Annotated in this window: 57 protein-coding genes and 3 tRNA genes (2 of these 60 only partly in view); 21 read left to right on the plus strand and 39 right to left on the minus strand. The window is 67.1% G+C overall.

All coding sequences use genetic code 11. The features are described 5' to 3' along the window. Window positions 1-601 carry the 5' portion of an alpha/beta fold hydrolase gene (locus tag LTA6_RS16210; protein WP_407358261.1) on the minus strand. The gene continues 299 nt to the left of window position 1, outside the view, so only the first 601 of its 900 coding nucleotides appear in the window; it begins with the start codon at window positions 599-601; its stop codon lies beyond the left edge, outside the window. A gap of 67 nt (window positions 602-668) precedes the next feature. On the opposite strand from LTA6_RS16210, the gene LTA6_RS16215 reads away from it, so the two are divergent. After that, window positions 669-1,376, plus strand: coding sequence for a 3'-5' exonuclease (locus LTA6_RS16215; RefSeq protein ID WP_341974898.1), 708 nt, complete (start codon window positions 669-671; stop codon window positions 1,374-1,376). Window positions 1,377-1,430: 54 nt separating this feature from the next. Here LTA6_RS16215 and LTA6_RS16220 read toward each other — a convergent pair whose 3' ends face one another. From LTA6_RS16220 to LTA6_RS16230, 3 genes are all read right to left on the minus strand, one after another. After that, entirely contained in the window at window positions 1,431-1,691 is a 261-nt protein-coding gene (locus LTA6_RS16220) for a DUF6458 family protein (protein WP_341974899.1), read from the minus strand. 137 nt (window positions 1,692-1,828) lie between these two features. Then, window positions 1,829-1,905 (minus strand) — tRNA-Ile (locus tag LTA6_RS16225). Between the two features lie 42 nt (window positions 1,906-1,947). Continuing rightward, window positions 1,948-2,484, minus strand: a complete 537-nt coding sequence (locus LTA6_RS16230; RefSeq protein WP_407358262.1) for a gamma carbonic anhydrase family protein — start codon at window positions 2,482-2,484, stop codon at window positions 1,948-1,950. A 140-nt stretch (window positions 2,485-2,624) separates the two neighbouring features. Between LTA6_RS16230 and LTA6_RS16235 the strand changes: the two genes are divergently transcribed. After that, complete coding sequence (locus LTA6_RS16235; protein WP_363546594.1) at window positions 2,625-3,110, plus strand: DNA starvation/stationary phase protection protein; 486 nt, start codon at window positions 2,625-2,627, stop codon at window positions 3,108-3,110. A 64-nt stretch (window positions 3,111-3,174) separates the two neighbouring features. Here the strand turns inward: LTA6_RS16235 and LTA6_RS16240 are convergent, their stop codons facing one another. Genes LTA6_RS16240 through LTA6_RS16260 form a run of 5 tightly spaced genes read right to left on the minus strand, consistent with a single transcriptional unit; the run spans window position 3,175 to window position 8,058 of the window. Continuing rightward, the gene (locus tag LTA6_RS16240; protein WP_407358263.1) at window positions 3,175-4,671 is read right to left on the minus strand and encodes an amidohydrolase; all 1,497 of its coding nucleotides are present in this window, start codon (window positions 4,669-4,671) and stop codon (window positions 3,175-3,177) included. Beyond that, the gene (locus tag LTA6_RS16245) at window positions 4,668-5,309 is read right to left on the minus strand and encodes an FMN-binding negative transcriptional regulator (RefSeq protein ID WP_407358264.1); all 642 of its coding nucleotides are present in this window, start codon (window positions 5,307-5,309) and stop codon (window positions 4,668-4,670) included. Before LTA6_RS16245 ends, LTA6_RS16240 begins: the two co-directional genes overlap by 4 nt. Window positions 5,310-5,348: 39 nt before the next feature. Beyond that, a complete protein-coding gene (locus LTA6_RS16250) occupies window positions 5,349-6,347 on the minus strand; it encodes an Fpg/Nei family DNA glycosylase (protein WP_407358265.1) in 999 nt (332 codons plus the stop codon). 1 nt (window position 6,348) lies between these two features. Next, the gene (locus LTA6_RS16255) at window positions 6,349-6,834 is read right to left on the minus strand and encodes a ribose-5-phosphate isomerase (RefSeq protein WP_407358266.1); all 486 of its coding nucleotides are present in this window, start codon (window positions 6,832-6,834) and stop codon (window positions 6,349-6,351) included. 39 nt (window positions 6,835-6,873) lie between these two features. After that, the gene (locus LTA6_RS16260) at window positions 6,874-8,058 is read right to left on the minus strand and encodes a ferrochelatase (protein WP_407358267.1); all 1,185 of its coding nucleotides are present in this window, start codon (window positions 8,056-8,058) and stop codon (window positions 6,874-6,876) included. Between the two features lie 141 nt (window positions 8,059-8,199). Between LTA6_RS16260 and pepN the strand changes: the two genes are divergently transcribed. From pepN to LTA6_RS16280, 4 genes are all read left to right on the plus strand, one after another. Further along, entirely contained in the window at window positions 8,200-10,764 is a 2,565-nt protein-coding gene (pepN, locus tag LTA6_RS16265; protein WP_407358268.1) for an aminopeptidase N, read from the plus strand. Between the two features lie 77 nt (window positions 10,765-10,841). Next, the gene (locus LTA6_RS16270) at window positions 10,842-11,918 is read left to right on the plus strand and encodes a mechanosensitive ion channel family protein (RefSeq protein ID WP_407358269.1); all 1,077 of its coding nucleotides are present in this window, start codon (window positions 10,842-10,844) and stop codon (window positions 11,916-11,918) included. Next, window positions 11,915-12,364 carry a globin gene (locus LTA6_RS16275; protein ID WP_407358270.1) on the plus strand — a complete coding sequence of 150 codons (450 nt, stop codon included), beginning with the start codon at window positions 11,915-11,917 and terminating at the stop codon, window positions 12,362-12,364. The genes LTA6_RS16270 and LTA6_RS16275 overlap by 4 nt, the downstream gene beginning before the upstream one ends. Continuing rightward, on the plus strand, window positions 12,361-14,025 hold the full coding sequence (locus tag LTA6_RS16280; protein ID WP_407358271.1) for an FAD-binding dehydrogenase: 1,665 nt from the start codon (window positions 12,361-12,363) through the stop codon (window positions 14,023-14,025). Before LTA6_RS16275 ends, LTA6_RS16280 begins: the two co-directional genes overlap by 4 nt. 72 nt (window positions 14,026-14,097) lie before the next feature. On the opposite strand, the gene LTA6_RS16285 is transcribed toward LTA6_RS16280, so the two are convergent. Then, entirely contained in the window at window positions 14,098-14,763 is a 666-nt protein-coding gene (locus tag LTA6_RS16285; protein ID WP_341974910.1) for a hypothetical protein, read from the minus strand. 51 nt (window positions 14,764-14,814) lie between these two features. Here LTA6_RS16285 and LTA6_RS16290 point away from each other — a divergent pair, with 51 nt between their 5' ends. Beyond that, window positions 14,815-15,702 (plus strand): acyl-CoA thioesterase, encoded by an 888-nt coding sequence (locus LTA6_RS16290; RefSeq protein WP_407358272.1) that lies wholly within the window; start codon window positions 14,815-14,817, stop codon window positions 15,700-15,702. 12 nt (window positions 15,703-15,714) lie between these two features. Here LTA6_RS16290 and LTA6_RS16295 read toward each other — a convergent pair whose 3' ends face one another. The 4 genes from LTA6_RS16295 to ssb all read right to left on the minus strand — a co-directional run bounded on the left by LTA6_RS16295 (window position 15,715) and on the right by ssb (window position 19,126). Further along, window positions 15,715-16,221, minus strand: a complete 507-nt coding sequence (locus LTA6_RS16295) for a thioesterase family protein (RefSeq protein ID WP_363546562.1) — start codon at window positions 16,219-16,221, stop codon at window positions 15,715-15,717. Continuing rightward, window positions 16,214-17,893, minus strand: coding sequence for an energy-dependent translational throttle protein EttA (gene ettA, locus LTA6_RS16300; protein WP_341974913.1), 1,680 nt, complete (start codon window positions 17,891-17,893; stop codon window positions 16,214-16,216). The genes LTA6_RS16295 and ettA overlap by 8 nt, the downstream gene beginning before the upstream one ends. Window positions 17,894-18,011: 118 nt before the next feature. After that, window positions 18,012-18,506, minus strand: coding sequence for a DUF6993 domain-containing protein (locus LTA6_RS16305; protein WP_407358273.1), 495 nt, complete (start codon window positions 18,504-18,506; stop codon window positions 18,012-18,014). Window positions 18,507-18,601: 95 nt separating this feature from the next. Beyond that, window positions 18,602-19,126, minus strand: a complete 525-nt coding sequence (gene ssb, locus LTA6_RS16310; RefSeq protein ID WP_363546557.1) for a single-stranded DNA-binding protein — start codon at window positions 19,124-19,126, stop codon at window positions 18,602-18,604. A gap of 208 nt (window positions 19,127-19,334) precedes the next feature. Here ssb and LTA6_RS16315 point away from each other — a divergent pair, with 208 nt between their 5' ends. Further along, window positions 19,335-19,604 (plus strand): hypothetical protein, encoded by a 270-nt coding sequence (locus LTA6_RS16315; protein WP_341974916.1) that lies wholly within the window; start codon window positions 19,335-19,337, stop codon window positions 19,602-19,604. A 24-nt stretch (window positions 19,605-19,628) separates the two neighbouring features. Here the strand turns inward: LTA6_RS16315 and LTA6_RS16320 are convergent. Then, window positions 19,629-19,701, minus strand: a tRNA-Arg gene (locus tag LTA6_RS16320). A 60-nt stretch (window positions 19,702-19,761) separates the two neighbouring features. Between LTA6_RS16320 and orn the strand changes: the two genes are divergently transcribed. The 6 genes from orn (at window position 19,762) to LTA6_RS16350 (ending at window position 22,395) form a co-directional block, all read left to right on the plus strand. Further along, window positions 19,762-20,388 carry an oligoribonuclease gene (gene orn / locus LTA6_RS16325; protein ID WP_341974917.1) on the plus strand — a complete coding sequence of 209 codons (627 nt, stop codon included), beginning with the start codon at window positions 19,762-19,764 and terminating at the stop codon, window positions 20,386-20,388. A gap of 36 nt (window positions 20,389-20,424) precedes the next feature. Further along, window positions 20,425-20,500, plus strand: a tRNA-His gene (locus LTA6_RS16330). Between the two features lie 100 nt (window positions 20,501-20,600). Beyond that, a complete protein-coding gene (locus tag LTA6_RS16335; protein ID WP_407358274.1) occupies window positions 20,601-21,227 on the plus strand; it encodes a LysE family transporter in 627 nt (208 codons plus the stop codon). Window positions 21,228-21,266: 39 nt separating this feature from the next. Continuing rightward, on the plus strand, window positions 21,267-21,614 hold the full coding sequence (locus LTA6_RS16340; RefSeq protein WP_407358275.1) for a metallopeptidase family protein: 348 nt from the start codon (window positions 21,267-21,269) through the stop codon (window positions 21,612-21,614). Continuing rightward, a complete protein-coding gene (gene clpS, locus LTA6_RS16345; protein ID WP_341974920.1) occupies window positions 21,605-21,907 on the plus strand; it encodes an ATP-dependent Clp protease adapter ClpS in 303 nt (100 codons plus the stop codon). The genes LTA6_RS16340 and clpS overlap by 10 nt, the downstream gene beginning before the upstream one ends. After that, complete coding sequence (locus LTA6_RS16350) at window positions 21,904-22,395, plus strand: DUF2017 family protein (RefSeq protein ID WP_407358276.1); 492 nt, start codon at window positions 21,904-21,906, stop codon at window positions 22,393-22,395. The genes clpS and LTA6_RS16350 overlap by 4 nt, the downstream gene beginning before the upstream one ends. A 16-nt stretch (window positions 22,396-22,411) precedes the next feature. On the opposite strand, the gene LTA6_RS16355 is transcribed toward LTA6_RS16350, so the two are convergent. The 6 genes from LTA6_RS16355 to gatC all read right to left on the minus strand — a co-directional run bounded on the left by LTA6_RS16355 (window position 22,412) and on the right by gatC (window position 28,012). Next, window positions 22,412-22,993 (minus strand): hypothetical protein, encoded by a 582-nt coding sequence (locus LTA6_RS16355; protein WP_341974922.1) that lies wholly within the window; start codon window positions 22,991-22,993, stop codon window positions 22,412-22,414. Next, window positions 22,977-23,309: a hypothetical protein gene (locus tag LTA6_RS16360; RefSeq protein WP_341974923.1), complete on the minus strand. Its 333-nt coding sequence runs from the start codon at window positions 23,307-23,309 to the stop codon at window positions 22,977-22,979. Before LTA6_RS16360 ends, LTA6_RS16355 begins: the two co-directional genes overlap by 17 nt. Before the next feature lie 37 nt (window positions 23,310-23,346). Then, window positions 23,347-24,603: a DNA polymerase IV gene (dinB, locus tag LTA6_RS16365; protein WP_407358277.1), complete on the minus strand. Its 1,257-nt coding sequence runs from the start codon at window positions 24,601-24,603 to the stop codon at window positions 23,347-23,349. Window positions 24,604-24,675: 72 nt separating this feature from the next. Beyond that, window positions 24,676-26,199, minus strand: a complete 1,524-nt coding sequence (gatB, locus tag LTA6_RS16370) for an Asp-tRNA(Asn)/Glu-tRNA(Gln) amidotransferase subunit GatB (RefSeq protein WP_407358278.1) — start codon at window positions 26,197-26,199, stop codon at window positions 24,676-24,678. Next, window positions 26,199-27,716, minus strand: coding sequence for an Asp-tRNA(Asn)/Glu-tRNA(Gln) amidotransferase subunit GatA (gene gatA / locus LTA6_RS16375; protein WP_341974926.1), 1,518 nt, complete (start codon window positions 27,714-27,716; stop codon window positions 26,199-26,201). Before gatA ends, gatB begins: the two co-directional genes overlap by 1 nt. After that, complete coding sequence (gene gatC / locus LTA6_RS16380) at window positions 27,713-28,012, minus strand: Asp-tRNA(Asn)/Glu-tRNA(Gln) amidotransferase subunit GatC (RefSeq protein ID WP_341974927.1); 300 nt, start codon at window positions 28,010-28,012, stop codon at window positions 27,713-27,715. The genes gatA and gatC overlap by 4 nt, the downstream gene beginning before the upstream one ends. Window positions 28,013-28,069: 57 nt before the next feature. Here gatC and LTA6_RS16385 point away from each other — a divergent pair, with 57 nt between their 5' ends. Both LTA6_RS16385 and LTA6_RS16390 read left to right on the plus strand, forming a co-directional pair. Next, window positions 28,070-29,770: a long-chain-fatty-acid--CoA ligase gene (locus tag LTA6_RS16385; RefSeq protein ID WP_341974928.1), complete on the plus strand. Its 1,701-nt coding sequence runs from the start codon at window positions 28,070-28,072 to the stop codon at window positions 29,768-29,770. Between the two features lie 46 nt (window positions 29,771-29,816). Next, on the plus strand, window positions 29,817-31,622 hold the full coding sequence (locus tag LTA6_RS16390) for a DEAD/DEAH box helicase (protein WP_407358279.1): 1,806 nt from the start codon (window positions 29,817-29,819) through the stop codon (window positions 31,620-31,622). A gap of 102 nt (window positions 31,623-31,724) precedes the next feature. On the opposite strand, the gene LTA6_RS16395 is transcribed toward LTA6_RS16390, so the two are convergent. From LTA6_RS16395 to LTA6_RS16415, 5 genes are read right to left on the minus strand one after another with little or no spacing between them, the layout of a single operon-like run. Then, window positions 31,725-32,243: an AAA family ATPase gene (locus LTA6_RS16395; protein ID WP_341974929.1), complete on the minus strand. Its 519-nt coding sequence runs from the start codon at window positions 32,241-32,243 to the stop codon at window positions 31,725-31,727. Continuing rightward, window positions 32,236-32,718 (minus strand): hypothetical protein, encoded by a 483-nt coding sequence (locus LTA6_RS16400; protein ID WP_341974930.1) that lies wholly within the window; start codon window positions 32,716-32,718, stop codon window positions 32,236-32,238. The genes LTA6_RS16395 and LTA6_RS16400 overlap by 8 nt, the downstream gene beginning before the upstream one ends. After that, the gene (gene ligA / locus LTA6_RS16405; protein WP_341974931.1) at window positions 32,715-35,048 is read right to left on the minus strand and encodes an NAD-dependent DNA ligase LigA; all 2,334 of its coding nucleotides are present in this window, start codon (window positions 35,046-35,048) and stop codon (window positions 32,715-32,717) included. The genes LTA6_RS16400 and ligA overlap by 4 nt, the downstream gene beginning before the upstream one ends. 49 nt (window positions 35,049-35,097) lie before the next feature. Then, window positions 35,098-36,195: a tRNA 2-thiouridine(34) synthase MnmA gene (mnmA, locus tag LTA6_RS16410; RefSeq protein ID WP_341974932.1), complete on the minus strand. Its 1,098-nt coding sequence runs from the start codon at window positions 36,193-36,195 to the stop codon at window positions 35,098-35,100. Window positions 36,196-36,204: 9 nt separating this feature from the next. Beyond that, a complete protein-coding gene (locus tag LTA6_RS16415; RefSeq protein WP_341974933.1) occupies window positions 36,205-37,395 on the minus strand; it encodes a cysteine desulfurase family protein in 1,191 nt (396 codons plus the stop codon). A 74-nt stretch (window positions 37,396-37,469) separates the two neighbouring features. On the opposite strand from LTA6_RS16415, the gene glgX reads away from it, so the two are divergent. From glgX to glgB, 3 genes are all read left to right on the plus strand, one after another. Next, on the plus strand, window positions 37,470-39,542 hold the full coding sequence (gene glgX, locus LTA6_RS16420; protein WP_341974934.1) for a glycogen debranching protein GlgX: 2,073 nt from the start codon (window positions 37,470-37,472) through the stop codon (window positions 39,540-39,542). A gap of 65 nt (window positions 39,543-39,607) precedes the next feature. Then, window positions 39,608-41,680, plus strand: a complete 2,073-nt coding sequence (locus tag LTA6_RS16425) for a maltotransferase domain-containing protein (protein ID WP_341974935.1) — start codon at window positions 39,608-39,610, stop codon at window positions 41,678-41,680. Continuing rightward, window positions 41,677-43,881 (plus strand): 1,4-alpha-glucan branching protein GlgB, encoded by a 2,205-nt coding sequence (gene glgB / locus LTA6_RS16430; RefSeq protein WP_341974936.1) that lies wholly within the window; start codon window positions 41,677-41,679, stop codon window positions 43,879-43,881. Before LTA6_RS16425 ends, glgB begins: the two co-directional genes overlap by 4 nt. A 48-nt stretch (window positions 43,882-43,929) precedes the next feature. Here the strand turns inward: glgB and LTA6_RS16435 are convergent, their stop codons facing one another. Continuing rightward, window positions 43,930-44,862 carry a tetratricopeptide repeat protein gene (locus tag LTA6_RS16435; protein ID WP_341974937.1) on the minus strand — a complete coding sequence of 311 codons (933 nt, stop codon included), beginning with the start codon at window positions 44,860-44,862 and terminating at the stop codon, window positions 43,930-43,932. Beyond that, window positions 44,859-46,805, minus strand: a complete 1,947-nt coding sequence (locus LTA6_RS16440; protein WP_341974938.1) for a glycosyl transferase — start codon at window positions 46,803-46,805, stop codon at window positions 44,859-44,861. Before LTA6_RS16440 ends, LTA6_RS16435 begins: the two co-directional genes overlap by 4 nt. A 180-nt stretch (window positions 46,806-46,985) precedes the next feature. On the opposite strand from LTA6_RS16440, the gene LTA6_RS16445 reads away from it, so the two are divergent. Continuing rightward, window positions 46,986-48,041 (plus strand): AI-2E family transporter, encoded by a 1,056-nt coding sequence (locus tag LTA6_RS16445; protein WP_341974939.1) that lies wholly within the window; start codon window positions 46,986-46,988, stop codon window positions 48,039-48,041. A 15-nt stretch (window positions 48,042-48,056) separates the two neighbouring features. On the opposite strand, the gene LTA6_RS16450 is transcribed toward LTA6_RS16445, so the two are convergent. The 9 genes from LTA6_RS16450 to rpsB form a co-directional block, all read right to left on the minus strand. Further along, window positions 48,057-48,776: an alpha/beta hydrolase gene (locus LTA6_RS16450; RefSeq protein ID WP_341974940.1), complete on the minus strand. Its 720-nt coding sequence runs from the start codon at window positions 48,774-48,776 to the stop codon at window positions 48,057-48,059. Between the two features lie 2 nt (window positions 48,777-48,778). Next, entirely contained in the window at window positions 48,779-49,066 is a 288-nt protein-coding gene (locus LTA6_RS16455) for a hypothetical protein (RefSeq protein WP_341974941.1), read from the minus strand. 9 nt (window positions 49,067-49,075) lie between these two features. Then, window positions 49,076-49,747 (minus strand): transglycosylase SLT domain-containing protein, encoded by a 672-nt coding sequence (locus tag LTA6_RS16460; RefSeq protein ID WP_341974942.1) that lies wholly within the window; start codon window positions 49,745-49,747, stop codon window positions 49,076-49,078. Between the two features lie 48 nt (window positions 49,748-49,795). Then, complete coding sequence (locus LTA6_RS16465) at window positions 49,796-50,383, minus strand: DivIVA domain-containing protein (protein ID WP_341974943.1); 588 nt, start codon at window positions 50,381-50,383, stop codon at window positions 49,796-49,798. Beyond that, a complete protein-coding gene (locus tag LTA6_RS16470; RefSeq protein WP_341974944.1) occupies window positions 50,380-51,423 on the minus strand; it encodes a phosphatidate cytidylyltransferase in 1,044 nt (347 codons plus the stop codon). Before LTA6_RS16470 ends, LTA6_RS16465 begins: the two co-directional genes overlap by 4 nt. Window positions 51,424-51,428: 5 nt before the next feature. After that, entirely contained in the window at window positions 51,429-51,983 is a 555-nt protein-coding gene (gene frr, locus LTA6_RS16475; RefSeq protein ID WP_341974945.1) for a ribosome recycling factor, read from the minus strand. Between the two features lie 68 nt (window positions 51,984-52,051). Further along, window positions 52,052-52,768: a UMP kinase gene (gene pyrH, locus LTA6_RS16480; protein ID WP_341974946.1), complete on the minus strand. Its 717-nt coding sequence runs from the start codon at window positions 52,766-52,768 to the stop codon at window positions 52,052-52,054. A 90-nt stretch (window positions 52,769-52,858) separates the two neighbouring features. Then, a complete protein-coding gene (gene tsf, locus LTA6_RS16485; RefSeq protein WP_341974947.1) occupies window positions 52,859-53,686 on the minus strand; it encodes a translation elongation factor Ts in 828 nt (275 codons plus the stop codon). Between the two features lie 49 nt (window positions 53,687-53,735). Continuing rightward, window positions 53,736-54,647, minus strand: coding sequence for a 30S ribosomal protein S2 (gene rpsB, locus LTA6_RS16490; RefSeq protein WP_341974948.1), 912 nt, complete (start codon window positions 54,645-54,647; stop codon window positions 53,736-53,738). A gap of 296 nt (window positions 54,648-54,943) precedes the next feature. Here rpsB and LTA6_RS16495 point away from each other — a divergent pair, with 296 nt between their 5' ends. Next, a complete protein-coding gene (locus tag LTA6_RS16495) occupies window positions 54,944-55,468 on the plus strand; it encodes a M23 family metallopeptidase (protein WP_341974949.1) in 525 nt (174 codons plus the stop codon). Window positions 55,469-55,481: 13 nt separating this feature from the next. Here LTA6_RS16495 and LTA6_RS16500 read toward each other — a convergent pair whose 3' ends face one another. Next, window positions 55,482-56,384, minus strand: coding sequence for a tyrosine recombinase XerC (locus tag LTA6_RS16500; RefSeq protein ID WP_341974950.1), 903 nt, complete (start codon window positions 56,382-56,384; stop codon window positions 55,482-55,484). A 136-nt stretch (window positions 56,385-56,520) separates the two neighbouring features. Beyond that, window positions 56,521-56,644, minus strand: the 3' end of a protein-coding gene (gene dprA, locus LTA6_RS16505; protein ID WP_407358280.1) for a DNA-processing protein DprA. It continues 1,070 nt past the right edge of the window; the window shows 124 of its 1,194 coding nt (coding positions 1,071-1,194); its start codon lies off the right edge, out of view — the gene reads right to left on this strand; its stop codon occupies window positions 56,521-56,523.

Consider the following 56,644-nt stretch of genomic DNA (forward strand, 5'->3'; position numbering starts at 1 on the left):
GCTGATCATGGATGAAACGTCGGAGCGCAGCATCCTTCGTCTTCGCCATCGAGATGCTCATCACCCGGACGATCAGACGATTGCGCAGCAGCGCGGTACCGAGGCGAGCAGGGAGCCAGGCGCCGAGATCGTAGTAGAGCACGGCAAGCCTCGTCATCAGGCCCTTGGGTCCTTCCAGCGCCGGCGCTCCGATCGGGTTCAGCAGAATCAACCGGGGCGTCTCCAGCCCGCCGGCGACCGCAGCAGACGTGACGATCGACCCGAAGGAGTGACCGAGGATGATCGCGCCGGGCGCGACCTGAGCGGCGAACTCAGTCAGCCACGCCGCGTATTCGTCGAGATCGTGCGTGCGCCCCGGGATCGGGCCGGTCTCCCCGAAACCAGGAAGATCCGGGGCGATCACGCGGATCTCGGGAAGGTAGGCGAGCACTGGTTCGAGCCCGTGATGCTCACCGCGGAAGCCATGCACGGCGATCACCGTGGTCTCGGCGTCGGCGGGGCCGTACACCCAGTACGCCGTGGTGCCCCCGCGTACCGTCGCTTCGAGCCGCTGCACCGGAAGTCGGTTCAGACGGTCGGCGTACGGCGAGGGCACAGTCATCCTTCGAGTCTACGGAGTGGCCGTGCGCCTTCCTGGCAATGTCTGCGGCCGGCTCTACCGTGAGTCCATGACCCCCGCGTCCCCTCTCCCGCCCTGGCTCACCCGCGTCGGCGTCTTCGACTTGGAGACCACGGGAGTCGACGTCACAGCGGATCGCATCGTCACCGCCTACGTCGGCGTGCTGGATGCGAAGGGCCATGAGATCGCGGCCCGATCGTGGATGGCCGACCCCGGTATTCCGATTCCGGATGGCGCCGCTGCGATCCACGGTGTGACGACAGAGCACGCGAGGCGCGAGGGGCGCCCCGCCCGCGACGTCGTCGCCGAGATCACTGCAGCCCTGCGTGCGCTCTTGGCACAGGGCGTTCCGATCGTCGCGTACAACGCCTCGTATGATTTCTCCCTGCTGACGCATGAGGCGCTCCGCCACGGCGTAGCCCCGCTGGTGGATCCAACGCCGATCATCGATCCGCTCGTGATCGACAAGGCTTTTGACCGATACCGACGCGGCAAGCGAACGCTCGAAGTCGTCGCGGCCCATTACGCGGTGCCCTTGGACAGCGCCCATGAGGCGTCCGCAGACGCCATCGCTGCCGGGCGTGTCGCGCAGGCGCTTGGCCGACAGTTCGAGATGCCGGACACGCCGCACGAACTGCACACCCGCCAGATCGGTTGGGCGCGGTCGCAGGCGGCGAGCCTGACCGAGTACTTCGTCAGCATCGGCCGCCTTGACCCGGAGAGCGCCCTGGACGGCGCCTGGCCGATCCGCGGCTAGAACGCCAACGGCAGACGGAAGCAAGAACGCCGTTCCTGCTTCCGCCCGTCGGCCTCAGACGACGTCGTCGTTGGTGGACGTGACCGTGCGGCGTGACGTCGGCTGTCCCGTCGCAGGATCGACGCTGGTGTGCGTCACCGCTTCGGAACGACGACGGCGAGCGAGCAGCACGATTCCGACGATGAAGACGACGACGCCTGCTCCCATGAGGATGTACCCGATCATGTCGAGATCGACGTACTCGACCTCCACGTTGACGGCGAACACGAGGATCGCGCCGATCACGAAGAGTACTACTCCGGTGCCAATGCTCATGATGTCCTCCACTTCTTGCGGCGGTGTGCCGCGGACCTCCACATTCGGGGGCAGGAGCGGAGACCGGAAGGGGCTTGACAGCGCTCGGCAGGTGCTTGATATCACGCGCGCAACGCACGGCGAAGCCGAGAAGTCGATGGTGGGGCGGGCGGGACTTGAACCCGCGATCGTTGGGTTATGAGCCCACTGCCTTGACCAGCTTGGCCACCGCCCCGTATGCATCCAGCCTAGTGCTGACTCTGCATCGTCGCCCGAGTCAAACCGGAGCGGCCTCGCTGTGCGTCTGCAGATGCGAAAGATAGATGTCGGCGTTGGCGAGGAGCCCGGCTCGCTCCTCGTCGCTGAGGACGCGCCGTACCTTCGCCGGTACACCGGCCACCAACAAACCGTCCGGGATCTCGGTACCACCGAGCACGACGGCGCCACCGGCGATGAGGCATCCGGCGCCGATCACCGCGCCGCTGAGCACGACCGCTCCCATCCCGATCAGAGAACCGTCTCCGATCGTGCATCCGTGCACGACAGCGTTGTGGCCGATCGAGACCTTTTCGCCGATCACGACGGGGTGACCGGCGTCGACGTGCACCGAGACGTTGTCCTGCACGTTGCTGCCCGCACCGATCACGATTCCGGCTGAATCGCCACGCAGAACGGCGTTGTACCAGACGCTCACGCCGGCCGCGAGTGAAACGTCGCCGACGATGCGCGCGCCCTCGGCGACGAAGGTCGCGTCGGCGATCGACGGAGTGCGGCCCGGCAGGGCGAGAACGGATGCTCCTGGTGCGATGCTCATGAGGCGAGACTACCCTCGGCGGCCCGGAATCCCGCGTGATTCCGGGCCGGTAAGCGGAGCCTCAGCTTGCTTGCGGAATGTCTGAGGCTGAGTAGCGTTGTCTTCATCAGGTACGAAGAAGCCATGTCAAGGAGCGCACAATGAGCAAGGCACAGACTGTTTCCACCACCGCCAGCGACCCGACCGTGGCAGCTGCCGCAGCCCAGTTCCTCTCGCCCGTGGTGCTGGGTCTCGAAGCCCTCACCGTGAACGGCAAGCAGGCGCACTGGCACGTCCGCGGCGCCAACTTCGTCGGCGTGCACGAGCTGCTCGACACCATCGTCGCCCACGCCGGCGACTTCGCCGACACCGCCGCGGAGCGCATCGTCGCTCTCGGCCTCCCGATCGACGCTCGACTGAGCACGGTCGCCGAGAAGGCCGGCACGACCTCGGTCCCCGCCGGCTTCACCCAGTCCGACGAGCTGGTCCGCGCCGTGATCTCGGACATCGACGCCATCCTCGTCGACGTCAAGGCCGCGATCGATGGTCTCGATGAGGTCGACCTCACCAGCCAGGACGTCGCGATCGAGATCATGCGTGGTCTCGAGAAAGACCGTTGGTTCCTCGTCTCGCACATCGCGGCATAAGCATCGCTCAAGGCAAGGGAGGGTACCCGGGATTCGTCCCGGGTACCCTTCCTTTCTGCATGCGTCAGCTCAGGTGAGTGATCCGGCCCGCGAGCACCGTCGCGAACACGGGCATCTGCCGCAGAGCCTCGGCCGACGCGGTCTGGGGGGCGTAGCCGCAGAGCACGAGGTCGGCAGGTTCTCCGGGGCGCAGCGATGAACGCACACTGGCCTGCAGCGCGTCGTCGACGTTGAGGCTCTCTTCCGGGTGCCACGGCGCACGATCGCCCTCGGTACGCGCTACGGCGGCGGCGATCGCCTGCCAAGGGTCGAGCGGCGCCACCGGCGCGTCGGACCCGAATCGCAGTTCGACCCCGGCGTTGCGTAGAGCGGCGAGCGGATAGCCGATCGCTGTCTGCTCGGCCCAGAGACCATCCACGAGATCGCGGTCGTCGAGTGCGTGCTGCGGTTGCACGCTCGCGATCACGCCGAGGCGGGCGAAGCGTGCAAGATCTGCGTGCCGCACCAGTTGGGCGTGCTCGATCGTGCCGCTCGCGCCGGAAAGAGTGAAGGCGTCGAGCGCCGTCGTGGTCGCCCGGTCACCGATGGCGTGCACCGCCGCGGAGAGTCCTGCGCCCGCTGCTCGGATGAGAAGGTCGACGAGTTCGCCGGGCTCGACGTTGAGGACTCCGAAGTTGCCCGCATCGTCGGCATACGGATGAGAGCATGCTGCGGTGCGCGTTCCGAGAGAGCCGTCGGTGATGACCTTCAGAGAGCCCACTCGCACGAGCCCGGCGCCGTCGACGGTGGCATCCGCTGTCTGACGGAGGTCTCCGGTGCGGAGCCCGGCTGCGACCGCGCGTTCCAGGTCGAACGGGTAGATCGCGAACTCCACGCGATGCGCCGCGAAGCCGGCCGCGATCCGGCGCGGCCAGGCGTCGGCGTTCCAGGCCATGTCGAAATCGACCAGGCCCGTGACACCACGCGCTGCGGCCTGCTCCCCCGCCAGCCGCACCGCACGATCACCCCGCTCCGGGTCCGCCGCGTTGAGGCGTCGAGAGATCTCGAACGCGTCCTCCTCGCGGAGAATTCCGTCGGGGCTGGTGAAACCTTCCCGGCGTAGCGCCGCAGAGTTCAGCCAGACACTGTGCACATCCGCGTTGATCAGATACGTCGGCACCTCGCCGGTGCGGGAGTCGAGCAGGTCGAGCGTGGGATCGTCTGCCCACAGGGCGTCCCGGAATCCGCTGCCGACACGACGCCCGTCGGGCAGTGCCGCCACCGATGCCATACGCACCGCGGCCTCGGACGCCGACGACACTTCGCCCAGACTCTCGCGCTCGGCGGCCAGCGCCCATTGCACGGTGTGCACGTGGTTGTCCCAGAGGCCCGGCACGACCCAGCTGCCGTCCGCCTCGAGCACATCACCGCTGGCGGGAAGAGCACCTGTCGGCGCGATGTCGGAGATCACCCCGCCGTCGATGTGGATGTCGACCGGCTCGTCCGACGGGAGAAACTCGCGTCCGGGGCCGGCGATACGTGCACCCCTGACCACTCCGATGTGCGCGCCGAGTGCCGTCACCGCTGGACTCCGGTGCGCGCATCCTGGGCGCGTCGCATCTCGGCGGCCAGCGCGGCGTTCGCATACGGGCCCTGCTCCGAGAGCGCCTCGATCACGGTCTCGATGGTCTCGGCCGACTTGTTCTGACTGAGCTTGCGCTTCGCCACGACCCTGGTGGGTGTGAGCCGGAAGCCGACTGTCCCTGCCGCCATCCGGTTGACGAAGGCCTCGTCGTTGGGCCGCTCCCACATGCGCCGCGGTTCCGGCATCCGGCCTTCGAACCGGTCGACCAGCCGGTCGAGCACGGCAAGGTTCTCGTCCGCGCTGAGGATCTCAGGGATGCCGGCGAGATGCACCGCGGTGTAGTTCCACGTCGGCACTGCTTGGGCGCCCCCGTACCATCCAGGAGAGATGTATCCGTGCGGGCCCTGGAACATGACCAGCAACTCGCGCTCTCCCATGCCGTGAATCAGGTCGTCCGGGCGGCCGACGTGTCCCACGATCGTGAGGTCGTCGCGATCCTCATCGAGCAGGACGACATAGTGTGAGGCGACGAGGCCATCCGGAGCTGCGCTGACGATCGTCGCCCACGGATTCCCGTCGATCACGCGACGGATCTCTGCGATATCGGCGAGCGTGAAACTGGGATTCTGACGCATCCTCTCAGCCTACGGCCGAGACGAGCGGGACAGGCTTGGTCAGGCCTGGCAGCGCGGACACCAGTACAGCTTGCGCGCGCCGATCTCCTCGAGGGCGATCTCGGTGCCGCAGATACGGCAGGGCAGACCTGCGCGGTGATACACCCAGTGTCGATCATCCCGACTCGCCATCGCCGCCCGATACTGCACCGGGTCCAGATCGTCCATGGTCATCATCTGACCGGTCTCCACGCCGATCGCGAGGAGACTCACCCAGTCGCGCCACAGTGCACGGATCGTGTCCTCCGGAACATCACGACCAGGAGTGTGGGGGTTCAGCCGCTCTCGGAACAGCATCTCCGCACGGTAGACGTTGCCGATGCCGCTGACCACCGACTGATCCATCAGCAGCAGCGCGATCACGGTCTGCTTCTTCCGCACCGTGCGAACGAACCGCTCCTCATTCGCGATCGGATCGCCGACGAGCGGGTCGGGTCCGAGTTTCGCGACGGTGGTGAGCATCTCCTCGGGGGTCTGCAACACGCATGCAGTCGGACCGCGCAGATCTGCGGCCGTGATGTCGGTCATCAGCCGCAATCGCACCTGCCCGACGACCGGCGGCGGCCACTCGATGCCTTCGTCGGCAAGACCCTTGGTCTGCTCGGACATCCGCACGTGCACCCGGGTGCGCCGGGGCGCACCGATCGAGGACAGCGAGTTCTCCCCCGCGTCGTCCAGGATCACGGCTTCGAGGTCGGTGCCGCGCTGGTTGGTCTGCCCCATCCGCCCGTTCGCCGAGGCGATCGTCGGATCGACGAGGATGTCTCCCGCGAAATCCCAGGCGCCGTAGAGACCGAGATGCACCCGCAGCCACACGTCGCCCTCGAACTCGAGGAACATCTGCTTGCCGACGGCCTGGACGCTCACTGCCTCACGCCCGTCGAGAACCGCTGCGCCTTCGACGAATCGGCCCTGCGGGCTGGACGCGAAGATCGACTTGCCGATGAAGTTGCGATCGAACTGTCGAGCGATGCGGTGGACGGAATGCCCTTCGGGCATCTCAGGCCCTGGGGTCCGGCAGCAGCGATCCGTCGCGCTCGTAGTCCGCGATCTGCGCGATACGGCGCACGTGACGCTCTTCCTCGGTGAACGGCGTCGTGATGAATCGGTCGATGAAGCTCGTCACTTCGTCGAAGGTGTGCTGGCGGGCACCGATCGCGATCACGTTCGCATCATTGTGCTCGCGGGCGAGCTCGGCGGTGGAGAGGTTCCAGACGAGGGCGGCGCGGATGCCCTGCACCTTGTTCGCCGCGATCTGCTCGCCATTGCCGGATCCGCCGAACACCACGCCCAGTGCCTCGACTCCGGCAGCCTGGTCGGCCACGACAGCCTGTGCGGCACGGATGCAGAACGCCGGGTAGTCGTCCACCGCGTCATACTCGATCGGCCCGTGATCGATGACGTCGTGGCCGGCGGAGCGCAGGTGCTCCTGCAGCTGGGTGGAGAAATCGAGACCGGCATGGTCGGTGGCGATGTGGATGCGCATGGGTTCCATCCTAGAAGTCGGCGGGCCCGACCGGTGGGATCAGGGAGCGAGACCTGCGGCGGCCGGTTTGAATCCGGCACGCACGTTCTCGCAGCACCCGGGACGGCAGATGTCGAAGCTCGGCCCGAGGGCGGTCACGTGCTCCCGCTCGGATGCTGCTCGCCCCTCGAGCCGCTCCTGGATGAGATCGACGATCCCCGCGACGAACGACGCGGAGACACCGGGGGTCGGGGTGCGCACGAAGGCCAATCCGGCATCTGACGCGGCCTCCGCCGCCTCGGTGTCGAGGTCCCACAGCACTTCCATGTGGTCGCTCATGAAGCCCACCGGCACCACGACGACGGCCGTGCGCCCACGAGCGGGAAGCTCGCCGATCACGTCGCAGACGTCCGGCTCCAGCCACGGCTGGCTCGCAGGCCCGGAACGCGACTGATAGACGAGTTCCCAGGACACATCGGCCGCAGCGGGGAGAACGTGCGCGACCCGGTCCATGACCCACTCCGCGACGGCTTCATGCTGAGCGGCATAGGCGCCGCCCGGCCCGAAATCCACATCGCGCGGGCCGGATCGCTGCGCGTCGGCGGTCGGGATGCTGTGCGTGGAGAAAAGAACCTGGATCGCGTCAGCCGGGATGCCGTCGGCGAGAAAGGCCTCGACAGCGGTGCGCACGCCCGTCTCGAAAGCCGCGACGAAGCCGGGGTGGTCGTAGAACGGACGAATCTTGTCGATCGTGACGGTCCCACCGAGTCCGGTCTCCTCCAAGACCTGCGCGAAATCTTCGCGGTACTGCCTACAGCTCGAGAACGAGCTGTAGGCGCTGGTCGCGAAGGCGAGCAGGGTGTTGTCTCCCTGCGCGGCGGCTTCGGTGACAGCGTCACCCAGGTACGGAGCCCAGTTGCGGTTACCCCAGTAGACGGGCAGATCGACGCCGCGCTCGGCCAGTTCCGCCTCCAGCGCCTGCTTCAGAGCGCGATTCTGGCCATTGATCGGGCTCACGCCGCCGAAGTGACGGTAATGGTGCGCGACCTCCTCGAGGCGTTCATCCGGGATGCCCCGTCCTCGCGTCACGTTGCGGAGGAAGGGAATCACATCCTCCTGCCCCTCGGGTCCGCCGAATCCGGCGAGCAGGATGCCGTCATACGCGACGGGGCTCGTCACGTAGGGGGCGCCACCGGCAGCGGCGGCAGAGGCATAGGGAACGGCATCCGAATCGATCGCAGTCACCGTCCCATCCTTCCACTCGAAACCTATGGGTATCCCCTCATCGCTCGCCCGGCGCGGCTCCTGGCGTAGGCTGTCATGGTTGCCGTCGACGCCAGCCGCGTCTCATTGCGGTGACATCCCCTCACCCCTGGGAGTACAGCTGTGCCTGGAGAGAACCTCACCCGCATCGAAGCGCAGGAGCGCCGCGACGTCATCGACACGCAGTCGTACGAGGTCGCACTCGATCTGACGAAGGGTGCTGAGGTCTTCGGTTCCCGGAGCGTCGTGCGCTTCACCGCGACGCCGGAGAGCTTCACATTCGTCGACCTCATCGCCCGCGAGGTGCGCGAGATCTCGCTCAACGGCGAACTGCTCGATCCCGATGAGGTGTTCGCCGACTCCCGCATCGCGCTGGCCGGCCTGCAGGCCGAGAACGTGCTCGTCGTCGACGCCGACTGCGAGTACACGAACACCGGCGAGGGCCTGCACCGCTTCGTCGACCCGGTCGACCAGGAGGTCTACCTCTACTCGCAGTTCGAGGTACCGGATTCGCGACGCGTGTTCGCGGTGTTCGAGCAGCCCGACCTCAAGGCCACGTTCCAGTTCACGATCACGGCTCCCGCCGCGTGGAAGGTCGTCTCCAACTCCCCCACGCCCGAGCCGATCATCCACGACGGCTCCACCGGCTCCGAGAGCGTCGCCACCTGGGGGTTCGAGCCCACGCCGCGCATCTCCTCGTACATCACCGCGCTGGTCGCCGGTCCATACGAGTCGACGTTCTCCGAGCTCACCAGCTCTTCCGGCGAGGTCATCCCGCTCGGCGTCTACGGCCGCAAGAGCCTCTGGCAGCACCTCGATGCCGACTACATCTTCGACAAGACGCGACAGGGCTTCGAGTACTTCGAGTCGAAGTTCGGCGTTCCGTACCCGTTCGCCAAGTACGACCAGCTCTTCGTTCCGGAGTTCAACGCCGGCGCGATGGAGAACGCGGGAGCCGTGACGTTCACGGAGTCCTACGTCTTCCGCAGCAAGGTGACGGATGCCGTCAAGGAGCGTCGCGTCGTCACAATCCTGCATGAGCTCGCGCACATGTGGTTCGGCGATCTCGTCACGATGAAGTGGTGGAACGGCCTCTGGTTGAACGAGTCGTTCGCCGAGTGGGCATCGACCATCGCCACGGCCGAGGCCACGGAATGGACCGAAGCGTGGACGACCTTCAACGCGATGGAGAAGACCTGGGCGTACCGCCAGGACCAGCTCCCGTCGACGCATCCGATCGTCGCCGAGATCAACGACCTCGAAGACGTGCAGGTCAACTTCGACGGCATCACCTACGCCAAGGGCGGGTCCGTGCTCAAGCAGCTCGCCGCCTGGGTGGGCATCGAGGCGTTCTTCGCCGGTGTCTCGCAGTACTTCCAGAAGCACTCGTGGGGCAACACCGAGTTGAGCGACCTGCTGGTCGAGCTCGAAGCCACCAGCGGCCGCGAACTCAACTCGTGGTCGAAGAAGTGGCTGGAGACCGCCGGAGTCAACACCCTCGAGCCGGTCATCGCCGATGACGCCGACGGCACGATCACCCGGTTCGCCGTGACGCAGACCGCACCGGCCGACTACCCGACCATTCGCCCGCACCGTCTGGGAATCGGCTTCTACTCGCTGCAGGAGGGCGCGCTCGTGCGCAGCCACTACGTCGAGGTCGACGTCGACGGCGATCGCACCGAGGTGCCGGAGCTGCACGGCCTGAAGCGCCCCGACCTGGTGCTGCTCAACGACGACGACCTCGCCTACGCGAAGATCCGTCTCGACGAGCGTTCACTCGCCACCGCGATCGCTCATCTCGCGGACATCAGCGCACCCCTGGCACGCTCGCTCGTGTGGGGCGCGGCCTGGGATCAGACCCGCGACGCCGAGAGCGCCGCGTCGGACTACATCGATCTGGTCCTCGGCAACATCGGCCGCGAGACCGAGTCGACCACCGTGCGCACCACACTCGCGCAGCTGCGCACCGCTGCGAACCTCTATGTCGCACCTGCAGACCGCACCGCGGCCCGCCAGAAGGTCGCCGACGGCCTGTGGGCGCTCGCCGAGTCGGCCGAGGCCGGCAGCGACAGCCAGCTGCAGTTCGTGACGGCGTTCGCGAACGCGCTGGTCACCGCGGAGCACGCCGGTATCGTCGGCCGTCTGCGCGCGGGTGAGGAGACGTTGCCCGGCCTCGAGATCGATGCCGACCTCAACTGGCAGTTGCTCGTCGGCCTCGCCTCCATCGGCGCCACGGACGCAGCCTCCATCGATGCAGCCCTCGCCGCAGACAACACGTCGAAGGGTGCGGAGTTCGCGGCTCAGGCTCGTGCCTCGCTTCCGGATTCGGAGTCGAAGAAGGCGGCATGGGCGTCGCTCATCGAGCGCGATGACGCACCCAACACGATCGTCCGCGCTGCGGCCCTCGGTTTCGTTCACCCGGCGGGCGTCGGCGTGCTCGGCGAGTTCGTTCCGGCGTACTTCGACATGCTGCTGCCGATCTGGGACTCCCGCAGCTACCAGATCGCTCAGTACCTCATCACCGGGCTCTACCCGACGGCGCTCGGCAACATCGAACTCCGTGATGCGACCCGCGCCTGGCTCTCGGCGAACCAGGATGCCGCGCCCGCGCTGCGTCGTCTGGTTCTGGAGAACCTCGCCGACGTCGAGCGGGCGCTGGCCGCTCAGGCGCGCGACGCGGACGACTGAGTCCTCTCGCCTTGAATCGGGCCTCTGCCGCAGCGCTTCCAGCCTGCGCAGAGGCCCGATCAGTAGGATCAGAAGTGATGATGATCCCCTTCGACACCACTGAACCGCCCGCTGAGATCGTGCCCGCCTGGTGGGAGGACATGCTCGGCATCCTCACCGCCGTCGGCCTGAAGGCGCTGGCTCTGGCCGCCATCATCGTCGGCTGCGTGGTCGCCGCTCTGCTGCTGCGACTCGTGATCCGGCGCGTCGTGCACCGGATCGTCGACAGCGCGAAGTCGAAGGCCTCCGTCGACGACACCCAGGCTCTCGAACGATCGCCGCTCGCCGATATGCGCCTCGTGCAGCGCACCCGCACGCTCGGTACGATCCTGCAGAACATCGTGAACGTGATGCTCGTCGTGATCGCCGTCGCCCTGGTCGTCAACGAACTGGCGCCGACCCTCATCGGCTCGCTTACCCTTCTCACCGCCGCCGTCGGCGCGGGTCTCGGCTTCGGGGCCCAGAACATCGTCAAGGACGTCTTCAACGGCCTCTTCATCGTCGCCGAGGACCAGATCGGCATCGGAGACGTGGTCGATCTCGGCCTCGCCACCGGGGTGGTCGAGTACGTCAGCGTGCGGATCACGCAGGTCCGCGATGTGAATGGCACCCTGTGGTACGTGCGCAACGGCGAGGTCACCCGCATCGGCAACCTGTCGCAGGGGTGGGCGCGGGCCATCATCGACATCGGCGTTCCCGCGGATGTCGATCTCGATGTCGTCGAACACACCATGCTCGAGACGGCGCAGGGTCTCGCCAAGGATCCCAAGTGGCGCACGCGCATCGTGGAGAAGCCCGAGATCTGGGGCCTGGAGTCGATCGGCGGCGACGCGCTGGTCGTGCGCGTCGTGATCAAGGCGCGCGCGAACGCGAAGGACGACGTCTCGCAGGAACTCCGCAAGCGCCTGCGCACCGCGCTCTCCGAGAAGGAGATCGCCGTCCCGAGCATGGCTGCCGTCGTCCCGACCGGCCTCGACGGAGCCCAGCGCGTACGCGGGGCCAATCCGCCGAAGACGCGTCCCACCGCCGTCACCGGTGTACCGACGGTCTCGCGCGGCATCTGGCGCAAGAAGGACACGACGACAGAACCAACCAAGCCCAAGGACACGAAATGACGTTCTACGACGAGGTCGGCGGCCACGACACCTTCGCGAAGATCGTCGCCGCGTTCTATCGCGGTGTCGCCGATGATCCGGTGCTGAAGCCGATGTATCCCGAGGAGGACCTGGGGCCGGCGGCCGAGCGACTCACGCTCTTCCTCGAGCAGTACTGGGGCGGGCCGACGACGTACGGTGAGACCCGCGGGCACCCGCGTCTGCGCATGCGCCACATGCCGTTCCACGTCGATCCGGACGCCCGTGATCGTTGGCTGAAGCACATGCGCGCGGCCGTGGACGAGGCGAAGTTGTCGCCTCTGCACGAATCCACGCTCTGGGACTACCTCGAGCGTGCGGCGTATGCCATGGTGAACACATTCGAGCCGTCCGGCATCGGTCCCGCGTCGGATGGCCGCGCGGCACTCGAAACCCGAACTCGTCAGGATTCAACGGAGACCACATGACGCACCACCCCGCCTCCCTGTCCGCCGACGTCCTCGTCATCGGCTGGGGGCTGGCGGGGCTTGTCGCCGCCTGCGAGGCGATCGATGCCGGCCGTCGTGTGATCATCATCGATCAGGAACCGCGCGTGAACATCGGCGGCCAGGCCTGGTGGTCGTTCGGCGGATTGTTCTTCATCGATTCCCCGGAACAGCGCAGGATGGGCATCCGCGACTCCCTCGAGCTCGCCGCACAGGACTGGTTCGGAAACGCCGCGTTCGACCGGCCGGAAGACAAATGGCCGCGCCGCTGGGCGCAGGCCTACCTCGAGTTCGCCGCTGAGGAGAAGCGCGCATGGCTGCGCGAGCGCGGTGTCTCGTTCTTCCCGGTCGTCGGCTGGGCCGAACGCGGCGGCTACGGCGCCCTCGGCCCCGGCAACTCGGTCCCCCGCTTCCACATCACGTGGGGCACCGGGCCCGGCATCGTCGCCCCGTTCCTCGCGCGGGTCGAACAGGCCGAGGCCGAGGGCCGCCTCGTCGTGCTCCCCCGCCACCGCGTGAGCGGGTTGGTCGTCACGGACGGGGCGGTCACGGGTGCGCGTGGCAGCGTTCTCGCACCGGACGACGTCGCTCGGGGCGTCGCTTCGTCGCGAGATATCGTTGCCGACTTCGAGATCGCTGCCGGTGCGACGATCGTTTCCTCCGGCGGCATCGGCGGCAATCACGATCTCGTCCGCGCCGCCTGGCCTGCTCGACTGGGCACGCCGCCCGACCACATGTTGACCGGGGTTCCCGCGTACGTCGACGGTTCGATGCACGAGGTGAGTGCGACAGCCGGGGCGCACCTCATCAACGAGGACCGGATGTGGCACTACGTGGAGGGGATCACGAACTGGAATCCGGTGTGGCCGTCCCACGGCATCCGGATCCTCCCCGGCCCGTCCTCGCTGTGGCTCGATGCGACCGGAGCACGCCTGCCCGTACCGCTCTTCCCCGGCTTCGACACACTCGGAACGCTGGCTCATCTGCGCACGACGGGATACGACCATTCCTGGTTCGTGACCTCGCGGCAGATCGTGGAGAAGGAGTTCGCTCTCTCGGGGAGCGAGCAGAACCCGGACCTCACGGGCAAAGACGTGAAGCTGCTGCTCAAGTCACGGCTCGCGAAGGGGCCGACCGGTCCTGTGCAGGCGTTCCTCGAGGAGGGCGAGGACTTCATCGTCGAGAACGACCTGGAGACCCTGCTCGAACAGATGCGACGGCACCCCGGCGGTGACGCTCTCGACATCGATCGTGTCCGTCAGGAGGTGCTCGCCAGAGACCGGGAGATGGAGAACGACTTCACGAAAGACGCCCAGATCGGGATGCTCCGCTCGATGCGCGCCTACCGTGGGGACAAGCTGATCCGCACCGCGGCGCCGCATCGGCTGCAGGATCCGGCGGCCGGCCCTCTCATCGCTGTCAAGCTGCACGTGCTGACCCGGAAGTCGCTCGGGGGGATCGAGACAGACCTCGACGGACGCGCCCTCGGCCATGACGGCGCACCGATCCCTGGTCTTTTCGCGGCAGGCGAGGCAAGTGGCTTCGGTGGTGGCGGTCTGCACGGATACCGCGCTCTGGAAGGGACATTCCTCGGCGGGTGCCTGTTCTCCGGGCGGCAGGCCGGCCGCGCTTCCGCGCGCTGAGACGCACGCCTGCGGTCCGGACCGGTTCGGTGTCCGGATCGTCAGCGGCAAAGCATCCGCTCCCGTGCGTGCCTAAGCAGCCGAACCGGTGCCTCTCACGGCGGTGAGACCCGTAGAAACAGGGCCGCGGGCCAGCACATGACCTCGTCGGAAGGCCAGCCGCGTCCATCGGCCGGACTGCGTCACCTGCACCTGCTCATCGCCGGAGATGAACCCGAAGGCATCCGCCGCGAACGCGACCCCTCGCGGAAGTCCCGCGAGGTCTTCGTCCGGTTCGCCCCAGATCGCCGCCCGCAACGCGCGGACCGCTTCCTCGCCGGATCCCGGCGTCGCTCCGCGTGCGACGGCGGAGATGCCCCACTGCGCGCGCTGGGCGATGACGGATGCCGGAAGCGTCGTCGACGCTGCCCAACCGCTGCGCGGCGGCGCGATACCGGCCCAAGCCGGTGAGAGACCAGTCTCCGGGAGTTCCAGCGCTTGTGCGAGGTCGGATTCGGAGAGCGAGTCCACGACGATGTCGCACTCGAGTTCGGGATCGACGTGAACGATGCGCATCGCGAGGACCGTCGGGGTCTGATCGAAGAGTCCGTGCGGGGCGAGGGCCGCTGCGGTCAGGGCCAGCACGCCGTGCGCCGCCTGCAGCCGAACCCCCTCGTCCGAGATCCGCTTGGCCCGTCCGACGAAGGTGAGTACGTCGCGGGACGTCTCCTGATCAGCGAGAACGAGATGGTGGGGCACGCCCTCTAAACTACCAACGGAGACAGCGCCTGCGGTCGCGGAGAGGAATACATGAGCCCGGACACGCACGCGAGGAAGACCGTCGATCGCCTGCTGGACGTGCTTGATCTGGACTTCACCCAGGCCCGCACCACTGAAGACATCTTCACCGGCACGTCGCACCCGATGCCGACCGGTCGCATCTACGGCGGCCAGGTGCTCGCACAGAGCCTCATCGCCGCGGAGCGCACGCTTCCCGAGAACCGAACCGTGCACTCGATGCACGGTTACTTCCTGCGACCGGGCGATTCCTCGCAGGGCATCACCATTGCGGTCGACCGGATTCACGACGGTCGTTCGTTCTCGACACGGCGCTCGCAGGCCTATCAGAACGGCGTTCCGATCTTCTCGATGATCGCTTCTTTCCAGGACGACGATCCCGGTATCGAGCACGCGGTGCCGATGCCGGAGGGCGTGCCGTCTCCGGACTCCCTCTCCCCCGATGAGGACCGTGACGCCGGCCTCCCGGAAGCGGTGGTCTGGATGCTTCGGGAGCGGGCAGCCGACATCCGGCACGTCGATTCGCCTCTCTACCTTCCGAGCGACGACGAACGTGTGCCGCACCAGGGGGTCTGGATGCGGATGCGGGCGGCTCTTCCCGACGATCCGGCACTTCACCGGGCGGCCCTGGCGTACTTGAGCGACATGACCATTCAGGAGTCGATCCTGCGCGCGCATGGCGTCTACTGGTCGCTGCCCGGCCTCAAGGTGGCGAGTCTCGACCACGCCATGTGGTGGCACCGTCCGGCGCGCGTCGACGAATGGCTGCTCTACGTGCAGGAATCTCCGAACGCCAAAGGCGGGCGCGGTCTCGCGACGGGGCGGATCTACACCGAAGACGGCGCACTCGTCGCGAGTGTCGCCCAGGAGATCATGGTGCGGGTGCCCGAGGTCCCTTGACCTGTTCCGCGGTCAGCGTCGGTTGTACGCGATCGACGGCCCGAGGAACGGCTCCCAGGCGTCTCGCATCTCCTCGCTCAGGCGCGTCGGCCGACCGGTTCCGGCATCCACGAGCACGATGACCGCCGTGGAGCGCGCATAGACGATTCGTTCGGCGAAGGACGGGTCGTTATGCACCTCATAGCAGACCTCGATACTGGACCCGCCGAGCTTGCCGAACCACATCTGCACTTCGAGCGGATGCCGCTGGTAGGGCACGGGTGCCAGATACTCGATCTCCTGGCGCGCGATCAGAGTCAGGATGCCCTCGTCGATGCCGGAGTCCAGCACTGCCGTCGACGGTGCTTCCTCGCCGGGACCGGCCCGCCAGAACGCACGTACGCGCGCCTCCTCGAGCAACTTGAGCATCGAGGTGTTGTTGACGTGGTTGAAGGCGTCGAGATCGCCCCAGCGCAGGTGGATGGGGATGTGCAGCCTCACCTCTTCCGGTGAGGCTGCGTCTGACCGGGGGTCAGTCACGGGTCAGCTTGCGGTGGGTCGAGCGGTGCGGCTTGGCCGCATCCGCTCCGAGACGCTCAACCTTGTTCTGCTCGTACGCGTCGAAGTTCCCCTCGAACCAGTACCACTGGTCGGGGTTCTCGTCGGTGCCCTCGTAGGCGAGGATATGCGTGGCGATGCGGTCGAGGAACCACCGGTCGTGGGTGATGACCACGGCACAGCCGGGGAACTCGAGCAGCGCGTTCTCCAACGAGCTCAGCGTCTCGACGTCGAGGTCGTTCGTCGGCTCATCGAGAAGCAGCAGGTTGCCGCCCTCCTTGAGCGTGAGGGCGAGGTTCAGGCGGTTGCGCTCACCACCGGAGAGGACGCCGGCCTTCTTCTGCTGGTCCGGCCCCTTGAAGCCGAACTTCGAGACATAAGCGCGCGACGGGATCTCGGTCTTGCCGACCGTGATGTAGTCCAGCCCGTCGGACACGACCTCCCACAGCGTCTTGTTGGGGTCGATGTTCGATCGTGACTGGTCGACGTAACTGATCTTGACGGTCTCGCCGATCTTGAGGTCACCACCGTCGAGCGGCTCCAGGCCGACGATCGTCTTGAAGAGCGTGGTCTTTCCGACGCCGTTCGGACCGATGACGCCGACGATGCCGTTCGGCGGCAGGCTGAAGCTGAGGCCGTCGATGAGCGAGCGGCCGTCGAAGCCCTTTTTCAGCTTCTTCGCCTCGATGACGATGCCGCCCAGTCGCGGACCGGCGGGAATCTGGATCTCGTCGAAGTCGAGCTTCCTCGTCCGCTCGGCCTCGGTTGCCATCTCCTCGTAGCGCGCGAGGCGAGCCTTGGATTTGGTCTGGCGGCCCTTCGCGCTGGAGCGCACCCACTCCAGCTCTTCCTTGAGGCGCTTCGCGAGCTTGGCGTCCTTCTTGCCCTGGACCTCGAGGCGTTCGCCCTTCTTCTCGAGGTAGGTCGAGTAGTTGCCCTCGTAGCCGATGAGGCGGCCGCGGTCGACCTCAGCGATCCATTCGGCCACGTGGTCGAGGAAGTACCGGTCGTGGGTGATCGCGATCACAGCGCCCTTGTAGGCCTGCAGGTGCTGCTCGAGCCAGAGCACGCTCTCCGCGTCGAGGTGGTTGGTGGGCTCGTCGAGGAGCAGGAGGTCAGGCTTCTGCAGCAGCAGCTTGGCAAGGGCGACGCGGCGCTTTTCACCACCGGAGAGCGGCGCGATGGCGGCATCTCCTGGCGGAGTGCGCAGGGCATCCATGGCCTGGTCGAGCTGCGAATCGAGATCCCAGCCGTCTGCGGCGTCGATCTCCTCCTGGAGCGTGCCCATCTCGGCGAGGAGCGCATCGAAATCGGCGTCGGGGTCGGCCATCAGCGCGGAGATCTCGTTGAAGCGGTCCAGCTTCGCCTTGATCGCGATGCCCTCCTGGATGTTCTCGAGCACCGTCTTGGACTCATCGAGTTCGGGCTCCTGCATCAGGATGCCGACGGTGAATCCCGGTGAGAGCTTCGCCTCGCCGTTGGAGGGGGTGTCGAGGCCCGCCATGATCTTCAGGATCGTCGACTTACCGGCGCCGTTCGGGCCGACCATGCCGATCTTCGCGCCGGGGAGGAACGCCATCGTCACGTCATCGAGGATGAGCTTCTCGCCCACCGCCTTGCGGGCACGGACCATGGAGTAGATGTACTCTGCCACCGAAAACGCTCCTTCTATGTCGTCGAAGATCGACACTCCAGCTTACCGGCCTCTGCTGCACGCCCTCGTCGGTGCACAGCCGACTCCCCGCGAGAACCCGGCAGCGACGAGCCGGATCTCACCAGTCGATCGGTCGCGTTGCCCCGACGAGACAGCGCCCTTCGGCGAGTTGAGCCATGACCGCGGTGACGGGCTCGCCGGTCGACGGCCCCACCTGTCCGACCAGGCAATGCGCATCACCCCAGCGCACCGAGAACTGCAGGCTCTCCGCGGCGTTGCCGACGGTCGTCTGGTCCGGCGTGACCTGCATGAACGAGCGGTCGAACCCGGCTGTCGCAAGCGCGTCGATATACGCACGTCCGGACGCGCGTTCGTCGGATCCCCAGACCTGCTGCGTGATCGACGTGAAGATCGGCAGGTTGGCCTCCGCCGTGCCCGCCGGATCGTACACCGGAGGCTCCTGCGGCGGAGTCCCTGTCGCACTGTCGGTGGGCTCGGGGCTGCTCGACGGATTCGGTGTCGTCGTGCACGCGGTGAGCAGTATCGCCAGCGCCGCTGCGATCACCGCTCCCCGGATCGTTCGCGAAGCAGGAGCGTTCGGTCGTCGGAGCACGATTCGAGTCTACGGGTCGTGCTCCGACGGCCGAGCGTCACGATCGTCGGTGCGGTCCTTCTCCGGGCCGCAGAGCCAGGGGTGCTCGCGGTCTCTCAGAAGGGTGTCGTGTCGGCATCCGCCAGTTCCGGCGCCGCGTCCGGAGTCGTCCACACGGCAGCGCTGAGCGCCATCGCCTCGTCCGGATCGACGTCGGTCGCGGCTTCTTCCGGTCCGTCCGCCGCGTCGACGCCGATCGGCTCCCTGTTTTCGACAGGCGTGGAACGCGCGGCGCGAGCATACGCGGCGGTCCCCCAGCGCAGGTCGTGGCCGATGGTGTCGGCGTCGATATCGACGCTTGTTCCGTGCTTGCCGTTGGCCTCCCAGTTGCGGATCTTCAGGCGTCCGGTCACGATCACACTGTCCCCCGAGCGCAGCGACGCCTTCGCGTGCTCCGCCAGCTGACGGAAGGCCGCGATCGAGTACCAGTTCGTGCTGGTCTCGACCCATTGCTGAGTCGCGTTGTCGAACCGTCGCTGGGAACTCGCGACGCGGAAGTTCGTCACGGGGATGCCACTGGGCGTGCGCCCCAGCACCGGGTCGGTGGCGACGTTGCCCACGATCGTCAAAGTGTCAGTCATTTTCCTTCTCCTCTGCGTCCCGGGTCGGTCGCCCGGATCGCTCCAGGATGCTCCTGACCAGAGAGATCGGAACCGGCCAGGACCGGGATCTGTGCACTCTTCCTCACCGCGACGGAATCGTGCAGAAGGAGTCGCCCGGGCGCATCGGAGCACGCGCAGCGCGAATGTCGGTGGTCGCTCATATGTTCGAACCAGAAAGGAGATTCCGATGTCCGACAACCTGATCACGTCCCTGCCCGAGGTCCCGTATGCGACGCCCCGGCTCGCCTCCGCCCGAGAGAAGCTCGTCCGGGCCGCCGACCACCTGTGGCGAGTGCAAGATGGGGCCGGTCGCGTTCTCGGTCACCTGCGCATCGTCGCCGACCCGCTCGGCCTTCGCTATCGAGCAGAACGGCTGCATCTCGCCACCGGCACGTTTCGCATCGTCGGCGAGTTCTGGCGACCCGACGATGCGGTCGCGGCGCTGCGCAACGCATGAGCTGTGAACGCAGTCGGCCGTGGGTGCCCCCGGCAGGATTCGAACCTGCGACCAAGAGATTAGAAGGCTCCTGCTCTATCCCCTGAGCTACGGAGGCGGCACAAATACCGTACCGCGCTCCGAAGGCCGATGTCTGCGCCGTCGATAGGATGGCCTCATGGTATCTGCGTCCGAAAATGATCGACTCGTCTGGATCGACTGCGAGATGACGGGCCTCGATCTTCAGGTCGATGAGCTCGTCGAGATCGCGGTGGTCATCACCGATTTCGAGCTCGAGCCGATCGATCCGGGGTTCCAGATCGTGATCAAACCGAGCGACGCGGCGCTTGAGAACATGAACGACTTCGTGACGAAGATGCATGAATCGTCCGGCCTGATCGAGGAGATTCCGCTCGGCGTCTCCCTCGCCGATGCCGAGGCGCAGACCCTCGCCTACATCAAGCGATTCGTTCCGTTGGAGCGCAAAGCTCCGCTCGCCGGCAACACGATCGGCACCGACCGGATGTTCCTCGCGAAGTACATGCCGCAGATCGACAATTGGCTGCACTACCGTAACGTCGACGTCTCCAGCATCAAGGAACTCTCCCGACGCTGGTATCCGCGCGTGTTCTTCCAGGCCCCGACGAAAGACGGCGGCCACCGCGCCCTCGCCGACATCCTCGAGTCGATCAGAGAGCTGCGGTACTACCGCGAGGCCGTCTTCGTCGCCGAACCCGGACCCTCCAGCGATCAGGCTCGCGACATCGCATCGCGCACCGTGTCGGAGTTCGCCCCGAACGTGTAATAGAATCGTCTGGTTGCCTTCTCCGGAAGGCACATGGTGGCTATAGCTCAGTTGGTAGAGCACCGCGTTGTGGTCGCGGGGGTCGCGGGTTCGAGCCCCGTTAGCCACCCCAATCACGAAAGAGGCCCGAACCGTCAGGTTCGGGCCTCTTCTGTGTTCAGCAGGCGCGGGCGAGGCAAGGTCGGACTCTGGCACGACCCTAGACTGTCGAAGTGTCGTTGACGGTCTGGCTCTCCCTGCTCACCGCCTGTGTGGTCATCAGCTTCACTCCCGGCGCCGGTGCGATCAACACGATGTCGAATGCCCTCAACCAGGGCTGGCGTCGCTCGATCTGGGGTGTCATCGGACAGCAACTCGCACTCGTCGTGCATGTCGTGATCGTCGCCGCCGGCGTCGGCCTCATCGTCTCCAGCTCCGAGGTCCTGTTCAATGCGATCCGCTACGCGGGCGCCGCGTATCTGGTGTACCTCGGCATCCGGCTCATCCTCGCCCGCCCGGTCGTCCCCGACGACGAGGCTGCGGTGCTCGTCACCCGGGAAGGCCGCTGGTCGATGATCCGACGCGGATTCTGGGTGAATCTCCTCAATCCCAAGGCGATCGTGTTCTTCCTCGCCTTCATCCCGCAGTTCGTCCGACTGGATGAACCGCCTCTCCCCCAGTACCTCGCGCTGATCAGCACCGTGATCATCGTCGACGTGATCGTGATGTGGGGCTTCTTCGCCACCGCTGCCCGACCATTCCGCCGCCTCACACGATCCCCCCGCGGTCAGCGAACGCTCAACAGCGTGTTCGGCGCCCTGTTCATCGCCGTCGCCGCATTGCTCGTCTTCATGCACTGACGACTTCAGAGCGCGTGTCTCCCCATAGGCTGGGCTGCGATGGACATGGACGCTGCAGCCTTCGAAGAACTCGTCATCGACGAGCTCGACCGCCTGCCCGACGACATGGTGGACGGGCTCGAGAATGTCGTCTTCGTCGTCGAGGATCGGCCAGAGGACGGCCGCCTCGACCTTCTCGGTCTCTACGACGGCCTGGCTCTCACCGAACGCACCCAGTACGGGATGGGCGAACTTCCCGACCGCATCATCGTGTACCGGGAGTCTCACCTGGCAGCGTGCGACGACGAAGATCATCTCCGCGACGAAGTGCACACCACACTGGTGCACGAGATCGCGCATTTCTACGGCATCGACGACGAGCAGCTGCATGAATTGGGATGGGCATGAGCCTGCCGCTGATCACGCCGGATCTGGCTGAAACCACCGATCTCTTCGCCGCGCCGATGGAGCCCTGGCAGGTCGTCGTGTGGAACGACCCCGTGAATCTGATGAGCTATGTCGTCCGCGTGTTCCGGACGTACTTCGGATACTCCGCTGATCGGGCGACCGCGCTCATGCTGGCAGTGCACAATGACGGGCACGCGATCGTCGCGACCGGCCCGCGCGAGACCATGGAGGTGCACGCCCAGGCGATGCACGACTACGGCCTGTGGGCGACTGTTCGAAAGGCCCCGCTGTGACGGACCGATCCGTGCACCTGTCCATCGCCCGGCTCGAGGGGGTCCAGCTCTCCAGACTCGTCGTTGACTTCGGAGAACTCGTCGGCGTCGCCCGCGACACGAGCGATCCGGCGATCGGCCGCCTGACCCCGAACGCCTATCCGGAAGACGCCGAGGCATCACTCGCCTTCGCCGACAGCACCCGAGACGACATCCTCGACCGCAGGGCCGCAGATGCGGCGACGGTCCGGTCGGCGCTCGACGGATTCGACGTCGCCGTGGAAGCGCTCACCGAGGAACAGGCGCTCGCTCATCGAGAAGTCATCATTCCCGATGCCGACATCGACGCCTGGCTGCGCACGCTCACCGCTCTGCGTCTCGTGATCGCGTCCCGCCTCGAGATCACGGACGATGATCAGTACGACCCTGAGGACCCGCGATTCGACGTCTACGCCTGGCTCGGGTATCGACTGGAAGGCCTGATCCAGGCAGCGGACGACCGCGACTGAGGTCGCGAGCCCGAAGTCAGGGGATCTCGACGACCCGCGTCGCGAGCGCCCTCGGCGCATCGCGCTCGACATGGCGACGTTCCTGGGCTGCCCACCGATCCCAATGCGGTCGGTAGGTTTCACCGTCTCGCCGAAGTGCCCGCGACTTGCGTGAATGATCGGGAGCCTCCACCCATACCCGAACGTCGGCGAGTCTCGCGGTCGTGGGCGTGAGGGATCCGCTGCCCTCGATGATGACGCCCAGCGCAGGGTCGACGGCGTGGCTCTCGGCTTCCGTTCCCTGCTCCCAGTCCCACCGTCGCCAGGTGCCGAGGAGACCTCGACCGTGCGGTCGAAGAATCCACTCCTCCGCCCGCTCGACTCCGGCATCGAGACCATCCCATCCCGGATAGATCGAGTCCAGAGCGATCAGCTGAACGCGGCCTGCCACCGGCCACCGGCCGAGCAGCCGCTGCGCCAGCGAAGTCTTGCCTGCGCCACTGCATCCGTCGATCAGCACGACGGGGTTGGCTGCAGCCAACGTCCTCACGTCGTCCGCGATCAGCGCCGCCGCATGCTCGAGGGCAGCGGCGACCGGGTCGTCACTTCTTGAGTGCACGGATGATGCGGGTGATGGCCCGTCCTGCCACCCAGACGAAGGGGATCGCGACGGCCAACAACGAAACGAAGTTGGGCTCGAAGCGCAGGCCCTCTTCACGACGGACGTAGACACCGAGCGGGATTGCGATTCCGCCGCCTCCGCCGCCCTCTCCCTCTGCCGCGCCTTCGGCACCGCCCGACCCACCGCCGAACCCCGTGCAGGTCAGTGCGACAGGCGTGAATTCCGCTCCGTCGACGGTCTGAGTGTTCCCGTAGGCGCTGTTCACGCCGAACGAGCCGGCGTTCTTCCCGAGTTCAAGTGCGATGTTGGGCATGAACCCACGCTAACCCACGACCGCGCTGCGCGGAACGTCAATCCAATCCGTGGGCTTTCGGATGCCGAGCTGTACCGCGGCCTTCACCACGGCCGACGTGCCGAGCCCTCGTGATCGTGGAATTGCCGAAACGCGCGACGGCGTCATCGACTGCACCCTCGACGCGCCGCCAGTCCTCGTCGTCATCCCAGAGACCCAACCGCCCACCCCCGGCCGGGCGGAGATTTTCGGCCCGCACACCGACGAGGCGGACCGGATCGCGGCGTTCGATCTGTTCGAAGAGCGCCTGGGCGGCCTCGCCGATCCGCTGGCCGACGGCAGTGGGTTCTGGGAGGGTCTGGGACCTGCTCAGTGTGCGGAAGTCGTCGAAACGGATCTTGATCGCCACCGTTCCCGTCTCCCAGCCCGCGCGCCGCAGCCGCGCCGCAACGCGATCGGCAAGCCGCAGCAGCTCGGCGCGGAGGAATACCCGGTCGATGATGTCCTGATCGAAGGTCTCCTCGTGCCCGACGCTCTTCTCCACGCGCTCCGTCTCGATGAGTCGCGCGTCTTCGCCACGCGCCAACTGGGTCAGACGCGCACTCAGTGCTGCGCCCACCGCGCGATCGAGCATCTCCTGAGGCGCCTCACGGATGTCGCCGATGGTGCGGATGCCGCGTCCCTCCAGCGCCTCCGCCGCCTTGGGCCCCACGCCCCACATCGCCCGCACCGGGCGGGGCGCCAAGAAGTCCAGGGTGTCGGCGGCAGAAACCACCAGCATGCCGTCCGGCTTCGCGATCGTGGACGCCATCTTCGCCACATGCTTCGTCGCCGCGACCCCGACGCTGCAGGTGATCCCCACCTCTGCCTGCACGCGCTCCCGGATGAGCTGGGCGATACGTGCGGGGCTCCCCCACAGTCTGCGCACCCCCTGCACGTCGAGGAACGCCTCGTCCACGGACAAGGGCTCGACGAGCGGCGTGAACGATTCGAAAATCGCCATCACCTGACGGGAGACCTCCTGATAGCGGTGGAAATGCGGCAGGACGATGCGGGCCGACGGGCACAACCGCAGCGCCTGAGACACCGGCATCGCCGCGTGCACACCGTAGCGCCGGGCCTCGTAGGAGGCACTGGAGACGACGGAGCGTCCATCCGGAGCGCCGATGATCAGCGGCAGGCCCCGCAGGGATGGATCATCCAGCACCTCGACGGCTGCGTAGAACGCGTCCATGTCGACATGGAGGATGCGGGTGCCGCTGTCATCGGCACCGTCGGAAGAGACGATGCGCCCTCTGCCGTCACCGTGTCCCATGCGCCCATTCTCCCCCGGACCTCGGACACGAGGTCCGGGGGAACGGACTCCTGCGGCGCCCCCGCGACCGGCTTACGCCTCGGGCTCGCTGGCGCGAGCGAGAACGAGTTCGCGCACGCGAGCGGCGTCCGCTTGGCCCTTCATCGCCTTCATGACCGCGCCGATGACGGCGCCGGCGGCCTGCACCTTGCCGTCGCGGATCTTCGCCATGACATCCGGTTGGCTGGCCAGAGCCTCGTCGATCGCAGCGATCAGCGCGCCATCGTCGGAGACCACCGCGAGACCGCGCGCGTCGACGACCTGCTGCGGCGTCCCTTCACCGGCGATGACGCCCTCGAGCACCTGGCGGGCGAGCTTGTCGGTCAGGGTGCCCGCCTCGACGAGCTTCTGAAGAGCAGCGACATCAGCAGGACCGACCAACTCGGCGGCGTCCCGCTCCTGGGCATTCGCCAGGCGGGAGATCTCGCCGGTCCACCACTTACGGGCAGCTGCCGGAGTCGCGCCCGAGGCGATCGTCGCCTCGACGACGTCGAGCAGGCCTCCGTTGCGGACGTCCTGGAACTCGAGATCCGTGAAGCCCCACTCGGTCATCAGACGACGCCGACGGGCGACGGGCTGCTCCGGCAGTTGCGCGCGCAGCTCCTCGATCAGTTCTGCAGCCGGCTGCACGGGCAGCAGGTCGGGCTCCGGGAAATAGCGATAGTCGTCGGCATCCGACTTCGGACGCCCGGGCGACGTCGCACCGGTGTCCTCGTGCCAGTGCCGCGTCTCCTGGGTGATCGTCCCCCCGTCGGCGAGGATCTGCGCCTGGCGCTGGATCTCATACCTGACGGCACGTTCGACCGAGCGCATCGAGTTGACGTTCTTCGTCTCGGTGCGGGTGCCGAGCTTCTCGACACCGCGCGGACGCAGCGACACGTTCGCGTCGCAGCGCAGGTTGCCACGCTCGAGGCGGGCCTCCGAGATGCCGAGGCTTCGGACGATGTCACGGATCGTCGCGACGTAGGCCTTCGCGACCTCTGGAGCGCGGTGCTCCGTGCCGAAGATCGTCTTCGTGACGATCTCGACGAGCGGCACGCCGGCACGGTTGTAGTCGACGAGCGAGTATTCGGCGCCCTGGATCCGGCCGGTCGCTCCACCCATGTGGGTGAGCTTGCCGGCATCCTCCTCCATGTGCGCGCGCTCGATCGGGATCTGCACGATCGTGCCGTCCTCGAGCTCGACCTCGACCGAGCCCTCGAATGCGATGGGCTCGTCGTACTGCGAGATCTGGTAGTTCTTGCCCAGGTCGGGGTAGAAGTAGTTCTTCCGCGCGAAGCGGCTCGATTCGGCGATCGAGCAGCCGAGAGCGAGACCGAGGCTGATCGACGAACGGATCGCCGTCTCGTTCACGACCGGCAGCGAGCCGGGAAGGCCGAGGTCGACCGGCGCGATGAGCGTGTTCGGCTCGGCCGCGTGGTAGAGCTCGTTGGCCGGGTTCGGCGCATCCGAGAACATCTTCGTGTTCGTGTTGAGTTCGACGTGCACCTCGAAGCCGAGTACCGGCTCGAACAGCTCGAGCGCCTTGTCGAAGTCCATGAGCTTGGCGGCAGCCATCAGCGGGTTCCTCCCATGAGCTGGGGTGCACGATCCAGGAGCGGCCCGCCCCAGGAGTCGAGCAGTACTGCTTCGAGCGCGGCGCCGACCTTGTACAGGCGGGCGTCCTCGCGTGCCGGAGCGATGAACTGGATACCGACGGGCAGACCGTCCTCAGAGGCGAGGCCCGAAGGAATCGAGATGCCGGGAACACCGGCGAGGTTCACCGGAATCGTCGTGATGTCGTTCAGGTACATCTTCAGCGGGTCGTCGATCTGCTCACCGATCTTGAACGCCGTGGTCGGTGCCGAGGGCGTCGCGATGACGTCAACATCGGCGAACGCGTTCGCGAAGTCCTGCTGGATGAGCGTCCGCACCTTCTGCGCGCTGCCGTAGTAGGCGTCGTAATAGCCGGCCGACAGCGCATAAGTGCCGAGGATGATGCGGCGCTTGACCTCGTCGCCGAATCCGGCGTCGCGGGTTGCCGACATGACGTCTTCGACCGTGGGGTTGCCGTCGGGCGTGACGCGCAGCCCGAATCGAACGGAATCGAACTTCGCCAGGTTGCTGGAGGCCTCCGCCGGGAGGATCAGGTAGTACGCGGCAACGCCGAATTCGAAGTGCGGGGCTCCGATCTCGACGATCTCGGCTCCTTGCGCCTCCATCAGCGCGAGGGATGCGCGGAAGGATGCCGCAACACCGGGCTGGAACCCGCTGTCCGGCAGCTCGCGGATGACGCCGACCTTGAGGCCCTTGAGCACGTCGCCGCGAGCGCCCTCGCGGGCGGCCTCCGCGAATGACGGCCAGACGTCGCGCAGCGAGGTCGAGTCCTTGGGGTCGTGTCCGCCGATCGCATCGTGCAGGAGTCCGGCGTCGAGCACCGTGCGGGTCACGGGTCCGACCTGGTCGAGGCTGGATGCGAGTGCGATGGCGCCGTAGCGGCTGACACCGCCGTAGGTGGGCTTCACGCCCACGGTTCCGGTCACGTGCGCCGGCTGACGGATCGATCCGCCGGTGTCCGAACCGAGCGCGAGCGGTGCCTCGAACGCGGCGACTGCCGCTGCGGAACCGCCGCCGGAACCGCCGGGAATCCGGTCGAGATCCCAGGGGTTGCGTGTGGGGCCGTACGCCGAGTGCTCGGTGGACGAGCCCATCGCGAATTCGTCCATGTTCGTCTTGCCGAGCGGAATGAGTCCGGCGGCACGGGAACGCGCGACGACGGTGGCGTCGTACGGCGAGCGATAGCCCTCGAGGATCCGGGAGCCACTGGTCGTCGGCTGATCCGTCGTGACCAGGACGTCCTTGATCGCGAGCGGGACACCGGCGATGGGGCCGAGCTTCTCGCCGGCTGCGCGCTGTGCGTCGACGGCGGCTGCAGCGTCGAGCGCGTGTGCGTTGATGTGCAGGAACGCATGGACGTCGCCATCTACCGCGGCGATGCGGTCGAGGTGCGCCTGCGTCGCCTCGACACTGGAGATCTCACGCGAGGCGAGCTTGTCGGCGAGCTCGGCTGCGGTCAGGCGGATGATGTCGCTCACTGCTCTTCTCCCAGGATCGCGGTGACGCGGAAGCGGCCGTCGGCCTGATCCGGTGCGTTCTGGAGCACCTGCTCGTGCGTGAGCGGCTGCCCGACGACATCGGGACGGAAGACGTTGCTCAGCGGGATCGGGTGGCTCGTCGCGACGATGTCGGCGGTCGCGACCTCGGACACCTTCGCGATGTTGTCGACGATGGCGTCGAGCTGGCCGGTGAGCAGCGTCACCTCGTCGTCGTTGAGCTGGATGCGCGCGAGCACGCCGAGATGGCGCACAAGATCAGGGGTGATTTCAGACACGCCTCTAGTCTAGGCGTCGCTTCTCGCCGCCCCTCGCGCCCGGCTTATGCTGGGCGGGTGACGACGTTCCAGCCTCCGCGCCCCTGGATCCGAAGCTACGCCGCCGGCGTTCCGGAAGATCTCTCCCCCGTCGACGGCTCTCTCGTCGACATCGTCTCGGCATCCGCACGGGACTATCCGGATGCCCCTGCCCTCCAGTTCTTCGGCAGGGAGACGACCTACGCCGAGCTGCAGGACGCGATCGATCGAGCGGCATCCGGACTGCGCGATCTCGGCGTGCGCGCCGGAGACCCGGTGGCCATCGTGTTGCCGAATTGCCCGCAGCACATCGTCGCGTTCTACGCCGTGCTGCGACTCGGCGCCGTGGTCGTCGAACACAACCCGTTGTACACCCCGCGCGAGCTGCGCAAGCAGTTCGAGGACCACGGAGCCAAGCACGCGATCGTGTGGAACAAGATCGTCTCCACGCTGCAGGAGTTCCCTGCCGACCTCGTCGTGTCGAACCTAATCTCGGTCGACGTCACCCGGGCGATGCCGTTCCTCACGCGCGTCGCGCTGCGTCTGCCGGTCGCCAAGGCGCGCGAATCTCGCGCTGCCCTGACCGAGAAGGTGCGCGGCACCGTGACCTGGGATGCGCTGGTGGCATCCGCCCCGATCCCGTCATCGCACCCGCAGCCGGGGACGGACGATCTCGCGATCATCCAGTACACCTCTGGTACCACCGGCACTCCGAAGGGCGCCTCCCTCACCCATCGCAATCTGCTCTCCAACGCCGCGCAGGCGCAGGCTTGGGTGCCGTCGATCCAACGAGGCAAGGGCTGCGTCGTCTACGCGGTACTGCCGATGTTCCACGCCTACGGGCTCACCCTGTGTCTCACCTTCGCGATGTCGATGGGTGCCCGCCTGGTGCTCTTCCCGAAGTTCGCCCCGGATCTTGTCCTCGACGTCATGAAGAAGCATCCGGCGACCTTCCTGCCCCTGGTGCCGCCGATCGCCGACCGCCTTCTGGCTACGGCGAAGGCCAAGGGCGTTTCGCTCGACGGAATCGAGGTGGCGATTTCCGGCGCGATGGCGCTTCCGCACGAACTCGTGGTCCCCTTCGAGGCTGCGACGCACGGCTACCTCGTCGAGGGCTACGGGCTCAGCGAGTGCTCGCCGGTACTGATGGCCAATCCGGTGGCGGAGAACCGCGTTCCGGGCACCGTCGGACTCCCGCTCCCCGGCACCGAGTGCCGCGTCGTCGATCCGGGCAACCCGACCGTCGACGTCCCGACCGGATCGGCAGGCGAGCTGATCGTTCGCGGTCCGCAGGTGTTCTCCGGGTACTACGGCAAGCCGGAGGAGACGGAGGCGGTCTTCGTCGATGGCTGGTTCCGCACCGGCGACATCGTCACGGTGGACGAGGGCGGCTTCATCCGCGTCGTCGACCGGATCAAGGAGCTCATCATCACCGGAGGCTTCAACGTCGCTCCCACCGAGGTGGAGAACGCACTGCGTCAGCATCCGCACGTGCTCGACGCAGCCGTCGTCGGATTGCCCAGTGAGCACTCCGGCGAGGAGGTCGTCGCGGCGATCGTCCTCGACAGCACCTCGGACGTCGACGTGGAGGCGATCCGCGAGTTCGCTCGCGGCATCCTCACCCCTTACAAGGTGCCGCGGCGCGTGTTCGTCGTCGATGAGCTTCCGAAGTCGCTGATCGGAAAGGTGCTGCGGCGGCAGGTGAAGGAGAAACTCGTCGCCCTCACCACCGGCTCCTGAGCCGTCTTCACAGGTGCGAACCTCGCGAAAGCGCTACCTTTGGTTAGTGACTCCTGAAGACGCTGTGAACGCTGATGCCCCCGAAACCCCTGAAACTCCCGGATTCGAGGAACTCGGCCTGACCGGCCCCGTCCTCAGAGCGGTCCGCGACCTCGGCTATGAGACGCCGTCCCCCATCCAGGCCGCGACGATTCCGACACTGCTCGCCGGTCGCGATGTGGTCGGTATGGCGCAGACCGGAACCGGCAAGACGGCGGCGTTCGCACTGCCCGTGCTGGAAAACCTCGATATCTCTCAGAAGACCCCGCAGGCGCTGGTGCTGGCCCCCACGCGCGAGCTCGCGCTGCAGGTGTGCGAGGCGTTCGAGTCGTACGCCGCGAAGATGAAGGGCGTGCACGTGCTGCCCGTCTACGGCGGACAGGGCTACGGCGTGCAGCTTTCGGCGCTTCGGCGCGGCGTGCACGTGATCGTCGGCACCCCCGGTCGCATCATGGATCACCTCGCCAAGGGCACCCTGGACCTCTCGGAACTGAAGTACCTGGTGCTCGACGAGGCCGACGAGATGCTGAAGATGGGCTTCGCAGAAGACGTCGAGCAGATCCTGGCGCAGACGCCCAAGGAGAAGCAGGTCGCCCTGTTCTCGGCGACCATGCCGCCGCAGATCCGCCGTCTGGCGCAGCAGTACCTGCGTGATCCCGAAGAGATCAGCATCAAGTCGAAGACGGCGACCGGCACGAACATCACGCAGCGCTACCTCGTGGTGTCGTACGCGCAGAAGGTCGACGCGCTCACCCGCATCCTCGAGGTAGAGAACTTCGAGGGGATGATCGTGTTCGTTCGCACCAAGAACGAGACCGAGACGCTCGCCGAGAAGCTGCGCGCCCGTGGCTATTCCGCCGCCGCCATCAACGGCGACGTGGCGCAGGTGCAGCGCGAGCGCACGGTGAACCAGCTGAAGGATGGCAAGCTCGACATCCTCGTCGCCACCGATGTCGCCGCCCGTGGCCTCGACGTGGAGCGCATCAGCCACGTCGTGAACTTCGACATCCCCACCGACACCGAATCGTACGTGCACCGCATCGGCCGTACCGGCCGCGCCGGCCGCAAGGGCGATGCGATCAGCTTCATCACACCGCGCGAGCGCTACCTGCTCAAGAGCATCGAGAAGGCGACGCGTCAGCAGCCGACCCAGATGCAGCTCCCGAGCACGGAGGACGTCAACACGACCCGCCTCGCGCGCTTCGACGACGCGATCACGGCCGCACTTTCGGAGACCGCTCGGATCGACGGGTTCCGCGACATCGTCGCGCACTACGTGCGCAACCACGACGTTCCTGAGGGCGACGTCGCCGCTGCCCTCGCCGTGGTCGCCCAGGGCGCGACGCCGCTGCTGCTGGACCCGGCGCACGACCCGCTGTCGAAGGCCGTGGCCGCTGACAACCGTCCTGCACGCGACTCCGCCGGTGGCACGCGTGCTCCGCGCACCGACCGCGAACCGCGCACCGACCGTCGTGGACGCGGCGACTACACGCCGTACCGCATCGAGGTCGGCCGTCGTCACCGCGTCGAGCCCCGCCAGATCGTCGGCGCGCTGGCGAACGAGGGCGGCCTCGGCCGCGACGACTTCGGCGTGATCAACATCCGTCCCGACTTCTCGACCGTCGAGCTTCCCGCGAACATGGATCCGTCGGTGCTCGAGAAGCTGCGCGACACCCGCATCTCCGGCCGCCTGATCGAGATCAAGGCCGACCGTGGTGCTCCCGGACGCCGATCGCGCGATGACGACGACCGTGGCCCGCGTACCGGTGACCGCGAAGAGCGGCCGTTCCGCAAGCCCCGCCACAAGGGCTGAGCCGCAACACCAGTAGTCCCGACTTCCCGCACGAGAGAACCGCGTCTGACGCCGGTACTCGTGCGGGAAGTCGTTCGTTATGCCGCCGGCAGGCGCACGACGTCAGAGAAACGCGCGGATGATCTCGGCGGCCAGAGCAGAGACCTCTACAGGGCTACTGCTGTCGACCCGACGCACCGGAAACCCGGTGAGCGGCTGAGCGACCGCCGCGGCGGCCTCCCATTCGGCGATGCGTGCATGATCATCGTGCACAGCGTGACGCGGCCGCGTCAGGTAGCGTTCACGCATCGTCGCGCGTGGAGCCTCGCACCACAGTTCGATGCCCGCGGGAGAACCGACGGACACCCAGCCGCGGCGGAACCATTCCTCATCGCGTCCCGTCAGCCACACCGACTCGACCATCACGGTGCCCTCGAGCATCCCCGTCAAGCGCCACAGCGCATCCGCTGCCAGCGCGCCGAGCTTCGTCGTCGGCAGGCGCGCCGTCACCGCGTCGCCCAGTGCCTCTTTGATGACGTCCTTGGACACCAGGGGGATGCCGAGTTCAGCGGCCAGCGGACCCGCGAGCGTGGTCTTTCCTGCGCCGGCCATCCCGTTGACGACGATGAGCCGGTCAACCATCCAGCGAGCGTTCCTCTTGGGTCGCGAGCCTGGCGGCCACGTCGATCAAGGCCTCGGGTCGTGCGAGGAGTGAGCGCTGCTCGGGGTTCTCGATCAGGTACTGGATCAGCCTCTGTGCGCCGGTGACCGTCGGCGCCCAATAGCCGCCGACATGATGCCGACTCAACGGAGACCTCGTGGATTCGCCGTGCGCTCTCACCTCGACGGCGCCGTCCTCCGGGTCGATACCGAGGTCCGTCAACGTCAGCGCGGTCAATGCGCCGAGCAGGATCGTACCGACCAATCCAGGCAATCGGAATCGGGTCGTCGGCACATCGAGGGCTATCGCCTGGAGCCCCTCCCACGCGACGATGCCGCGGTTCTCGACACCCTCGCGCAGGATCACCGCATCCGGTGTCAGTCGCAGGTGATGCCGGCCAGGATCACCGATCGCAAGCGCCTCGGGTACGGCGATCAGCGGTCCGTACCGCTTCAAGAGGCGTCGCTCACGGGGCCAAGCGCGTCAGGTCCCTCGGTGACCAGGACGTGGAACTGTGCGGCATCCAGGATGCGGATGCCGAGCTCTTCAGCCTTCGCGAGCTTGGAGCCGGCACCGGGACCCGCAGCGACGAAGTCGGTCTTCTTCGAGACGCTGGATGCCGCCTTGCCACCCGCCTGGATGATCGCCTCCTGCGCGCCATCTCGCGAATAACCATCGAGAGAGCCGGTCGCGACGACAGTGAGCCCGTCGAGCACACCGCCCTCGATCACCGCGGCGCCGGGGCCCGCGTGACCGGGCGTCGCCCATTGCACGCCGGCCTCGGTCCACCGTGCGACGATCTCGCGGTGCCAGTCGACGGTGAACCATTCCGTGAGCGAATCGGCGATGATGCCGCCGACGCCCTCGACGCCCGCGAGTTCCTCCCGCGAGGCGGCACGAATGGCATCCAGCGATCCGAACCACTGCGCCAGCGCTCGGGCGGCGACCGGGCCCACATGGCGGATGTTGAGCGAGACCAGAAGACGCCAGAGCTCCTTCGTCTTCGCCTTCTCCAGCTCGGCGAGGAGGGTCAGCGCCTGCGACGACGGCTGCGGGCCTTCCAGCCCGGACTTCCGCTCCGCGGCCGTGGGGTTGCGGCGGAACGGAGCACGCGTCTTGACGAGACCGTCGTCATCTTCCTTCGGCAGCCCGGTCTCGGCGTCACGCACGAAGAGCTCGATGGGCACGATCTCGTCGAGGGTGAGCGCGAAGAGTCCCGCTTCGGTCTGCAGCGGAGGGATCTCGGGTGATGTGGGCTGCGTCAGCGCCGCAGCGGTGACCTCGCCCAGCGCCTCGATGTCGAGCGCACCGCGCGATCCGATGTGCTCCACTCGCCCTCGCACCTGCGCAGGGCATGAACGGGCGTTCGGGCAGCGCAGATCGATATCGCCCTCTTTCATCGGCCGCAGTGGCGTGCCGCACTCCGGACAGCCGATCGGCATCACGAACTCCCGCTCGGTGCCGTCCCGCTTCTCGACGACGGGTCCGAGAACCTCGGGGATCACATCCCCCGCCTTGCGCAGCACGACGGTGTCGCCGATGAGGACGCCCTTCGCTTTGACGACGTCCTTGTTGTGCAGCGTCGCCTGGCGCACGACGGAGCCCGCCACGTGTGCCGGAGCCATGACGGCGAACGGTGTCGCTCGTCCTGTGCGCCCCACGGAGACGACGATGTCGAGGAGCTTCGTCTGCACCTCCTCCGGCGGGTACTTGTAGGCGATCGCCCATCGCGGCGCGCGACTGGTCATGCCCAGCTCGTCGTGCAGTGCCAACTCGTCGACCTTGACCACGATGCCGTCGAGTTCATGCTCGATGTCGTGCCGGTGCGCACCGAAATGCTCGACGAACCCCACCACCTCGTCGATGCCGTGGCAGACCTTCGTATGCGGACTCGTCGGCAGACCCCACGCGGAGAGCAGGTCGTACACCTCGCTCTGCGTGGCGACGGGAGGATTCTGCCATGCGCCGATGCCGTGCACATACATCGCCAGCGATTCGACGCGCAGCAGCGCCGCCTCCAGCTCGAGGCCGTTCTTCTTCTCGATCTGCTGCCGCAATCCACCGCTGGCCGCGTTGCGCGGATTCGCGAAGGAAGGGAATCGACGCGCGGCAGCGGTGCGAGCCTTGTCCTCGTCGAAGGGCTTCTTCGCACCGCCGCGCGCGGTCCAGCGCTCAAGAGCATCGGCATAGGCGAGGTCGCGGAAACGCGCCTGTGCGGCGTTCAGCCGCTCGAAGGCGGCGACCGGGATGAACACCTCGCCGCGCACCTCTACGATCGACGGATGCCCGGTGCCGACCAGACGCTGCGGGATCTCAGGCAGCCGAAGGGCGTTCTCGGTGACGATCTCGCCGACACGTCCGTCTCCGCGTGTCGCCGCCGAGGTCAGTACGCCGTTCTCATATCGGAGATTGATCGCGAGCCCGTCGATCTTCAGTTCGGTGAGCCACGCCACTTCACGACCGGCGGACGATTGCGCCTTCGCCGCCCATTCCCGGAGCTCTTCGATCGAGAAGACGTTGTCGAGGCTGAGCATCCGCTCGGCGTGCTCGATGGTGGCGAGTCCGGTGGATTCGGCTGCCCCCACCATCTGCGTCGGCGAATCCTGCCCGGCGAGTTCCGGATGCAGCCGCTCCAGTTCTTCGAGCCGTCGCATCCACCCGTCGTAGGTGGCGTCATCGACGAGCGAGGTGTCCCGCCCGTAGTACGCGTCCTTCGCCTCGAGGATGCGCGTGGTCAGATCGTCGGCCTCGCTGCGGGCGGCTTCCAGTGAGATGTTCTCCGGCACCTCGCCAGTCTACGAGGGGGGTGCGACACGCGCGCGTATAGAAACCGCGCTATGCGTCGACCGGAACCGCCGACACCGTTCGGTCGATCGTGAACTGTCCGAGCACACGAGTGCCGACGTAGAGCACTGCGGTCTGCCCCGGCGCCACGCCATCGAGCGCGACCTGCGGTACGACCCGCACCCCTGCATCCGACACGAACGCCACCGCGGTCACCGGGTCGGCGTGCGCACGGATCTGCACCTCGCAGTCGAACTCCGGCGCCTCGGGCGCAGCTCCCGCCCAGGAGAACCTCTCCCCCGCGATCTCCGCGATGGCGAGTGCCTCCTTCGGGCCTACGACGACCGTGTTCGACACCGGCCGCACCTCGAGGACGAATCGTGGTTTGCCGTCGGCGGCGGGCACGCCGAGCTTGAGGCCGCGCCGCTGCCCGACCGTGAACGCGTGCGCGCCTTCGTGCGTGCCCACGACGTCACCGGCGCGGTCCAGGATCGCTCCGGTCTCGGCGCCGACCTTCTCGGCGAGCCACCCGCGGGTATCGCCGTCGGGGATGAAGCAGATGTCGTGGCTGTCCGGCTTCTGCGCCACGCTGAGGCCGCGCTCCGCAGCCTCAGCCCGCACGAGGGCCTTCGACGGCGTCGAGCCGAGTGGGAAGTACGTGTGCGCCAACTGCTCGGCGGTCAGAACGCCGAGCACGTAGGACTGGTCCTTGGCGGCATCCGAAGCCCGGTGCAGCTCGAGCCCCGCAGGCGTCGGCACCAGCGTCGCATAGTGCCCGGTGCACACCGCGTCGAAACCGAGCTCGATCGCCCGCTCCAGCAGGGCGGCGAACTTGATCTTCTCGTTGCACCGCATGCACGGGTTCGGAGTGCGGCCGGCGCGGTACTCGGAGATGAAGTCTTCGATCACGTCGTCGCGGAAACGCTCCGAGAAGTCCCAGACGTAGAAGGGGATGCCGAGCATGTCGGCCGCGCGTCGAGCATCGAGTGCGTCCTCGATGGTGCAGCAGCCGCGACTGCCGGTGCGCAGCGTGCCTCCGGCACGAGACAACGCAAGATGCACGCCCACGACGTCGTGCCCCGCCTCCACGGCCCGGGCAGCCGCGACGGCGGAGTCCACTCCGCCACTCATTGCTGCCAGGATCCGCATGAGTCCAGTCTACGAGCGGTTGCCTGTGCTGGTCCCGGATGCGCGCGCATACGCGTCTGCGATGACGGCGAGCACCGCATCGACCTCGGCATCGCCGGATGTCCTGCCGAGACTGAACCGGATCACACTGCGCGCGTCGCGCTCGCTGCGCCCCATCGCCAGTACGACGTGCGACGGCTCCGCGACACCCGCCTGACAGGCCGACCCCGTGGAAGAGGAAACGCCTGCCATGTCGAGCATGAAGAGCAGACTCTCCCCGACCGCACCGGGGAAGAGCATGTGGGCGTTGCCCGGCAGACGATTCACCGGATCGCCGAGCAACGCGGAGGCCGGAACGGCCGCGGTGATCCCGGCCACCAGCCGGTCGCGCAGAGTTCGCAGTCGAGTGCCCTCCGCGAGGCGTTCAGCCTCTGCGAGCTCCAGCGCCACCGCGAACGCCGCCGCTCCGGCCACGTCCTGCGTCCCCGCACGCAAACCGCGCTGCTGCGCTCCGCCGTGCTGCAGCGGTGCCATCCGCGCGGTGCGGTCGACGACCAGCACGCCGGTGCCCACGGGCGCGCCGATCTTGTGCCCTGCGAGGCTCAGCGCGACGAGACCCGAAGCCGGTTCCGCGCTCCCCCGCAGCCGGCGATACGACAGCGGCACGTGACCGAGAGCGGCGACCGCGTCCAGATGGAGCGGCACCGCCGCGCCCGCGGCAGCTGCCGCAAGCGTGGCCGCGTCATTGATCGTGCCGACCTCGTTGTTCGCCACGAGTGCCGTCGCCAGCGCGGCCGAGGGCGATCCTGCGGGTCGCAGCGCCGCGGCGAACGCCGCAGGAGTCACGTGCGCATCGGAGGTCACCGGCACCGGCCGCACCTCCGCGCCCTCCGCTGCCAGCGCCGCGACCGTGTCGAACGTCGCGTGGTGCTCGGCATCCGGAAGCACGATCGCGCTGGTGCGGGGGTCCCGCGCTCGCCACAAGCCCTGCAACGCGAGGTTGATCGACTCGGTGCCGCCGGAGGTGAAGACGACCTCGATGGGATCAGCGTCCAGGACTGCCGCTATGCGCTCTCGCGACGTCTCGAGAAGGCGGCGCGCGGCCTGACCCGAGCCGTGAGTGGACGAGGCGTTCCCCGTCACGCCGGTCGCTTCGAGCCAGGCATCCCGCGCCTCCGGCCGGAGGGGCGAGGTCGCCGCGTGATCGAGGTAGAACCGCATTCCCCCATCCTCCCACCCGCCTGCCGTCGCGGCGTTGCGCGGTTCCCGAGCCGCGTGCGCCTAGGCTGTCCTCCATGTGTCCGCAGCCCGCTGCCGCTCCTCTGGGGGGAGCCGCACTCGAAAACCTCGGCGTTCGCCTGCACGACGGGGTGGGAACTCTCCGTCTCTGGTCGCAGAACGCCTCTGCCGTCGAGCTCGTCATCTTCGATGCCACCGATCTCGACTGGGTCACCGACGAGGTGCCTCTCGAGCGCCGCCCCGGCGGCGTCTGGGAGATCACCACCGAACTGCTGCAACCGGGCACGCGCTACGCCGTCCGCGTGGACGGACCGCACGGTCCGGGGAACACCTTCAACGTGGAATCCCTTCTCCTCGATCCGTACGCTCGGGGCCTCGCGCAGGGCGACGGCTACGAGGAGTGGCGTTCCGTCGTCATCGTCGACGGTTTCGACTGGGGAGATTCGCAGAAGCCCCGTATCCCTCTCGATCGCACCGTCATCTACGAGGGACACCTCAAGGGCCTGACCAAGCGCCACCCCGACGTGCCGCCTGCGCTGCACGGCACGTACGCCGGCCTCGCGCATCCCGCGATGATCGAGCATTTCCACTCGCTGGGCATCACCTCGATCGAGTTGCTGCCGGTACAGGCCTTCGTTCCCGAGCCTCGGCTGTTGCAGTTGGGGCTCACGAACTACTGGGGTTACAACACCCTCAATTTCTTCACGCCGCACACCGCGTACGCCACCGAGCAGGCGCGCAAGGGCGGACCGGAAGCCGTCCTCGCCGAGTTCAAGGGCATGGTGCGACTGCTGCACGAGGCCGGACTCGAAGTCATCCTGGACGTGGTCTACAACCACACGTCAGAGGAGGGACTCGGTGGACCTCGATCCGGCCTGCGCGGCATCGACAACGCCTCGTATTATCGCCAGCAGCCGGATGGCGCCTACATCGACACCACCGGATGCGGAAACACGCTCAACACGGCGACGCCAGCCGGTGCGCGGCTGGTGCTGGACTCGCTGCGCTACTGGGCGCAGGAGATGCAGATCGACGGCTTCCGCTTCGACCTCGCCGCGGCAATCGCCCGCGATGGGTCCCACGCCTACACACCCGAGCATCCATTGCTCACCGCGATCGCAGACGACCCCGTGCTGCGAGAGACCAAGCTCATCGCCGAGCCATGGGATGTCGGCCTCGGCGGCTGGCAGACCGGCAACTTCCCCGCCGGCTGGCACGAATGGAACGACCGCTATCGCGACCGGGTGCGCAACTTCTGGCTGAGTGACATCGACTACGCCCGCCGCGCGTCCGCCCCCGTCGGAATCGGTGGCTTCGCCACGCGTCTCGCCGGTTCGTCGAACACGTTCAGCGAGGACCGCGGACCTCTGGCGAGCGTCAACTTCGTCACCGCGCACGACGGCTTCACCCTGCACGACCTGGTCTCCTACGACGTCAAGCACAACGAGGGCAACGGCGAGCAGAACCGCGACGGCGCCGACATGAACCGCGCGTTCAACCATGGTGTCGAAGGGCCGACCGACGACCCGGTGATCCTGGCCGCGCGCCGCAAGGCCATGCGCAATCTCCTCGGCACGCTGCTCCTCTCCGCCGGCATCCCGATGCTCACGGCCGGTGACGAGATCGGGCGCACGCAGCGGGGCAACAACAATGCGTATGCGCAGGACTCCCCCCTCAGCTGGTTCCCCTGGGAGTTCGAGCCGTGGCAGGAGGACCTCCGCGCGCACGTCACCCGACTCATCCAGCTGCGCATGGAGAATCCCGCGCTGCGGCCGAGTCGCTACGCGCGTCTCGGCGAGCACATCCCCAACGCGAGCGTCATGGACTGGTACGACCAGAACGGCGAGACGATGGAGGTTTCGCAGTGGGGCGACCCCGGTAACCGCACCCTGCAGTATGTCGCCGCGTCCACGCCGGACAAGGAGGCGGAGAACCGCATCCTGTTGATCGTGCACGGCACGGAATCGCCCATCGACGTCCGTCTCCCCGAGGAGATCGAGGGAGCGACCCGGTTCGTCTCGCTCTGGTCGAGCGCTGAGGATCGTCCGACCGAGAGCACGGATGTCTTCGCGCCCGGTGATGTGCTGCCGGTTCTTGGCACCTCGATGAGGCTTTTCCGCGTCGAGTGAGATGAGGCTGCGACCCGCCTCGCCGCTCGCTTCCAGCGAGGGAGTCGGGGCGGTACATTCAGCTAGTGGCCTCACGCACCGAAACCCGAACGGCGGCTCTCCGGAGCCGTGTCCAGATTCCGCTGCGTCCCTTGGGGGACAGCGCCGACACCGAGCAGTTGCGCACGACACGCATACCGTTGGTATCACCGACGCCGCACGTTCCCGGCGGGTTCTCGGCCAAGGCCTTCGCCGGAGAGGTCGTGCCGTTCGGCGTGACCGCCTTTCGCGAAGGTCACGACATCATCGGCGTGCATCTGCGATTGACGTCTCCGAGCGGCGAGGAGAGTCTGCACCGACTCGCCCCGCTCCACGACGGAACCGACCGCTGGCGCGCCGACGTAGCGCTGGATGAACGAGGGACGTGGTCGTACCGCTTCGAAGCGTTCTCCGATGACTTTGCGACCTGGGCGCACGCTGCAGAGCTGAAGGCTGCGCTCGACGTCGATACGCCGGTGATGGCGGCTCTCGGTGCCCAGATCCTCACTCGCGCGGCCGCGGAGAAGAGCCGCCCGGCCGCTCAGCGAAAGCACCTCGCCGCTGCATCGGAGAGCCTGCAGGGCGCCGACGCTGAGTTGATCTCCGCCGTCGCCACCGATCGGGACCTGGCGACGATCTTCACCGACCGACCGCTCAGCACGCTCCGCTCCGCATCCGTCGCGCTCAGCCTCCTGGTCGAGCGCCAACTCGCGGGCGTCGGCGCCTGGTATGAGTTCTTCCCGCGCTCCGAGGGTGCGAAACGACAGAAGGACGCAACGGTCAAGAGCGGAACGTTCCGCACCGCGATCAAGCGCCTGCCCGGCGTCGCAGGCATGGGATTCGACGTCATCTACCTCCCGCCGATCCATCCCATCGGAGAGATCAACCGCAAGGGGCGCAACAACACACTCGAAGCGCTGCCTGGTGATCCCGGCTCCCCTTATGCGATCGGCTCGCCCGACGGCGGCCACGATGCCATCCACAGGGATCTCGGCACCGCCGCGGACTTCCGCGCGTTCGTGCGCGCCGCGAACAAGGAAGGCCTCGAGGTCGCACTCGACCTCGCGTTGCAGGCGGCGCCCGATCACCCCTGGGTCGCGGAGCATCCGGAATGGTTCACGGTGCTGCCCGACGGCACGATCGCGTACGCGGAGAACCCTCCGAAGAAGTACCAGGACATCTATCCGGTCAACTTCGACCGCGACCCCGCCGGGATCTACGCCGAGGTTCTCCGCATCGTCCGTCACTGGGTCTCGCAGGGCGTGAAGATCTTCCGGGTCGACAACCCGCACACCAAGCCGGTGCAGTTCTGGGAGTGGCTCATCGGCATCGTCTGCACGGAAGACCCCGACGTGATCTTCCTGTCCGAGGCGTTCACACGACCGGCGATGATGCAGAGCCTGGCGAAGGCGGGTTTCCAGCAGAGCTACTCGTACTTCACCTGGCGGAACACGAAGGCGGAGCTCGAGGAGTTCCTGACATCGGTCTCGCACGACACCGCCGACTTCATGCGCCCCAACCTGTTCGTGAATACGCACGACATCCTCACCGAATACCTCCAGTTCGGAGGGCGCGCGGCGTACCGGATCCGAGCCGCGATCGCCGCGACCGCAGCGCCGACCTGGGGTGTGTATGCCGGGTACGAACTGGTCGAGAATGTCGCGCGACCTGGTTCCGAGGAGAACATCGACAACGAGAAGTACGAGTACAAGTTCCGCGACTGGGATGGCGCCGAGGAGAGAGGCGACTCGCTCGCGCCGCTGCTGCGCCGGCTGAACGAGATTCGCCGGGCACATCCTGCGTTGCGCCAGCTGCGCAACTTCTCGGTGCACTGGAGCGACGACGAGTCGATCCTCGTCTACAGCAAGCATCTCGACGCCGCCTTCACCGGAACGGGCACGCCGGACACGATCATCGTCATCGCCAACGTCGATCCGCATTCCGTGCGGCAGACGATGGTTCATCTGGACACCCGCGTGTGGGACGTCCCGCTCGGCGAGAGCTTCGAGGTCGAGGACCTGCTCTCCGGCAGCGTCTGGACCTGGAGCGACCACAACTACGTGCGCCTCGACGCCTTCGCCGAGCCGGTGCACATTCTGAGGGTGAAGGAGCGAGCATGAGCTACGCAGAAGACATCAGCGTCTCCGCCGAATGGGAGGCCGTCGCCGCGGGATCCCACCACGAACCGCACGCCGTCCTCGGGGCCCATCCGATCACGACAGCAGCCGATCAGACGGTCACGGTGATCCGCGTGCGTCGACCGCTCGCATCATCGGTCGCCGCCGTCTTCGCAGACGGCACGCGGCTCCAGCTCGAACACGCCGCCCACGGAATCTGGGAAGCGCGCCATGACGGCCCAACTGTCCCCTATCGGGTGGCTACCGCGTACACCGACGTCGAGGAGACGATCGCGGGCGACCCGTATCGTCACCTCCCGACAATCGGCGAGCTGGACTTGCACCTGATCGCCGAGGGACGGCATGAGCGACTCTGGCAAGCTCTGGGTGCCCACCCGCGGACAATGGACGGCGAGCCCGGCGTCTCCTTCGCCGTGTGGGCGCCGAACGCGACAGCGGTCCGGGTCGTCGGCGATCACAACGGCTGGAACGGCGAAGCCCACGCGATGCGCTCCATGGGCGTGAGCGGGCTCTGGGAGCTCTTCATCCCCGATCTGTCGGTCGGCACCAAGTACAAGTACCAGATCCGCACGAGGGGCGGTGGATGGATCCTCAAGGCCGACCCGATGGCGGTGGCCGCCGAGGTGCCGCCGGGCACGGCATCCGTCGTCGCGCAGTCCGCATACGCGTGGGCCGATGGCGCCTGGATGACCCGGAGGGCTGCGACGCATGCGGTCGCGCAGCCGCTGTCGGTGTACGAGGTGCACCTCGGATCGTGGCGACACGGTCTCGGCTACCGCGACGTCGCTGATCCGCTCATCGCGCACGTGACAGAGGCCGGGTTCACCCACGTCGAGTTCATGCCGCTCGCTGAGCACCCCTTCGGCGGCTCCTGGGGCTACCAGGTCAGCGGCTACTACGCCGCGACCAGCCGATTCGGCAGCCCCGACGACCTCAAGTACCTGATCGACCGGCTGCACCAGGCCGGCATCGGCGTGATCATGGACTGGGTGCCAGGGCATTTCCCGAAGGATGCGTTCGCGCTGGCGCGCTTCGACGGGCAGGCTCTCTACGAGCATCCGGACCCCCGTCGCGGTGAGCACCAGGACTGGGGCACGCTGATCTTCGACTACGGACGCAACGAGGTGCGCAATTTCCTCGTCGCGAATGCGTTGTTCTGGTTCAGCGAGTTCCACGTGGATGGGCTTCGCGTGGATGCCGTCGCTTCGATGCTGTACCTGGACTACTCGCGCAACGACGGCGAGTGGGAGCCGAACATCCACGGCGGGCGGGAGAATCTCGAGGCGATCCGCTTCCTGCAGGAGGTCAATGCCACCGCGTACCGCCTGTACCCCGGGGTCATGATGATCGCCGAGGAGTCGACCAGCTTCCCCGGAGTCACCGCCCCGACAAGTCACGCGGGACTCGGCTTCGGCTTCAAGTGGAACATGGGTTGGATGAACGACTCGCTGCAGTACATCGAGCGGGACCCGATGTACCGGGCACACCACGAGGGCGAGATGACGTTCTCGTTCGTCTACGCCTTCGGCGAGAACTATCTGCTCCCCATCAGCCATGACGAGGTCGTGCACGGCAAGGGCAGCCTGCTGGCGAAGATGCCTGGCGACCACTGGCACAAGCTCGCCAACGTCCGCGCCTACCTCGGCTACATGTGGGGCCACCCCGGTAAGAAGCTGCTGTTCATGGGGCAGGAGTTCGGCCAGATCGCGGAGTGGTCAGAGGGACGGGAGCTCGACTGGTGGCTGCTGGAGCAGCCATCGCACGCGCAACTGCAGAGCTTCGTCGGTGCGCTGAACAGCACATACCGCGCCCAGGCACCGCTCTGGGAACGCGACAATGACAGTTCGTCGTTCACCCGACTGGGTGCGCCGACCTGGGATCCGACCGTGATCGCCTTCGAGCGGCGCGACGCGCACGGTGGTCGTCTGGTCGTCATCAGCAACTTCGCCGGTGTCGAGCACTCCGGTTACCGACTCGCGCTGCCAAGAGAGGGCGTCTGGCAGGAGATCCTGAACACGGATGCGGCGGACTACGGCGGCCGCGGTTCGGGCAACCTCGGCCTGGTCGTGGCGCATGCCGACGGTGACGGCGCACCGACGGCGACACTGACGCTACCGGCGCTTTCGACGCTGTGGCTGCGTCATCAGCCGGAGCCGCATGTTCCGACCGTGAACCACGGCTGAAGTTTCCGGTGGACACGGCCAAGGATCGCCGAGTCCACCGGAAGCACGTCAGAACAGGAGCGAGGTCAGTCGGTTGCGCGCAGTGATGACGCGAGGATCAGATGCGCCGATCAACCCGAACAGCTCCACGAGTCGTTCACGCACCGGAGTGCGCTCGTCTGCGGGAAGCGTCTGGAACAGATCGAGAAGACGACCGAACGCGTCCTCCACGTGCCCACCGGCGAGATCGAGGTCGGCAACGGCGAACTGCGCCGACACATCGCGGGGGGCGGCGGCCGCAGCAGCGCGCGCTTCCTGAAGATCGAGGCCCTGCACACGGTCGAGCAGTCGCACCTGGCCGAGGCCGGCGATCGCCTCCTCGTCCCTGGGGTTCTCCGCGAGCGCCTTCTGGTACGCGACGATCGCCGCCGCGTAGTCGCCGGACTCGATGGCGGCGAATGCCTCGGCATGCAGTGGCGGCAGCGCCGGCTCTTCCGGCTCTTCCGTCTGAACTGCTGCACCGTCGCCGACCGGAAGGGTGCCGGTGACGCCGTTCTGCGCTGCCAGCTGCAGGAGCTGGGCGAAGACCTCGCGAACCTGCGCCTCCGGCACCGCGCCGGTGAACATCGGCACGGGCTGACCGGCGATCAGTGCGACAACCATCGGGATCGACTGCGCCCGGAAGCCCTGCGCCAACTGCGGGTTGGCGTCGACGTCGACCTTGGCGAGCAGCACACGGCCTTCGAGCTCCCTGGTCACCTTCTCGATGATCGGGCTCAGCTGCTTGCAGGGACCGCACCACTCGGCCCAGAGATCGACGACCACGGGGACGGTACGGGAGAGTTCGAGGATCTGTCCGAAGGACTCGTCCGTCGCATCGACGACGACATCGACGATGCCGGGCACCGCTGCCGGTGCGGCAGCTGCCGGTTGTGTGGGCCGCCCTCGCAGCGACGAGAGGTCGACGGCGCCACGAAGCGCGGCGGGAGAGATTTCGCTCACTTGATCACCTGCACACTGAGAAGGTCCTGGCGGGCGGCGAGAAGACGGATCTGCTCCGTCGAGCTCTGGGCCGGCACCGCGAAGAACAGCTGGAATTCGTATGTCGTCTCGACGCCCTTGGCGGACTCGTTCGCTCCGGTCAACGCCTTCGCCTGGGCGTTGTCGCCGAACCGGATGACCGCGTCGCCCGAGGTGGGCGTCACCGTCTCCTTGTCGATGAGGGAGATCGCGACGATCGCGCCGCTGTCGAGAGTGGTCATCGATACCGGTGCCGAGTCGGACGGCACGATGTCGAACGCGGTCTGCGACGTATCGGCGGCGCCGTTATCGGCCAAGGTCTGCACCACAGCCTGACGGCTGTCGCGGATCGACGTCGCGAGTTTCAGCGAGAGTTCATCGAAAAGTCCGTAAGACGCGCTCTGCTCTCCCGTGTCGACGACGTCGGCGAACGCCGCGGCGAGCTCGCCCGGCGCCATGCTGAGGAAGGCGGAATCGGTCGGCACGATCGAGGTGCCCAGCCACGGTGCGGCGAGGTCAGGAACCTTGGAGGAGGCCTGCATCTCGGCGATGTTCGTCACCTTGTAGTTCGACCACGGATCCTGCTGGGTCATGGTCAGGATCGCCGGCGGCACCGTCTCGTCCGCGGTGCTCTTCGAGAGCAGGAGGACAGTGCGTGGCCAGCGATCCGTGGCTTCCGGGAGCACGACCTCGATGTCTTCGGTCGGAATCGCGGCCGGCACCGGCGTCTCTGGGATCGCCGTGCGCAGTGCATACTCGGTACCCCGTGCGGCCAGCGCAGCCCCGTCCAGGCGGGTCTTCGCGAGCTCGAGGTCGAGAGCGGTGTCCGCTTCGACCAGTGTGCTCGAGATCTGCTGCAGGATGCGCGCTGCCTGAGCCTCGGTCACCGCTGGCGGCTTCTGGTTCTCGGGCGCGATGACAGTGGGCGTCGGAGACGGCGTCGGGGCGCCGGCACCGAATTGCGGCCAGGAGTCCGCCGAGCAGCCGGCGGCAAGGAGCGCCGTGAGACCGAGCGCAGGAAGCGCCAGCATCCGACGACGGCGTGTCGAGCGGGTCGCGCTCATGGACTTCCGCGCCTCCGGTTCCTTGCCGTCTTGCACGGGCTCGTTCGCGTCGCCCTGCTTCGGTGCATCAGCCGGAGCCTCGATGGCCTCACGCTCCGCGGGCGGAAGGGCTGCGAGTTCGATCGGCTCCGTGGCGGGCATCGGTCCTGGGCCCTTGCGGCGCGGACCACGACCACGACGCTGGTGGCGGATGCCGAGCACGTACATCACGAGCCCCGCAAGGAGCGCAGCGGCACCGGCGGCCATCAGCGGGCCGGCCCACGGAGTAGAGGTGTCGAGCGGCCAGGACACGACGACGCTGTCCGGGGCATCCTGGGTGCCGTCATGGGCGATGAGAACGCTCATGCCGTCCGGGAGCTGCATGTTGTCCGCGATCAGAGCGTCCTTCTCCGTGAACGAGTCGAGCCAGAGGTCGGAGCCAGCGGGATTTCGCCCTGCGGACTCGTCCGCGGGGGTCTCGCCCTCAGCCGGTGCCTCCTCTGCGGGTGCCTCCTCTGCCGGAGTCTCCTCGCCGTCGGCGGGCTCTTCGGCGGCGGTGGTCGCGGCGACGGCCTTCACCGTCGGACGGCCCGCGTCGTTGAGGCTCACCTGGTTGTAGTCGGAATCGGCGAGCCATGCCTTGAGGTCCGCGGTGCGTCCGTAGGCGGCGAAGATGTCTCCCTCACCGCGGATCAACAGCGTCTGTGCGCCGGGACGGGCACGGAGCACGTCGCCGTCCATGAGCACGAACGGAGCGGGCTCATCGATCTTCACCTGCATCTGCTGCGACGACGGACCCATGAATATGGTGCGCTGGGCGATTCCGGCACCGATCAGCACCGTGGCCAGCACGAAGGCCACGACGGCCCATACGAAACGCACGAAAAGTCTCCTCACGCGAGTCGGACGTCCGTCCGAGTCGCAACACTCGACATTTCAGACTAGCGAAAGCACCTGAGTGTTGCCCACGAGGGCGGCACCTCCCTTCTGCGCGGCACGTCGCGCGAGCGCTGACCCCGGCGGTGGATAGCCTGAATGCATCCGAGATTCCGAGGAGCACAGATGAAGATCCACAACCCCTTCCGCACCGCCCTGGTGGCGACGCTCGGTGTGGGCCTGGGCATCATGCTCATCGGAAGCGTCCAGTCGCTCTCGACGGTGCTGCTCTACGTCGGCACTGCGCTCTTCCTCAGCCTCGGACTCGACCCGGTGGTCGCGTTCCTCGAGCGACGCAAGCTCCCGCGCTGGCTCGCGGTGCTCATCACGATCCTCGCGGTGCTCGGCGTCTTCGCCGGCATCGTCCTGATGGTGCTGCCGCTTCTGATCGACCAGATCAGCCAACTCGTGCGTCGAATCACCGTCTTCCTGCAGAGCACCGCCCTCGAAGACGTGAAGGACTGGATCGTCGGCGTGTTCCCCGGGCTCCAACCGTCGTTCATCGACGACATGTTCACGAAGGCGACCGATTGGCTGCTCGACAACTGGGGCTCGATCACCGAAAGCGTCATCGTCGTCGGCACCTCCATCGTCACAGGCCTCTTCGGCGCGTTCATCGTGCTGATCCTGACGATCTATCTCACGGCATCCACACCCTCGCTCAAGCGCGCCGTGTACCAGCTGGCTCCCGCGTCGAAGCGCGAGCGGTTCATCGACATCGCCGACCAGATCACCGACTCCGTCGGGTACTACGTCATGGGGCAGGTCAGCCAGGGCGTCATCAACGGCATCCTGAGCGCGATCTTCCTCACGATCATCGATGCGCCCTTCCCCGCTGTCCTCGCTGTCATCGCGTTCTTCTTCTCGCTGATTCCGCTGGTCGGCACATTGACCGGGTCCACGATCATCGTGCTGATCTGCCTGATCCCCGGTCTCGGCTCCCCCGCGACCGCCATCGCAGCGGCGATCTACTACCTCATCTACATGCAGATCGAGGCATATTTCATCTCCCCGCGCATCATGAGCCGGGCCGTCGCCGTGCCCGGCGCGGTCGTCGTCGTCGCGGCCCTCGCCGGCGGAAGCCTTCTGGGGCTCCTCGGTGCGTTGATCGCGATCCCGGTGGCGGCCAGCATCCTGATCATCTACCGTCAGGTCATCATCCCGCGGATGAACGAGCTCTGACGCGCAGAAGGGCGATCAGCCGCCCACCGGTGGCCACTGCGTCGGCAGCGGGAGTGCGGCGGGGTTGACCGCGGCGACGATCTCGGTGAGGACGCGTCGAGTCTGGCTCTCCCCCACCCAGAGGTGTTTGCCGCCCTCGACGGAGATCAGTGTCGCGTGCGGAATCGAAGCGAATCGTTGGTGAGCCTCGTCGGGGCGCAGGTAGTCGTCGAACTCGGGGATCAGCACGATGACGGGCGTCGTCGTTCCCGCCCAGGCCGCCACCTCGTCCGCGGTGGCGCGATGCAGCGGCGGCGACAGCAGGATGATCCCCGCGATGTCGTGCGAACGGCCGTACTTCAGCGCGAGCTCGGTGCCGAACGACCATCCCAGCAGCCACGGGCGCGGAAGTCCACGCTCACGGGCGAACTCCACGGCGGCCGCCACGTCGAACTGTTCGGCCGCGCCGCCATCGAAGGCTCCGTCACTGGTGCCGCGCGGCGAGGTGGTGCCGCGGGTGTTGAACCGCAGCACGGCAAGATCCGCCAGCGCGGGCAGCCGCGCGGCCGCCTTGCGGAGGATGTGCGAGTCCATGAAACCGCCCGCGGTCGGCAGAGGATGCAACGTCACCAGCGTCGCGACCGGTTCATGCGCAACGGGCAGAGCCAGCTCGCCGACCAGGGTGAGGTCGTCGGCGGTCTGCAACTCGATGTCCTCGCGCCGAGCGGGCAGCTCGAGCGGGCCCCTGATCTCCATGCTCACGCCATCCTCCAGCAGTGTGTGTGCCAGTGTCTCCTGGCAGCGAGGTCTGCGGCATCACCGAGCACGCCGTCGGCGCGCCAGGCGACCAGGTGCGCGGTTCCGGCCGCGATCTCACGGCCGCAGCCGGGACAGACGTACTCCTTCTGCGACTGCACGGCGGAGATCGGCTGAACCGTCCATTCGGTACCGCGGCGCACCTCGGTGCGCTTCCAGCCGGCGAGGAGACGCTCGAAGGAGTCCTCGGTCTCAGGGCGCGCTGAACGCGGTCGGCGGGAGCGGGGCATGACGCCGGCTCACCACCAGTGGTTACGCGTCCAGAAGTCGTACGCGCCAGCCCAGCTGCCGTAACGACCCGTCGCGTACCCGTTCGCCCAGCGCAGATTGTCCACGGGGTCGAAGCAGTTTCCGGGAACCTTGCTGCACGGCAACGCCTGCACGAGGCCGCTGGCTCCAGAAGAGGTGTTCACCGCATTCGGGTTCCACCCGCTCTCCTTGGAGACGATGTAGTCGACGTAACCACGGTCGCCCTCGGGGATGCCCGCCGCTGCCATCCACTCGGCCGGCGCTCCGCCGCCCGTGTAGAAGAGAGGTCCGCCGCCGCCGGTCGATGCCTGCGTGGCAGTCGGGGTCGGAGTCGGCTTGGGTGTGACGTAGACCGAGAAGGATCCTCGTTGAATCGGCGCGATCGTTGCGCCTTCAACGGTCACGGTGAGGTTCTGCGTGTCCTCGAGAGCGAGCGAGTACGCGGTCTCGTTCTCGTCAGGAGTCACGGGATCGGCCAGCGCGACACCGGTGGGCGCGACCATTGCAGCGGCGAAACCGACCACCGCCAAAGCGGCGAAGAACCCGACGACGCCTCGGCGTCGGGACCAGCGGCGCACGCCGTTTCGTGACGGCATCGAGGTCGCCGAAACACGCGCGGACGCGGCGCGGTCGGAGAGGATCATGTCGTTACGGGAGTTCACGATGGGTGCCAGTCTACGCAAATGAGCCTGAGACGGCCATGCGAATGCTCAGCGGACGGCCAGAATGACGTCGATCGAGGAGTCCAGAAGCGCGTCCACCTGCTCCTCGCGGTAGCCGCCGCGCTGCATCCGGAATGCGGCAGAACGCAGTTGCTCGGCCGAGAGCGCCTCGCCGTCGCGCAGGTACCGCACGATGCGAGTGGTGACATGGTCAACTTCGTCGATGCGGTAGCCGAACGTGAGTTTTCCGGTGCGGGCGAAACGGTGCCGCTCGGGCCTGGCCAGGTGATCGAGGATGATCTGCGCATCCTCCCTGGCCTGTTCCACCCACGCACCGGCGCCTTGACTGCGCACGGCGCGCTGACGGGCGCGTGCGGCGAAAGCATCCTCCACACGAGCAAGAGCGGCATCCACCTCGGCAACGACATATCCGCCCTTCACGAGCGGGAACGAGGCGATGCGCACCTCGGCTGCACCGAGATCGTCGCTGTTGTCCTCGAAGGCCGCGCGAGCGGCGGCGAGGAACGCATCCACGGCTGCGCGGTGATACCCGAGCGTGCGTCCGCTGGTCAGCGTGAACGCCGGTGGAGACTGTTCTTCCGCGTCTTCCAGATCCAGTACGGAGTCGGAGTTCATGACAGCACCACCCAGGGAGAGAGAAGGAAGTAGAGGCAGACCGCGGGGATCGTCGACGGCAGGATGCTGTCGAGTCTGTCCAGGAGACCGCCATGCCCAGGAAGCCAAGAGCTCATGTCCTTGATCCCGAGGTCGCGTTTCAGCATGGACTCGCCGAGGTCGCCGAGCGTCGCAGACAGCAGGATCGCGACCCCGAAGACGACTCCGGCCCACCACGGCAGGTCGAGGAGGAACAGCGCGAGCAGGACACCGGCAGTGATCGATGCGAGCGCTGCGCCCGCGAATCCTTCCCAGGTCTTCTTCGGGCTGATCCGCGGCGCCATCGGATGCCGCCCGAAGGCGACTCCAGCCGCATACGCGCCGGTGTCAGCCGCGACCGCGATCGCGATGAAGCTGAGCACCCACCACTGACCGCCTTCCTGCACGAGCAGGATGAGGGCCATACCGGCGAGGAATGGGACGTAGATCTGCACGAAACCGCCGATGACGGCGTCCGCGAGCACATCGCCGTACGTGCGACCGTCCTTCGCGACCATCTGCGCGATCAAGCGCCAGACGATGACGAATGCGACCGCGACGAACAACATCACCCAGCACAGCCAGGGAGCGGCGAAGTATGCCGAGAGAACGAGGAGCGCGGCCGCGATGAGCTGCGGGACCACATCGATCCGTCGACCGGACGAACGCAGAGCCCTGGAGAGTTCGTAGACCCCGAGCAGAGCAGCAGCGAGGGCGAACGGTACGAACAGCACCTTGATGAACAGCAGCGACCCGAGCAGCACGACGCCGAAGGCGAGGCCGATCAGGATCGCGAGAATCAGATCGCGACCGGTGCGCTGCTTGATGCGCTCGTTCGCCTGGTCGAGATGATCACGCGCCTGCGAGACGTGCGTGCCGAACTCATCACGCGCCGCGCGCCACTGCTCGCGAATCGCATAGTGATCTGTCGGGTCGATAGGCGCGGCCGGGGTGCGGGCATCCGCGGGCAGCGGACGCCTCACAGTCCCGCTGTCCGCTGCTTCGCCCGAGTCGTCAGACATTCCGACTACACCTCGAGGAGTTCGGCCTCTTTGCGCTTGAGAGCCTCGTCGATGAGGTCGACGTGCTGGCGCGTGAGAGCATCCAGTTCCTTCTCGCCTCGAGCGATCTCGTCTTCACCGAGTTCGCTCTTCAGCGCGTCCAACTCGTCCTTGGACTTGCGCCGGATTCCGCGGACGTGCACCTTCGCATCTTCTGCCTTGGTCTTGACGAGCTTGACGTATTCCTTGCGTCGCTCAGCCGTGAGTTCCGGCATCGAGACGCGGATGAGGTTGCCGTCGTTGGTCGGATTGGCGCCGAGGTTCGGCATGTCCCGCACGGCCTGCTCGATCGCCTTCAGCGCCGACTTGTCGTACGGCGTGATGATGAGCGTTCGCGCTTCCTGATTCGCCAGCGCGGCGAGCTGAGCCAGCGGCGTCGGGGTTCCGTAGTAGTCGACGAGCACCTTCTGGAAGAGCTGCGGGTTGGCGCGGCCCGTGCGAACCGTGGAGAAGTCCTCCTTGGCAGCCTCGACTGCCCGTGTCATGCGAGAGGTGGTTTCAGCGAGGACGTCCGCGATCACGGTGACTCCTATCGTCGGGGTGTTCTGGAAATTCTATCGGGCGAAGTCATCTCCGCCCGCTCAGACGCTCAGGACGTGACCAGCGTGCCGATCGGTTCACCGAGCAGCGCACGGGTCACGTTGCCCGCCGGCTCCATGCCGAAGACGCGCATGTCCATGTTGTTGTCCATGCACAGGCTGAACGCGGTCGAGTCGACGACCGAGAGCCCCTGCTGGAGCGCTTCCCGGTAGGTCACGCGCTCGATGCGCTCGGCATCCGCGTGCTTGTTCGGATCTGCCGTGTAGATCGCGTCGACGCCGTTCTTGGCCACGAGCACCTGCTCTGCGCCGATCTCGAGAGCGCGCTGAGCTGCGACGGTGTCGGTGGAGAAGTACGGCAGACCGGCGCCGGCGCCGAAGATCACGACGCGACCCTTCTCCATGTGCCGCTCCGCGCGCAGCGGGATGTACGGTTCGGCGACCTGAGTCATCGAGATGGCGGATTGCACCCGCGTCGGGGCCCCCGCCTGCTCCAGGAAGTCCTGCAACGCAAGGGCGTTCATCACCGTGCCGAGCATGCCCATGTAGTCCGCGCGCCCGCGATCCATTCCGCGCTGGCTGAGCTCCGCACCGCGGAAGAAGTTGCCTCCGCCGACGACGACCGCGATCTCGACCCGGTCGACAGCCGCAGCGATGTCGCGCGCGATCTGACTCACCACGTCGGGATTGACGCCCAGCTGACCTGCGCCGAAGGCCTCCCCGGAGAGCTTGAGAAGGACGCGGCGGCGTCCGGTGCGTTCGGTCATGGATGTTGTCCTCTCGTCACATTCAAGATAGTGCCCTCAGGGCATGAAGAAGGGGTTCGGATCATGCTGATCCGAACCCCTTCTCGTGTGCTACGCGCCGACCTTGAAGCGCGCGAAGTCCGTCACGGTGATACCGGCGTCCTTCGCCACCTGGGCGACAGAGAGCTTGTTGTCCTTCGCGTAGTCCTGCTCGAGCAGGGCGACCTGCTTGATGAACGCGGAGACCCGGCCCTCGACGATCTTGGGCAGAGCCGCTTCCGGCTTGCCCTCGTTGCGCGAGATCTCGGTGACGATCTCACGCTCCTTCTCGACGTCGGCGACCGGGACGTCCTCGCGAGCGAGGTACGACGGGTTGGCGAACGAGATGTGCTGGGCGATGCTGCGCGCGGTCTCGGCGTCGTCACCCGAGTAGGCGACGACGACACCGATCTGCGGCGGCAGGTCCTTGCTGGTGCGGTGCAGGTAGACCTCGACGTTGTCGCCGACGATCGTGCGCACCCGGCGCAGTTCGACCTTCTCGCCGAGGATCGCTGCCTCTTCCGAGATCAGCTGCTCGACGGTCTGAGCGCCGGCGGGGGCGGCGAGTGCAGCCTCGACCGAGTCCGCCTTGACGGCGGCCACAGCGTCAGCGACCTTGTCGGCCAGCGTGATGAAGCGATCGTTCTTCGCGACGAAGTCGGTCTCGCAGGCGAGCTCGACGAGCGTCACGACGCCGTCCTGCTCACGTGCGACGACCAGGCCTTCGCTGGTGGAACGGTCAGCGCGCTTGGCGTTGCCCTTCGCACCCTTCAGGCGCAGGATCTCGGTGGCCTTCGCGACGTCTCCGTCAGCCTCCTCGAGCGCCTTCTTGGTGTCGACCATTCCCGTGCCGAGCTGCTCACGCAGCGCCTTGAGGTCAGCGATGTTGAAGTTGGCCATGTGTGGTGGCTCCTTGCTTCGTGATGTGTGTGCGAGTTTTTGGCGGGGATTACTTGGCGTCGGCGTCTGCGGCCGGAGCCTCGACGTCAGCCTCGACCTCGGCAGCGGGAGCCTCGACCTCGACGACCTCGGCCGCCTCAGCTTCGACGACCTCGGCTGCAGGAGCCTCGGCTTCGACAACCGGAGTCTCGGCAGCGGCGTCCTCAGCCGGAGTCTCGAGAAGCTCGCGCTCCCAGTCGGCCAGCGGTTCAGCGTCGCCGGTCTCCGGGTTGTGCTTCTGCTGCAGGCCCTCGGCCGCAGCGTCGGCGATGATGCGGGTCAGCAGCGAGACGGAGCGGATCGCGTCGTCGTTGCCGGGGATCGGGTACTGGAAGTCATCCGGGTCGGCGTTGGTGTCGAGGATGCCGATCACCGGGATGCCGAGCTTCTTGGCCTCGTCGATGGCGAGGTGCTCGCGCTTGGCGTCGACGACCCACAGAGCCGAAGGCGTCTTGGTCAGGTTGCGGATACCACCGAGCGACTTGTGCAGCTTGTCGAGCTCACGCTTCTTGAGCAGGAGCTCCTTCTTGGTGAAGCCGCTGTTGGCCGGGGTCTCGTAGTCGAGCTCCTCAAGCTCCTTCATGCGTGCAAGACGCTTGGAGATCGTCTGGAAGTTGGTGAGGAGGCCACCGAGCCAGCGCTGGTTCACGAAGGGCTGGCCGACGCGGGTCGCCTGCTCGGCGAGGATCTCCTGAGCCTGCTTCTTCGTGCCGACGAAGAGGATGGTGCCGCCGTGTGCGACGGTCTCCTTGACGAAGTCGTAGGCGCTGTCGATGTAGCCCAGCGACTGCTGAAGGTCGATGATGTGGATGCCGCTGCGCTCAGTGAGGATGAAGCGCTTCACCTTCGGGTTCCACCGACGGGTCTGGTGTCCGAAGTGCACGCCGCTGTCGAGCAGCTGGCGGATGGTGACCACAGCCATGGTCGTCTCCTGGTTCTGGCGCGTTCAGCGCCGTTGAGGTTGTCTGCCGATCTGTTGATCGGACTTCCTGGTACCCGGCGCACACCCGCCCGCTCATGGAGTGGGACCTGTGGGTGTGGATGCCACGACTGAAGTCGCTCTGGGCACGCGTAGTCACCCCGATATCGAGGTGCTCGTCCAGTGTACAGGATGCGGCGCGCCGAGATCCTCTGCACAGCCGTTGCAGGAACGGACCTCTCCCCCATTCGCGCACCTCACGGCATCGCTGGTGATCATCACTCCGCAGACTGGTCTGCATGTACGATCCTCACCACCGACGGATGGCGATAGGCATCGTCTTGACGCTCCTGCTGCTGGCCGCTCCCGCAGCCGGCGCCGAGGCGAGGCCCGACTCTGATGACCTCCCGACGTGGAGCTGGCCGTTGGAAGCGCCGCGTGAGGTCGTCGTGCCCTATCGGGCTCCGGCTCACGAGTACGGCGCCGGCCATCGCGGCGTCGATATCGCGGCGTCGCGAGGCGGGGAGGTCCGCTCACCGGCCGACGGGGTCGTCGCCTTTCGCGGCACGGTGGTCGACCGCCCGCTTCTCACCATCGACCACGGCGGAGGTCTTGTCTCGACATTCGAACCGCTGCTGTCGACGCTCTCTCCCGGCGATGCCGTCGCCGCGGGCGACGTGATCGGCGTGGCCGACATCGGCGGCCACGCGCGGCCGGGGAGCCTGCATCTCGGCGTCCGGCTCGACGGAGAGTACATCAACCCGATGCTGCTGTTCGGCGCGGTGCCGCGTGCCGTGCTGCTGCCGTGCTGCGCGCCGCTGTGAGACGGATCTCGCCTCAGGCGCGTGGGTGCGCGAGACGGTACGTGGCGGCGAGACGCTCGGCCGACACATGCGTGTAGATCTGAGTGGTGCCGAGGCTCGCGTGGCCGAGGATCTCCTGCACCGCGCGCAGGTCGGCTCCCCCGTCGAGCAAGTGGGTCGCGGCGGTGTGCCGCAGGGCGTGCGGGCCGATCGTCTCCGCTCCGATGATCGGCCCCAGCACTCGAGCGACCAGGGTGTATACGGTCCGCGGGCCGACTCGCCCCCCGCGGCTGCCGAGGACGAGTGCGGGCGTTGCGCTCTCGCTGCGGGCGATCAGAGCCGGACGACCACGGCGGAGGTAGGCTTCCACTGCTGCACGTGCGGGTGCGCCGAATGGCACCACCCGCTCCTTCGCCCCTTTTCCGAGCACGCGCGCGGTTCCGCGATCGAGGTCGAGGTCGTCGATATCCAGGCCGCACAGCTCGGAGACGCGGATGCCCGACCCGTAGAGGAGTTCGAGGATCGCGTGATCCCGCAGCGCGATCGGTTCGCCCTCGCTCGCCGCTCGTCTGTGTTCGTCGAGCAGAGCGGTCATCGCGTCCTGTGATGCGATGACGGGAAGTGTGCGTCCGCGCTTCGGAGCGATCAGACGAAGGCTCGGGTCGTGCGCCACGAGCTCTTCGTCCTTCGCCCAGGTGAAGAAGGAGCGAGCAGCCGCTGCACGTCGCGCAAGCGTCGAACGGGCGTCGCCGCGCTGCGTCGCCTTCCAGAGCCATTCGCGCAGCATCTCGAGGTCGACGGCTCGGACGTCGGTTTCGCCTGTGGAGGCGCTCAGATCACGGAGGTCGGACCGGTAGGCGCGCACCGTGGCGGGCGACAACCGGCGCACCTGAGTCAGGTGGTCGGCGAACGCTTCGGCCGCGGCGGACAGCTCCATCCGTCCAGGATGCCGAAAGCAGACCCGATCCCGTGCGTGCCCCGCCGCAGCGCCCGGTTCCGTTCCTCGCGTGGACGGCGAGGCCCGTCTCGGCGACGCCTCTCGTCGAGGTCGCCTCGATCTCCGCCCGAGTGCATCACCCTCGCTCCCTCGCAGTGGACGCCCGCCATCCGCTCTCCTCCCGGACCACGGCGCCCTCGAGCGCGAGCAACCCGAGTAGGGTGATCACTCGTGCCGGTGTCAGGCCCGAACGAGCGGCA

It is taken from the genome of Microbacterium sp. LTA6, from assembly GCF_045690355.1.
Classification (GTDB): Bacteria; Actinomycetota; Actinomycetes; order Actinomycetales; family Microbacteriaceae; genus Microbacterium.

Coding starts and splice junctions, on each gene's coding strand:
- LTA6_RS16235 (WP_363546594.1), top strand. CDS start 2,625: ATGAGCAAGGCACAGACTGTTTCCACCACCGCCAGCGACCCGACCGTG.
- LTA6_RS16215 (WP_341974898.1), top strand. CDS start 669: ATGACCCCCGCGTCCCCTCTCCCGCCCTGGCTCACCCGCGTCGGCGTC.
- dinB (WP_407358277.1), bottom strand. CDS start 24,603: ATGGGACACGGTGACGGCAGAGGGCGCATCGTCTCTTCCGACGGTGCC.
- glgX (WP_341974934.1), top strand. CDS start 37,470: ATGTGTCCGCAGCCCGCTGCCGCTCCTCTGGGGGGAGCCGCACTCGAA.
- mnmA (WP_341974932.1), bottom strand. CDS start 36,195: ATGCGGATCCTGGCAGCAATGAGTGGCGGAGTGGACTCCGCCGTCGCG.
- LTA6_RS16315 (WP_341974916.1), top strand. CDS start 19,335: ATGTCCGACAACCTGATCACGTCCCTGCCCGAGGTCCCGTATGCGACG.
- LTA6_RS16450 (WP_341974940.1), bottom strand. CDS start 48,776: ATGGAGATCAGGGGCCCGCTCGAGCTGCCCGCTCGGCGCGAGGACATC.
- LTA6_RS16360 (WP_341974923.1), bottom strand. CDS start 23,309: ATGCCCAACATCGCACTTGAACTCGGGAAGAACGCCGGCTCGTTCGGC.
- LTA6_RS16470 (WP_341974944.1), bottom strand. CDS start 51,423: ATGTCTGACGACTCGGGCGAAGCAGCGGACAGCGGGACTGTGAGGCGT.
- LTA6_RS16255 (WP_407358266.1), bottom strand. CDS start 6,834: ATGCGCATCCACATCGCCACCGACCATGCCGGTCTCGATTTCTCCACC.
- rpsB (WP_341974948.1), bottom strand. CDS start 54,647: ATGGCTGTGGTCACCATCCGCCAGCTGCTCGACAGCGGCGTGCACTTC.
- LTA6_RS16465 (WP_341974943.1), bottom strand. CDS start 50,383: ATGAACTCCGACTCCGTACTGGATCTGGAAGACGCGGAAGAACAGTCT.
- tsf (WP_341974947.1), bottom strand. CDS start 53,686: ATGGCCAACTTCAACATCGCTGACCTCAAGGCGCTGCGTGAGCAGCTC.
- LTA6_RS16395 (WP_341974929.1), bottom strand. CDS start 32,243: ATGGTTGACCGGCTCATCGTCGTCAACGGGATGGCCGGCGCAGGAAAG.
- LTA6_RS16230 (WP_407358262.1), bottom strand. CDS start 2,484: ATGAGCATCGCACCAGGAGCATCCGTTCTCGCCCTGCCGGGCCGCACT.
- pyrH (WP_341974946.1), bottom strand. CDS start 52,768: ATGACCGAACGCACCGGACGCCGCCGCGTCCTTCTCAAGCTCTCCGGG.
- LTA6_RS16495 (WP_341974949.1), top strand. CDS start 54,944: ATGTACGATCCTCACCACCGACGGATGGCGATAGGCATCGTCTTGACG.
- glgB (WP_341974936.1), top strand. CDS start 41,677: ATGAGCTACGCAGAAGACATCAGCGTCTCCGCCGAATGGGAGGCCGTC.
- LTA6_RS16415 (WP_341974933.1), bottom strand. CDS start 37,395: ATGCGGTTCTACCTCGATCACGCGGCGACCTCGCCCCTCCGGCCGGAG.
- orn (WP_341974917.1), top strand. CDS start 19,762: ATGGTATCTGCGTCCGAAAATGATCGACTCGTCTGGATCGACTGCGAG.
- ssb (WP_363546557.1), bottom strand. CDS start 19,126: ATGACTGACACTTTGACGATCGTGGGCAACGTCGCCACCGACCCGGTG.
- LTA6_RS16500 (WP_341974950.1), bottom strand. CDS start 56,384: ATGGAGCTGTCCGCCGCGGCCGAAGCGTTCGCCGACCACCTGACTCAG.
- LTA6_RS16250 (WP_407358265.1), bottom strand. CDS start 6,347: ATGCCCGAAGGGCATTCCGTCCACCGCATCGCTCGACAGTTCGATCGC.
- LTA6_RS16455 (WP_341974941.1), bottom strand. CDS start 49,066: ATGCCCCGCTCCCGCCGACCGCGTTCAGCGCGCCCTGAGACCGAGGAC.
- gatB (WP_407358278.1), bottom strand. CDS start 26,199: ATGGCTGCCGCCAAGCTCATGGACTTCGACAAGGCGCTCGAGCTGTTC.
- LTA6_RS16220 (WP_341974899.1), bottom strand. CDS start 1,691: ATGAGCATTGGCACCGGAGTAGTACTCTTCGTGATCGGCGCGATCCTC.
- LTA6_RS16445 (WP_341974939.1), top strand. CDS start 46,986: ATGAAGATCCACAACCCCTTCCGCACCGCCCTGGTGGCGACGCTCGGT.
- LTA6_RS16275 (WP_407358270.1), top strand. CDS start 11,915: ATGACGTTCTACGACGAGGTCGGCGGCCACGACACCTTCGCGAAGATC.
- clpS (WP_341974920.1), top strand. CDS start 21,605: ATGGGCATGAGCCTGCCGCTGATCACGCCGGATCTGGCTGAAACCACC.
- LTA6_RS16280 (WP_407358271.1), top strand. CDS start 12,361: ATGACGCACCACCCCGCCTCCCTGTCCGCCGACGTCCTCGTCATCGGC.
- LTA6_RS16270 (WP_407358269.1), top strand. CDS start 10,842: ATGATGATCCCCTTCGACACCACTGAACCGCCCGCTGAGATCGTGCCC.
- LTA6_RS16340 (WP_407358275.1), top strand. CDS start 21,267: ATGGACATGGACGCTGCAGCCTTCGAAGAACTCGTCATCGACGAGCTC.
- LTA6_RS16290 (WP_407358272.1), top strand. CDS start 14,815: ATGAGCCCGGACACGCACGCGAGGAAGACCGTCGATCGCCTGCTGGAC.
- LTA6_RS16245 (WP_407358264.1), bottom strand. CDS start 5,309: ATGCGTCAGAATCCCAGTTTCACGCTCGCCGATATCGCAGAGATCCGT.